The 57,671-nt window shown below is 39.2% G+C and carries 54 protein-coding genes and 1 tRNA gene (1 of these 55 cut by a window edge); 34 read left to right on the forward strand and 21 right to left on the reverse strand.

Annotation, left to right across the window (positions count from 1 at the left end):
• Nucleotides 1-102: 102 nt before the first annotated feature.
• The 7 genes from ACS125_RS08215 (at nt 103) to ACS125_RS08245 (ending at nt 7,785) form a co-directional block, all read left to right on the forward strand.
• On the forward strand, nt 103-1,215 hold the full coding sequence (locus ACS125_RS08215) for a tartrate dehydrogenase (protein ID WP_111855982.1): 1,113 nt from the start codon (nt 103-105) through the stop codon (nt 1,213-1,215).
• Nucleotides 1,216-1,235: 20 nt separating this feature from the next.
• Nucleotides 1,236-2,888 carry a BCCT family carnitine transporter gene (locus ACS125_RS08220; protein WP_107881803.1) on the forward strand — a complete coding sequence of 551 codons (1,653 nt, stop codon included), beginning with the start codon at nt 1,236-1,238 and terminating at the stop codon, nt 2,886-2,888.
• Nucleotides 2,889-2,899: 11 nt separating this feature from the next.
• Nucleotides 2,900-3,874 carry an alpha/beta hydrolase fold domain-containing protein gene (locus ACS125_RS08225; RefSeq protein WP_443271460.1) on the forward strand — a complete coding sequence of 325 codons (975 nt, stop codon included), beginning with the start codon at nt 2,900-2,902 and terminating at the stop codon, nt 3,872-3,874.
• Between the two features lie 42 nt (nt 3,875-3,916).
• Nucleotides 3,917-5,032: a carnitine monooxygenase subunit alpha gene (gene cntA, locus ACS125_RS08230; protein ID WP_002120432.1), complete on the forward strand. Its 1,116-nt coding sequence runs from the start codon at nt 3,917-3,919 to the stop codon at nt 5,030-5,032.
• Between the two features lie 63 nt (nt 5,033-5,095).
• Complete coding sequence (locus ACS125_RS08235; protein WP_443271462.1) at nt 5,096-6,547, forward strand: NAD-dependent succinate-semialdehyde dehydrogenase; 1,452 nt, start codon at nt 5,096-5,098, stop codon at nt 6,545-6,547.
• A gap of 47 nt (nt 6,548-6,594) precedes the next feature.
• Nucleotides 6,595-7,551, forward strand: a complete 957-nt coding sequence (gene cntB, locus ACS125_RS08240; RefSeq protein WP_443271464.1) for a carnitine monooxygenase, reductase subunit CntB — start codon at nt 6,595-6,597, stop codon at nt 7,549-7,551.
• A 157-nt stretch (nt 7,552-7,708) separates the two neighbouring features.
• A tRNA-Met gene (locus ACS125_RS08245) sits at nt 7,709-7,785 on the forward strand.
• A 43-nt stretch (nt 7,786-7,828) separates the two neighbouring features.
• Here ACS125_RS08245 and ACS125_RS08250 read toward each other — a convergent pair.
• The 5 genes from ACS125_RS08250 to ACS125_RS08270 form a co-directional block, all read right to left on the reverse strand.
• Nucleotides 7,829-8,857 carry a hypothetical protein gene (locus ACS125_RS08250; RefSeq protein ID WP_004794171.1) on the reverse strand — a complete coding sequence of 343 codons (1,029 nt, stop codon included), beginning with the start codon at nt 8,855-8,857 and terminating at the stop codon, nt 7,829-7,831.
• Nucleotides 8,850-10,475 (reverse strand): NAD+ synthase, encoded by a 1,626-nt coding sequence (locus ACS125_RS08255; protein WP_151964566.1) that lies wholly within the window; start codon nt 10,473-10,475, stop codon nt 8,850-8,852. Before ACS125_RS08255 ends, ACS125_RS08250 begins: the two co-directional genes overlap by 8 nt.
• A gap of 385 nt (nt 10,476-10,860) precedes the next feature.
• Entirely contained in the window at nt 10,861-11,421 is a 561-nt protein-coding gene (locus ACS125_RS08260) for a hypothetical protein (RefSeq protein ID WP_151964567.1), read from the reverse strand.
• A 117-nt stretch (nt 11,422-11,538) separates the two neighbouring features.
• The gene (locus ACS125_RS08265) at nt 11,539-11,991 is read right to left on the reverse strand and encodes a CopD family protein (RefSeq protein ID WP_004794166.1); all 453 of its coding nucleotides are present in this window, start codon (nt 11,989-11,991) and stop codon (nt 11,539-11,541) included.
• Nucleotides 11,992-12,009: 18 nt separating this feature from the next.
• Nucleotides 12,010-13,239 (reverse strand): beta-ketoacyl synthase N-terminal-like domain-containing protein, encoded by a 1,230-nt coding sequence (locus tag ACS125_RS08270; RefSeq protein WP_004641618.1) that lies wholly within the window; start codon nt 13,237-13,239, stop codon nt 12,010-12,012.
• Between the two features lie 299 nt (nt 13,240-13,538).
• Between ACS125_RS08270 and ACS125_RS08275 the strand changes: the two genes are divergently transcribed.
• The 8 genes from ACS125_RS08275 to rimI all read left to right on the forward strand — a co-directional run bounded on the left by ACS125_RS08275 (nt 13,539) and on the right by rimI (nt 22,435).
• Complete coding sequence (locus ACS125_RS08275) at nt 13,539-14,858, forward strand: EcsC family protein (RefSeq protein WP_216069932.1); 1,320 nt, start codon at nt 13,539-13,541, stop codon at nt 14,856-14,858.
• A gap of 200 nt (nt 14,859-15,058) precedes the next feature.
• Nucleotides 15,059-15,433, forward strand: coding sequence for a 30S ribosomal protein S12 (gene rpsL / locus ACS125_RS08280; protein WP_002050319.1), 375 nt, complete (start codon nt 15,059-15,061; stop codon nt 15,431-15,433).
• 160 nt (nt 15,434-15,593) lie between these two features.
• The gene (gene rpsG, locus ACS125_RS08285; RefSeq protein WP_004638185.1) at nt 15,594-16,064 is read left to right on the forward strand and encodes a 30S ribosomal protein S7; all 471 of its coding nucleotides are present in this window, start codon (nt 15,594-15,596) and stop codon (nt 16,062-16,064) included.
• A gap of 177 nt (nt 16,065-16,241) precedes the next feature.
• Nucleotides 16,242-18,380, forward strand: coding sequence for an elongation factor G (fusA, locus tag ACS125_RS08290; RefSeq protein WP_004794161.1), 2,139 nt, complete (start codon nt 16,242-16,244; stop codon nt 18,378-18,380).
• Between the two features lie 94 nt (nt 18,381-18,474).
• Nucleotides 18,475-19,665, forward strand: a complete 1,191-nt coding sequence (gene tuf, locus ACS125_RS08295) for an elongation factor Tu (RefSeq protein WP_004794160.1) — start codon at nt 18,475-18,477, stop codon at nt 19,663-19,665.
• 204 nt (nt 19,666-19,869) lie between these two features.
• On the forward strand, nt 19,870-20,751 hold the full coding sequence (locus ACS125_RS08300; protein WP_174741565.1) for a metal-dependent hydrolase: 882 nt from the start codon (nt 19,870-19,872) through the stop codon (nt 20,749-20,751).
• Between the two features lie 239 nt (nt 20,752-20,990).
• Nucleotides 20,991-21,866: a metal-dependent hydrolase gene (locus ACS125_RS08305; protein ID WP_004794157.1), complete on the forward strand. Its 876-nt coding sequence runs from the start codon at nt 20,991-20,993 to the stop codon at nt 21,864-21,866.
• Nucleotides 21,867-21,973: 107 nt separating this feature from the next.
• Entirely contained in the window at nt 21,974-22,435 is a 462-nt protein-coding gene (gene rimI, locus ACS125_RS08310) for a ribosomal protein S18-alanine N-acetyltransferase (protein ID WP_440203016.1), read from the forward strand.
• Here the strand turns inward: rimI and ACS125_RS08315 are convergent.
• Both ACS125_RS08315 and aat read right to left on the reverse strand, forming a co-directional pair.
• Nucleotides 22,421-23,236 (reverse strand): arginyltransferase, encoded by an 816-nt coding sequence (locus ACS125_RS08315; RefSeq protein WP_314371095.1) that lies wholly within the window; start codon nt 23,234-23,236, stop codon nt 22,421-22,423. The two genes, rimI and ACS125_RS08315, sit on opposite strands and share 15 nt — an antisense overlap.
• A gap of 18 nt (nt 23,237-23,254) precedes the next feature.
• On the reverse strand, nt 23,255-23,986 hold the full coding sequence (aat, locus tag ACS125_RS08320; RefSeq protein WP_443273942.1) for a leucyl/phenylalanyl-tRNA--protein transferase: 732 nt from the start codon (nt 23,984-23,986) through the stop codon (nt 23,255-23,257).
• 108 nt (nt 23,987-24,094) lie between these two features.
• On the opposite strand from aat, the gene ACS125_RS08325 reads away from it, so the two are divergent.
• Nucleotides 24,095-24,394 (forward strand): putative quinol monooxygenase, encoded by a 300-nt coding sequence (locus tag ACS125_RS08325; RefSeq protein WP_107881033.1) that lies wholly within the window; start codon nt 24,095-24,097, stop codon nt 24,392-24,394.
• A gap of 65 nt (nt 24,395-24,459) precedes the next feature.
• Here ACS125_RS08325 and trxB read toward each other — a convergent pair whose 3' ends face one another.
• The gene (gene trxB, locus ACS125_RS08330; protein WP_174765711.1) at nt 24,460-25,410 is read right to left on the reverse strand and encodes a thioredoxin-disulfide reductase; all 951 of its coding nucleotides are present in this window, start codon (nt 25,408-25,410) and stop codon (nt 24,460-24,462) included.
• Nucleotides 25,411-25,679: 269 nt separating this feature from the next.
• Between trxB and ACS125_RS08335 the strand changes: the two genes are divergently transcribed.
• Nucleotides 25,680-28,721: a DNA translocase FtsK gene (locus ACS125_RS08335; RefSeq protein WP_443271472.1), complete on the forward strand. Its 3,042-nt coding sequence runs from the start codon at nt 25,680-25,682 to the stop codon at nt 28,719-28,721.
• Nucleotides 28,722-28,877: 156 nt separating this feature from the next.
• On the forward strand, nt 28,878-29,498 hold the full coding sequence (rhtC, locus tag ACS125_RS08340) for a threonine export protein RhtC (RefSeq protein ID WP_191899710.1): 621 nt from the start codon (nt 28,878-28,880) through the stop codon (nt 29,496-29,498).
• A 70-nt stretch (nt 29,499-29,568) separates the two neighbouring features.
• Here rhtC and ACS125_RS08345 read toward each other — a convergent pair whose 3' ends face one another.
• The 7 genes from ACS125_RS08345 to ACS125_RS08375 all read right to left on the reverse strand — a co-directional run bounded on the left by ACS125_RS08345 (nt 29,569) and on the right by ACS125_RS08375 (nt 34,597).
• A complete protein-coding gene (locus tag ACS125_RS08345; RefSeq protein ID WP_238611904.1) occupies nt 29,569-30,084 on the reverse strand; it encodes a hypothetical protein in 516 nt (171 codons plus the stop codon).
• 147 nt (nt 30,085-30,231) lie between these two features.
• Nucleotides 30,232-30,519, reverse strand: coding sequence for a PA4642 family protein (locus ACS125_RS08350; RefSeq protein ID WP_003653274.1), 288 nt, complete (start codon nt 30,517-30,519; stop codon nt 30,232-30,234).
• Nucleotides 30,520-30,603: 84 nt separating this feature from the next.
• Nucleotides 30,604-30,876: a cell division topological specificity factor MinE gene (minE, locus tag ACS125_RS08355; protein WP_000896934.1), complete on the reverse strand. Its 273-nt coding sequence runs from the start codon at nt 30,874-30,876 to the stop codon at nt 30,604-30,606.
• Nucleotides 30,877-30,878: 2 nt separating this feature from the next.
• A complete protein-coding gene (minD, locus tag ACS125_RS08360; RefSeq protein ID WP_004794144.1) occupies nt 30,879-31,691 on the reverse strand; it encodes a septum site-determining protein MinD in 813 nt (270 codons plus the stop codon).
• 66 nt (nt 31,692-31,757) lie between these two features.
• Nucleotides 31,758-32,486: a septum site-determining protein MinC gene (minC, locus tag ACS125_RS08365; protein WP_004641649.1), complete on the reverse strand. Its 729-nt coding sequence runs from the start codon at nt 32,484-32,486 to the stop codon at nt 31,758-31,760.
• A 121-nt stretch (nt 32,487-32,607) separates the two neighbouring features.
• On the reverse strand, nt 32,608-33,654 hold the full coding sequence (locus tag ACS125_RS08370) for a preprotein translocase subunit SecA (protein ID WP_151827542.1): 1,047 nt from the start codon (nt 33,652-33,654) through the stop codon (nt 32,608-32,610).
• A 16-nt stretch (nt 33,655-33,670) separates the two neighbouring features.
• Nucleotides 33,671-34,597 carry an acyltransferase gene (locus ACS125_RS08375; RefSeq protein WP_443271478.1) on the reverse strand — a complete coding sequence of 309 codons (927 nt, stop codon included), beginning with the start codon at nt 34,595-34,597 and terminating at the stop codon, nt 33,671-33,673.
• Nucleotides 34,598-34,842: 245 nt separating this feature from the next.
• On the opposite strand from ACS125_RS08375, the gene ACS125_RS08380 reads away from it, so the two are divergent.
• From ACS125_RS08380 to ACS125_RS08425, 10 genes are all read left to right on the forward strand, one after another.
• Entirely contained in the window at nt 34,843-35,496 is a 654-nt protein-coding gene (locus ACS125_RS08380; protein ID WP_151767738.1) for an OmpA family protein, read from the forward strand.
• A gap of 193 nt (nt 35,497-35,689) precedes the next feature.
• The gene (locus ACS125_RS08385; RefSeq protein ID WP_004794135.1) at nt 35,690-37,729 is read left to right on the forward strand and encodes a UvrD-helicase domain-containing protein; all 2,040 of its coding nucleotides are present in this window, start codon (nt 35,690-35,692) and stop codon (nt 37,727-37,729) included.
• A 24-nt stretch (nt 37,730-37,753) separates the two neighbouring features.
• Nucleotides 37,754-38,206, forward strand: a complete 453-nt coding sequence (gene dut, locus ACS125_RS08390; protein ID WP_003653255.1) for a dUTP diphosphatase — start codon at nt 37,754-37,756, stop codon at nt 38,204-38,206.
• 198 nt (nt 38,207-38,404) lie between these two features.
• The gene (locus ACS125_RS08395; RefSeq protein ID WP_443271481.1) at nt 38,405-39,823 is read left to right on the forward strand and encodes a phosphomannomutase/phosphoglucomutase; all 1,419 of its coding nucleotides are present in this window, start codon (nt 38,405-38,407) and stop codon (nt 39,821-39,823) included.
• Between the two features lie 15 nt (nt 39,824-39,838).
• A complete protein-coding gene (gene argB, locus ACS125_RS08400) occupies nt 39,839-40,744 on the forward strand; it encodes an acetylglutamate kinase (RefSeq protein WP_002121716.1) in 906 nt (301 codons plus the stop codon).
• 122 nt (nt 40,745-40,866) lie between these two features.
• Nucleotides 40,867-41,649 carry a GNAT family N-acetyltransferase gene (locus ACS125_RS08405; protein ID WP_174765392.1) on the forward strand — a complete coding sequence of 261 codons (783 nt, stop codon included), beginning with the start codon at nt 40,867-40,869 and terminating at the stop codon, nt 41,647-41,649.
• 107 nt (nt 41,650-41,756) lie between these two features.
• Entirely contained in the window at nt 41,757-42,605 is an 849-nt protein-coding gene (locus ACS125_RS08410) for a class II glutamine amidotransferase (protein ID WP_443271484.1), read from the forward strand.
• Between the two features lie 250 nt (nt 42,606-42,855).
• On the forward strand, nt 42,856-43,311 hold the full coding sequence (locus ACS125_RS08415; protein WP_034596359.1) for a bacteriohemerythrin: 456 nt from the start codon (nt 42,856-42,858) through the stop codon (nt 43,309-43,311).
• 151 nt (nt 43,312-43,462) lie between these two features.
• On the forward strand, nt 43,463-44,530 hold the full coding sequence (locus ACS125_RS08420; protein WP_353157919.1) for a hypothetical protein: 1,068 nt from the start codon (nt 43,463-43,465) through the stop codon (nt 44,528-44,530).
• Nucleotides 44,530-44,844, forward strand: coding sequence for an RnfH family protein (locus ACS125_RS08425; protein ID WP_443271486.1), 315 nt, complete (start codon nt 44,530-44,532; stop codon nt 44,842-44,844). The genes ACS125_RS08420 and ACS125_RS08425 overlap by 1 nt, the downstream gene beginning before the upstream one ends.
• Nucleotides 44,845-44,908: 64 nt before the next feature.
• Here ACS125_RS08425 and ACS125_RS08430 read toward each other — a convergent pair whose 3' ends face one another.
• Nucleotides 44,909-45,307, reverse strand: coding sequence for an outer membrane protein assembly factor BamE (locus tag ACS125_RS08430; protein WP_003653245.1), 399 nt, complete (start codon nt 45,305-45,307; stop codon nt 44,909-44,911).
• A gap of 111 nt (nt 45,308-45,418) precedes the next feature.
• Here ACS125_RS08430 and fur point away from each other — a divergent pair, with 111 nt between their 5' ends.
• Entirely contained in the window at nt 45,419-45,856 is a 438-nt protein-coding gene (gene fur / locus ACS125_RS08435; protein ID WP_004794120.1) for a ferric iron uptake transcriptional regulator, read from the forward strand.
• 69 nt (nt 45,857-45,925) lie between these two features.
• Here fur and ACS125_RS08440 read toward each other — a convergent pair whose 3' ends face one another.
• Entirely contained in the window at nt 45,926-47,044 is a 1,119-nt protein-coding gene (locus ACS125_RS08440) for a PilT/PilU family type 4a pilus ATPase (RefSeq protein ID WP_443271489.1), read from the reverse strand.
• 19 nt (nt 47,045-47,063) lie between these two features.
• On the reverse strand, nt 47,064-48,101 hold the full coding sequence (locus ACS125_RS08445; protein ID WP_003653239.1) for a type IV pilus twitching motility protein PilT: 1,038 nt from the start codon (nt 48,099-48,101) through the stop codon (nt 47,064-47,066).
• A gap of 126 nt (nt 48,102-48,227) precedes the next feature.
• On the opposite strand from ACS125_RS08445, the gene ACS125_RS08450 reads away from it, so the two are divergent.
• Together ACS125_RS08450 and ACS125_RS08455 are read left to right on the forward strand one after the other, a co-directional pair.
• Entirely contained in the window at nt 48,228-48,920 is a 693-nt protein-coding gene (locus tag ACS125_RS08450; protein WP_443271491.1) for a YggS family pyridoxal phosphate-dependent enzyme, read from the forward strand.
• A gap of 107 nt (nt 48,921-49,027) precedes the next feature.
• Nucleotides 49,028-49,870 carry an undecaprenyl-diphosphate phosphatase gene (locus ACS125_RS08455; RefSeq protein ID WP_443271493.1) on the forward strand — a complete coding sequence of 281 codons (843 nt, stop codon included), beginning with the start codon at nt 49,028-49,030 and terminating at the stop codon, nt 49,868-49,870.
• Nucleotides 49,871-49,990: 120 nt separating this feature from the next.
• On the opposite strand, the gene ACS125_RS08460 is transcribed toward ACS125_RS08455, so the two are convergent.
• Nucleotides 49,991-53,587, reverse strand: coding sequence for an AAA family ATPase (locus ACS125_RS08460; RefSeq protein WP_443271495.1), 3,597 nt, complete (start codon nt 53,585-53,587; stop codon nt 49,991-49,993).
• A gap of 9 nt (nt 53,588-53,596) precedes the next feature.
• A complete protein-coding gene (locus ACS125_RS08465; protein ID WP_443271497.1) occupies nt 53,597-54,865 on the reverse strand; it encodes an exonuclease SbcCD subunit D in 1,269 nt (422 codons plus the stop codon).
• 164 nt (nt 54,866-55,029) lie between these two features.
• Between ACS125_RS08465 and ACS125_RS08470 the strand changes: the two genes are divergently transcribed.
• On the forward strand, nt 55,030-55,503 hold the full coding sequence (locus ACS125_RS08470; RefSeq protein ID WP_443271499.1) for an OsmC family protein: 474 nt from the start codon (nt 55,030-55,032) through the stop codon (nt 55,501-55,503).
• Nucleotides 55,504-55,570: 67 nt separating this feature from the next.
• On the opposite strand, the gene ACS125_RS08475 is transcribed toward ACS125_RS08470, so the two are convergent.
• On the reverse strand, nt 55,571-55,948 hold the full coding sequence (locus ACS125_RS08475; RefSeq protein WP_312821569.1) for a VOC family protein: 378 nt from the start codon (nt 55,946-55,948) through the stop codon (nt 55,571-55,573).
• A 380-nt stretch (nt 55,949-56,328) separates the two neighbouring features.
• On the opposite strand from ACS125_RS08475, the gene ACS125_RS08480 reads away from it, so the two are divergent.
• A complete protein-coding gene (locus ACS125_RS08480) occupies nt 56,329-56,778 on the forward strand; it encodes an ABZJ_00895 family protein (RefSeq protein WP_443271501.1) in 450 nt (149 codons plus the stop codon).
• A gap of 86 nt (nt 56,779-56,864) precedes the next feature.
• A protein-coding gene (locus ACS125_RS08485) for a TIGR01777 family oxidoreductase (protein WP_443271503.1) crosses the window boundary here: on the forward strand, nt 56,865-57,671 show its 5' portion. The gene runs 99 nt beyond the window's last position; only the first 807 of its 906 coding nucleotides appear in the window; it begins with the start codon at nt 56,865-56,867; its stop codon lies off the right edge, out of view.

A 57,671-nucleotide genomic window follows, 5' to 3' on the forward strand; every position in this document is an offset into this window, starting at 1 on the left:
ATCCGTGTCCATTGGAGTGATAGTTCCGTTATTGATCATTTTTGCTTAAAACATCATGTTTAAGCCATACAAGGATATTAGTCGAAGGTGTGAAGGAAGCTTATGGCAAAAAGATATAAAGTTGCCACGATTGCAGGCGATGGCATTGGTTTAGAAGTTCTACCAGAAGGCATTAAGGTTGTAAAGGCAGCGGCAGAGAAGCATGGTATTGAGCTTCAACTCGATGCTTTCGATTGGGCAAGCTGCGATTACTACCTTGAGCACGGCAAAATGATGCCGGATGACTGGTTTGAAACCTTGCAAGGTTACGATGCGATCTATTTTGGTGCTGTAGGCTGGCCAGATAAAGTGCCCGACCATATTTCACTTTGGGGTTCGCTACTTCAGTTCCGTCGTGGTTTTGACCAATATGTGAATTTACGTCCAGTGCGCTTAATGCCAGGTGTGAAATGTCCATTAGTAGGTAAAAAACCAGGCGACATCGATTTTTACGTAGTTCGTGAAAACAGTGAAGGTGAATACTCAGCCATTGGTGGTAAAGCTTTTGAAGGAACAGACCGCGAGTTTGTTTTACAAGAAGCCGTATTTACACGTCATGGTGTAGACCGAATTTTGCGTTATGCATTTGAGTTTGCAAATCAGCGTGATGCGAAAAAAATTACCGCAGCGACCAAATCAAATGGTATTGCTGTCAGCATGCCGTACTGGGATGAACGCGTTGATGCGATGGCAAAACAATATCCTCAAATTCAGGCTGATAAACAGCATGTTGATATTTTAGCGGCTCGTTTTGTTTTACAACCTGAACGTTTTGATGTGGTTGTTGCATCGAATTTATTTGGCGACATTCTTTCCGATTTAGGCCCTGCATGTACAGGAACTATTGGTTTGGCTGCTTCGGCAAATTTAAACCCAGAAAGAAAATTCCCATCATTGTTTGAACCTGTACATGGTTCGGCACCAGATATTTACGGTAAACAAATTGCCAATCCGATCGCTGCGATTTGGTCGGGTGCCATGATGTTCGAATTCTTTGGTGAAGAAGACGAACGTTGCATTCAAGCAGGTCAGGACATTATGCAGGCGATTGAGAATGTCTTAATTAATGGGCCAAAGACAGCCGATATCGGCGGTCAGGCAAAAACTTATGAGGTAGGAGATGCAATTGCATCGTGTGTAGCCCAAATTAAAATGGACGTGTTCGCTATGGAATAACGCCATCCAAAAATGGATGTATGGATATGGATAATCAAAACACAAAAATTTATACGGATAAAGTTCTTGCCGTAACCAGCTTACTGTTTGTATTTATTTCAGTTGCTGGTTTGGCGATTTATTCGCAAGAGTCGATTAAGATTGCTGCAACATGGATGCAGTGGACGACCTCAGTATTTACAACCCCAGTATTACTGTTTGCTTTTTTAGCCATTATTTTTACTTTTGGTCTAGCTTTTAGTAAATACGGCAAAATCAAACTAGGTGAAGGGAAACCTCAATACACTACGATGTCATGGATTTTTATGTTCATTTTGTCAGGTATTGGGTCTTCTACACTGTACTGGGGCTTTTTGGACTGGGCTTACTATTATCAGACTCCGGGTTTGAGCTTACCACCTGAGTCGGCAGAAGCATTGAAATATAGCGTGGCTTACTCGTTTTTTCACTCTGGTTTAAGTGCATGGGCAATTTATGCTTTGGCATCAATTTCTTTGTGCTACAGCTACCATGTGAGAAAAAACAAAGGATTAAGCTTGGCTTCCGTTATTGAGGCTGTAACAGGCTTTAAATCAACCGGCGTGGTTGGACGTTTAGTCGACCTCATGTTCTTGCTTTGCATGTTTGGTGCTCTGACGATTTCGTTGGTACTTACTGCCGTGACATTTACCAATATCTTGTCTCAACTCACAGGTATCCCAAATACCTTTATGACCAAGGTCATCATTATTTTGGGTGTCTCGGTTGTGTTTGCGCTTAGTTCTTACGTTGGTATGGACAAAGGTATGCAGCGTTTAAGCCATTTGGTGTGCTTAGGTGTTGTGTTATTTGCAATTTATGTACTTTGCTTTGGTCCGACTCAATTCATTTTGAATAATTCATTAATGAGTTTCGGGTTAATGGCAACCAACTTTGTTGATATGAGCCTGTTTACCGACCCAATGGGTGATGGCAAGTTTACCCGTGAATGGACTGTTTTCTACTGGTTGTGGTGGATTTCATATGCACCGGGTGTGGCACTGTTCGTAACGCGTGTTTCGAAAGGTCGTACGATTAAAGAAGTGATCTTTGCCATGGTGATTGGTGGTAGTGTCGGTCTTTGGTTCATCTTCGGTGTATTTGAAAACTATAGTGTTTATAGCTTTATTCATGGGGCTGTAAATGTACCGCAAATCTTAAGCCAACAAGGTGGTGAGGTTGCGATTGGTCAATTGCTCAGTCTGTTACCTGCCGGAAAACTAATGATGTGGATTTTCCTCGGCATTATGGTGGTGTTCTTGGCAGCACATATGGATGCAGTAGGCTATGCGGTTTCAGCAACATGTACACGTGGTTTAAGTGAAGGACAAGATCCATCGCCAAATGCCCGTCTGTTCTGGTGTGTAATGCTAACTTTAGTTCCAATTGCCATGATCTTTAGTAAAGCACCGTTAGACACCATGAAAACAGCAACCATTGTGACGGCTTTACCATTCATTGTGATTATTCTGATTCAAACCTATGGCTTAGTGAAATGGCTGATTCAGGATTATGCCAAAGTCCCATCGCATTTAATTGAGCAACAAGGTTATGATGAGCAAGAAATTGGTTTAAACCAGTCTCAAGATGAACATGCAAAACGGATGCAACTTGAGCTTGCAAGCTCAATCAAACTGGACAGAAAAACCAGCTAGAGGGAACGGTAATGACTACACATGAACAGACCACTTATGCCTTAAGTGAAGAAATGCAAAGCCTTGTGTATTGGAGCAGCATTTATTCACCAGCAGATGCAGATATTGACTCAGTCCGTGCGGCCTATGACGCGATGTGTCGACACTACACTTTGCCACGTGATGGCAAGATCGAAGTAGAAGATCGAGTTGTGGCAAATGATGAGCATCAAGTTCCTGTTCGCGTGTATTTACCAAAAACAAATCGACCTGAAACTGGTTGGCCGTGTGTGTTGTATTTACATGGCGGCGGTTGGATGGTTGGCGGGCTCGATTCACATGAGTTTATTACCAGCTATTTGTGTCAGGACTTAAATGCAGTTGTCATTAGCGTAGATTACCGCATGGCACCAGAGCATCGTTTTCCAGCAGCTTATGAAGATTGTTTAGCAGTTTATCAATGGCTTAAAAAGCATGGTTCAGCTTGGCAGATCGATAGCGAAAATATCATTCTAGCAGGCGATAGTGCAGGCGGTAACTTGGCAGCAGCCCTTGCAGTGCATCTACAGCATAGTGGTTTACAAGCTCAAGGACTGGCTTTGGTTTATCCGTGTTTAACTACAGCACTTGATACACCAGCCGCACAAAAGCATGCCCATGCGCCGTTATTAACGACAGAAGATATGCATTTTTATTTAAAGGAATATGCACCTAACTTTCAAGATTGGCAAGATTTGCGTCTAGCGCCTTTATTGGCAACTGATTTTTCAGATATGCCTGCCAGTTTTGTAGCCGTTGCAGAATATGACCCTTTAAGTGATGACGGTTATTTCTTTACCCAAAAATTGGAACAAGCAGGAATCCCGAGTGAGTTTCATTTAGGCAAAGGTTTATTACATGGCAGTTTACGTCTTATGCGTGACTGCCCAGAAGTTCAACAGTTATATCAAAACATGCTGATTGCAATACGTCACATGTTTGGCAGTGTCGAAAAGACAACAATTTAATATCGAGTCATTTGGACGAAAAGAATTTAATGGAGTAAGAACATGAGTGCAGTTGAAAAATTACCTGAAGATTTTTGTGCAAACCCAGATGTTGCATGGACTTTCCCTAAAGTTTTTTATACTTCATCGCAAGTTTTTGAGCATGAGAAAGAAGCGATCTTTGCTAAAAGCTGGATTTGTGTTGCACATGGCAGTGAATTGGCACAACCGAATGACTATATTACCCGTAAAGTAATTGGTGAAAATATTGTCATCATTCGCGGTAAAGATAGTGTTTTACGTGCGTTTTATAATGTGTGTCCGCATCGTGGTCACGAGCTTTTAAGTGGTAGTGGTAAAGCAAAAAATGTAATTACTTGTCCATACCATGCTTGGACTTTTAAGCTAGACGGTAGCTTGGCTTTGGCGCGTAACTGTGACCATGTTGAATCTTTCGATAAAGAAAACTCAAGCATGGTGCCTTTAAAAGTTGAGGAATATGCAGGATTTGTTTTCATTAATATGGATGAAAATGCGACTTGTGTAGAAGACCAACTTCCGGAATTTGCTGAGCGTTTAAATCAAGCATGTAGCGTAATTAAAGATTTGAAACTGGCGGCACGTTTTGTGACAGAAACTCCGGCAAACTGGAAAGTGATTGTTGATAATTATCTAGAGTGCTATCACTGTGGACCAGCGCATCCTGGTTTTGCCGATTCGGTACAAGTTGATAAATATTGGCACACAACACATCAAAACTGGACATTGCAGTATGGCTTTGCTCGCTCATCTGAGAAGTCATTTAAGCTTGATCCATCGGTAACTGATCCTGAGTTTCATGGTTTCTGGACTTGGCCTTGCACAATGTTCAACGTACCACCGGGCAGCAACTTCATGACTGTGATCTATGAATTTCCAGTTGATGCAGAAACGACTTTGCAACATTACGATATTTACTTCACGAACGAAGAACTTACTCAAGATCAGAAAGATTTGATTGAGTGGTATCGCAATGTATTCCGCCCTGAAGATTTGAACTTAGTCGAAAGCGTACAACGTGGTTTGAAATCACGTGGTTATCGTGGTCAAGGCCGTATCATGACTGACAAGCAACGCTCAGGAATTAGTGAGCATGGTATTGCTTACTTCCAACATCTTGTAGCGCAACATCACAAATAAAACAAATGGATTTATTCAGGTGTAAAGATGACTTACACCTGATTCTTCAGTTAGGAAGATGATATGTCGAGTTTACAAAGCACTGAATTATTTCAGCAACAGGCCTATATTAATGGGCAATGGCTAGCTGCACAGTCAAATGCAACGGTTCCAGTGACTAACCCAGCTACAGGCGAAGAAATTGGCACAATACCAAATATGGGAGGGGCTGAGGCGACTCAAGCAGTCGAGGCTGCTTATACTGCATTACAGAGTTGGAAAGCTTTAACTGCTCAAAACCGTGCAGATATTTTATTAGCTTGGTACACACTGGTTCTCGATCATAGTGATGAACTTGCTTTAATCATGACCATTGAACAAGGAAAACCTTTGGCAGAAGCGAAAGGTGAAGTGCGTTATGCTGCATCCTTTATTCAATGGTTTGCCGAAGAAGGCAAGCGTATCTATGGTGATGTGATTCCAACCGTAAATAACCAGCAGCGTTTTATTATCAGTAAAGAACCTGTGGGTGTCGTGGCTGCGATTACGCCGTGGAATTTCCCAATCGCCATGATTACTCGTAAAGCTGCACCAGCTTTAGCAGCTGGATGTACGATCGTGATTAAGCCAGCGAATGAAACGCCTTATTGTGCATTAGCGATTGCGAAACTTGCCGAAAAAGCAGGTATTCCGGCTGGTGTGCTTAATGTTGTGACAGGTAAATCTCAAGAAATTGGCTCTGTATTTACTTCACATGAAAAAGTGAAAAAATTGACCTTTACTGGCTCAACTCCAGTGGGGCGCCTACTGATGCAGCAGTGTTCAAGTACCATTAAAAAATTGGCGCTTGAGTTAGGTGGTAATGCACCTCTGATTGTATTTGATGATGCAGATTTAGATAAAGCTGTACAAGGCGCGATTTTTGCTAAGTTCCGTAATGCGGGCCAGACCTGTGTTTGTGCTAACCGCATTTATGTACATGACAATATTTATCAAGCTTTTGCTGAGAAGTTTGTTCAAGAAGTACAAAAGTTTAAAGTCGGTAATGGTTTGGAAGATGGCGTACAAATTGGCCCATTAATTAATGAAAAAGCAGTTTTAAAAGCACAGCAGTTGATTGATGATGCGGTAAGTAAAGGAGCTAAAGTTGTTTGCGGTGGTAAGCAGCATGTTTTAGGACAAACCTTTTATGAGCCATCGGTTTTAACTAATGTTGACCGTACGATGGAAATTGTCCAAGAAGAAATTTTTGGTCCAGTTGCGCCGCTCATTCGCTTTACAGATGAAGCTGATGTTGTTGCTCAGGCCAATGACACCATTTTTGGTTTGGCAGCGTATGTTTATAGCGAAAATATTTCACGTTTATGGCGAGTGTCAGAACAGCTTGAATATGGAATGGTCGGTATGAATGCCACAGCAATTTCAAATGAAGTTGTACCATTTGGTGGCGTGAAGCAATCAGGTGTCGGACGTGAAGGCTCAAAGTATGGTCTTGAAGAGTTCATGACTATTAAATACATGTGTTTAGGGCTTTAAGGATAAGCCCTAACAACAAGAATATGCGGTAAAAGAAGGATTCTAATATGGCTAGTCATTATGAAATGTTCCCGGCAGTTGTTACTCATGTGGAGCAGCTGACCCCTTTAATCAAACGGTTTACGTTCAAACGTCAAGATGGGCAGAACTTTCCTCGATTTAGTGGGGGAAGCCATATTATTGTCAAAATGAATGAACAGCTTTCCAATGCGTATTCATTGATGAGTTGTACGCAAGATCTATCGACTTACCAAGTCTGTGTTCGTAAGGATGTGGAAGGTAAGGGTGGTTCGATTTTCATGCATGATCAATGTAATGAAGGCTGTGAAATTCAGATTTCAGAACCAAAAAATTTATTTCCATTAGCTGAAACAGGCAATAAACATATTTTAATTGCAGGTGGTATTGGCATTACACCATTCTTGCCACAAATGGATGAGCTTGCAGCACGTGGTGCTGAGTTTGAGCTACATTATGCCTACCGTTCACCTGAACACGCGGCTTTGTTAGATGAGCTTAAGCAGAAACATATGGAGCATGTATTTAGCTATGTTGACTCAGAAGGTTGCGCATTAAATTTGGATGAACTGATTTCATCACAACCTAAAGGTACACATGTCTATGTCTGTGGGCCGAAACCTATGATTGATGCTGTGATTGATTGCTGTAATAAGCATCGTTACCGCGATGAATATATCCACTGGGAACAATTTGCTTCAACAGTTCCAGAAGATGGTGAAGCGTTTACAGTGGTACTTACTAAGTCTAAACAGGAAATTGAAGTACAAAGTAACCAGACCATTTTACAAGCCATCGAAACATTAAATATTGATGTGGAATGTTTATGTCGCGAAGGGGTTTGCGGTACATGTGAAACTGCTATTTTAGAAGGTGAAGCAGAGCACTTCGATCAATATCTCAGTGATGCAGAAAAGGCTTCACAAAAGAGCATGATGATTTGTGTATCAAGAGCAAAAGGAAAAAAACTAGTATTAGATCTCTAATATATTTCTTTGGTTGATCAATTGTTTAAAGTACAAATTTGCTAAAAAATGAACAAATAATGATGATCTGAATCTTATTTGTTCATTTGATGGAATTTAGTGGTTTTGAACTCTTGACCTGCTATACAGAACTATAGATAATGCGCACACAGTTTACGGCTATGTAGCTCAGTTGGTTAGAGCACCGCACTCATAATGCGGGGGTCACAAGTTCAAGTCTCGTCATAGCCACCATTTTAAAAACCATGCTCATGCATGGTTTCTTTTTATCTGCTTTTTACATATTAAAATGTTTTTCAATCGTATCGAGTGTTTTTGAGCTTTGATAAAAAGGAGCTAAAAGCGTTTGTAATAACGGTTCTAAAATACCGTGTTCATTAAAGGCATTCATAACCTTCGGATAAAAACGTAAAGCTTCAGTTTGTAAGTCGCTTTCGGTTAAACCAATCTCACTTAATACTTCAAATAAACTCTGGTCTTTATAAAAGTCATAAAAAACTTCGACACCATACAAAATCAGATCTTGCATGAATTGCGATTGGCGTAATTCTTTCCAGTATTCGTAAATTAAAACAAAAAACTCTTCAACATCGAGAGGAGTGAGTTGCTTCATAAACTCATACATTTTTTTATATCTAATATCTTCCCACACATGGCGTACTAGGCTTTCTAAATCTTCGCTCGATAAAAGACTTAATTCTGTAAGTTGCTCATGAATAAAGCTGGCAATCCAAGTTTCAAGTTTATGCTCAAGACGTTGTTGCTGTAGAAAGGAGAATTTTTTGAGTTTGTGTTGCCATTCAAAGTGATAGTCATCAACTCTAGATGCGCTTAGAAATTTTGGTAATTTTTGTTCTAATGTTGAAGTTGCAATGTATTGGCAAAGTTGTTGTACAGAAGGACTGCTTCTTAAAAACTGATTGAGATAAAGAGGAATATGTTCCATTTCTAAAAATTTGGAGAGCCACATTTCAAATTGGTGGTCAGATACCAAATCTTGTAGCTGAATTGGAGACTTCATGGCAGATAGATAAATACGCTGCGCAATTTCCCCAATAAACTCAAGTAAGCCAGCACCTAGCTGCATTTCAAAAGCATAACGTTTCACAACGGCTTGTAGTTGCTCTAAATCAACCACTTCATGAAGTTTTATTTCGTCAGCATGTTGCATAAACAGTTGAATGAACTGCTGGAAATAAATAGGTGAGTTTTCTATAGATAATTGTTTTTTAAAAAATTCCACCTGCTCAAGCAAAAGTGCTTGAGCAAGTGCTGTAGTTTTTGATGAGTTTTCCTGCTCAGTCATTCGCTGTCCAACCGTTGACAATCGGATAACGTCGTTCACGACTAAATGCACGAGAAGTAATTCTCGGCCCAATCGCGCCTTGACGACGTTTGTATTCATTACGATCAACTAAACGGATAACTTTTTCAACTACTTCTTTATCAAAACCTTTGGCAATAATATCTGCCTGACTTAAATCTTCTTCAATGTATGCGTAAAGAATGGCATCCAATACATCATATGCTGGTAAAGAGTCTTGGTCTTTTTGGTCTGGGCGAAGTTCTGCTGAAGGTGGGCGAGTAATAACACGTTCAGGAATAACAGGAGTTTCACTTAAGCTATTACGGTATTTTGCTAATTCAAACACGATAGTTTTATAAACATCTTTTAGAACTGCAAATCCGCCAACCATATCACCGTAAAGTGTACAGTAGCCAACTGAAAGCTCAGACTTGTTGCCAGTAGCGAGTACTAAATTACCAAATTTATTTGATAAGCCCATGAGTAATGTGCCGCGTGCGCGCGCTTGCAAATTCTCTTCGGTCGCATCTGCTGGTGAGTTGCCAAAGAAAGGATACAAGGTTTGCATAAAGCTATTTACAACTGAATGTATTTCAGCAATACCGAAAGTTACACCCATACGACGAGCTTGTTCTGCCGCATCTTCTACACTAATTTGAGAAGTATAAGTATAAGGCATCATTACGGCTTGTACTTTTTCTGCACCAATTGCATCAACAGCAATAGCAAGTGTAAGGGCAGAATCAATACCGCCAGATAAACCTAAAATTACACCGGGGAAACCTGAACGCTCTACATAGTCACGTGTTGCCAGAACTAAACCTTGATAGATCTCTGCAAATGTTTCTAAAGCAGGAGCTGATTCTGTGACTTTAAATGCTTTATTTTTTGGATCAAATTCAGCGATGTAGAGGTCTTCTTTAAAGCTTGGTGCTTGTAAAGCAATTCCACCATCTTTATTGCTGACAAAACTTGTGCCATCAAAAATTAAATCATCTTGTCCGCCCACTTGGTTAACGTACACAATGTTGAGGTGAAGTTGTTTTGCAAGTTCACTCAAGGTTTGTGTACGGTGCTGAGGTTTACCGACTTCGTATGGCGATGCATTTAATACAAGAACAGTATCAACATTTAATTGGCTTAACTGTTTTACAGTATTAATTGACCAGATATCTTCGCAAATCAATACGCCAAACTTATGTCCAAGATATTCAAACACCAAATGCTGATTTCCTTTTTGGAAATAACGTTTTTCATCAAAGACGCCATAGTTTGGTAAATTGTGTTTGTTAAAAACACCCAGAACTTGACCGTCTTTCATGACAGCAGCAGAATTATAACGTTGACCATCTTCTGTCTGGTTCACAAATCCGAAAACCATGACAATATCTTTAACTTCGGCAAGTTGAGCAAAAGCCTTTTGCATACGTTTATTTAAATTTGGACGTAGCAATAAGTCTTCAGCTGGATAACCAATAACAGAAAGCTCGGGAAAAATAATCAGGTCAGCGTTTTGTTTTTTCGCCTGATTTACTTGCTCAATCATCTTTTTGGTGTTTGAGTCAATATTGCCAATATGCGGAGAAAACTGAGCAAGGGCAACTTTAAAACTTTTCATTCAAACCTAATCCTAGATCATAACGAATATAGATACACATAGTGTTGATTTTTATGGATATAATTTTTCAACGATGTGTATGATACGATATTAAACAATTAAAATAGTAAACAAAAATGTCAAGATCAATAATATATACCAATCACATATTTTCTGCGTAAAAATAACGAGATTTTCTGTATAGAATAGAAACAGGCTTCATTATTTTTATTGTCTGTATACTGCCTTATCACAAGCTAATTTGGAATAAGTCTTCTATATTTTTTTCAATAATTTGAAATGAATAAGTACGATTTCAGCGTCTAGATAAGTATTTCTGATTTATAAGAATTCTCATTTACATTAAGCAAGAAATGTTACGTTCAAAGCTAGATTGATTATTTAGTTACAAATCAAGTTGAGGTGAACAGATGATATTGGGGATTTTTCCGGAACAAATGTCACGGGCAATTTCACCTTGTTGTTCAATGTTATAAGAGCTAAAAGCCTTGTGGGGAGAGTAGGTGTATTTATAGGGGTTGTAACTTTTAAAGCTCAGATAATAGGCTGATTGCAGTAAGGCGCCTTTAAGTAGTACATGAATGCCTTTTTGATACTGCATGACATGAGTGAGTTCGTGAATAAAAATACCCTGCATAAATTTAGATTCTAGAGCATAATTTTCACTGTAATCGGAAAGATTGACATAAATATTTCCGTTCGGAGCCATAAAAATACCGTAAGACTGCCAAGGAAGGTAGCGAGTAGCAATAATTTTAGGTTGCTCACAATTGAGCATGTCGCCAAAGATCATTTGTGCTAATACTTTTTCTTGAGCAGTCAAATGCCTAATTGGGTAGTTTTTTAAGTGACGGAAAATAAAAAGTGTAAGAAGAGTAAATTTTCTGAGAATTAAGCGTTTAAAGGCATTAAAAAGTAGCATAGCTTTGCCATTAAATGAGTTCATTTATTTCTTTAGCATACTATAGGTTAGGTATCGCGAAATAAAGAGGTGTGGTTATTCATTAGTTTTCTTATTGCTGTGAATAAAAGAGTTCTTGGATAATAAAAGCAAAAACCCCAGTTAAAACTGAGGCTTTACGACAACTAAAATCACAACAGCAAATAAAATTAAGGTCGGCATTTCATTAAAGAAGCGCCAGAACTTATGTGATTTATAGTGAGCATTTCCGATAAGTTTTTTACGGTAGTAGCCACATACCAAATGGTAGATGACTAACAAAGCGACTAATCCAACTTTAAGGTAAAACCATGTTGCCTGATGGTAATGTCGAGTTGCATCGCCCCAATCCACAAGAAAATGAGCAGTAATTAATGTGGCAATCAGAGAAGGCCACATAATTCCACGATACAACTTACGTTCCATTACTTCAAAGCGTTGATGACTAACAGCATCTTCACTCATAGCATGATAAACATATAGACGTGGTAAGTAGAACAAAGCAGCGAACCAACAAACCACGGCAATAATATGTAATGCTTTTACCCACAAAAAAGCATCAGAAGGTGCATCCATCGATAATCCTAGGTGGGATTATGCATCCCACTTCTTGAAAATAAGGCAAGCGTTAACGCCGCCAAAGCCAAAACTGTTACTCATTACAGTATTCAATTTTGCATCACGTTTTTCAAGTACGATATCAAACGGTTTTGCGCCTTCATCAAGTTCAGTTACATTGATGTTTGGTGCAATAAAGTCGTTTTGCATCATTAGAACAGAGTAAATAGCTTCTTGTACACCAGCTGCACCTAAGCTATGACCTGTCATAGATTTAGTTGAGCTAAGAGGAGGTACATTGCCTTCGCCAAATGCACGTTCCATTGCTTTAAGTTCTGTAATGTCACCAGCTGGAGTAGATGTACCATGTGTATTTACATAGTCAATTTTATCTACGCCATGTTGCTTAGCTTCTTCAAGCGCCATTAATACACAACGTGTAGCACCTTCACCGCTTGGAGCAACCATGTCTGCACCATCGCTGTTTGCAGCATAGCCAACGACTTCAGCTAAAATGTTGGCACCACGTGCTTGAGCGTGTTCAAGTGATTCAAGTACTACGAAACCACCACCGCCAGCAATAACAAAACCATCACGGTCTGCTGAATATGGACGAGATGCTGTTTCTGGAGTTTCATTATATTTTGAGCAAAGTGCACCCATTGCATCAAACAATAAACTTTGAGACCAATGATCTTCTTCACCACCACCAGCAAGCATAAGATCTTGTTTGCCGAGTTGAATAAGGTTGTACGCATAACCAATTGCGTCAGCAGAAGTTGCGCAAGCACTTGTAATTGTATGAGCAATACCTTGCAGTTTGAATGCAACACCTACGTTTGCAGTAATAGTGTTTGACATGTTGCGTGGTACGAAGAAAGGTCCTACTTTACGTGCACCTTTAGTTTCTAAAAGCTCTGTCATTTCAACAACAGATGCAGTTGAACCACCACCTGAACCGCCTGCGATACCGTAACGTGGATTACCACCGATTTGTTCAGCAGTAAGACCTGCATGTTCAACAGCAGCTACAGCAGCATTGTAAGCGTACATTGCACATACGCCCATAAAGCGTTTTAACTTACGGTCAATATGATCAAAATCTTGTTCTGCAGCAGCGCTCACATGACTTTTAAAATTGAGTTCAGCATAAGTTGGGTTAAAACGTGTCCCGGAGATTCCATTTTGAAGTGAATGAGTAACTGCTTCTAAAGAATTACCGATACATGAGTTAATACCCATACCAGTGATTACAACACGTTTCATCTACAGGTCCCTTTATGGTGATATTAAGAGTCTATGGTGATCAACAGCTACGAAAACGAATAGGAGAATATAGCTGTAAGAAAACAAGACTCATGTTTTTTCGTTGTTAACATGATAGCAGAAAGGATTTTTATTTCTTATGGCAAATCTTTATGACAATTTTACATTTAAAAAAATAACCAAATACATAGTATGTTGCATTTAGGGTTAACTAAAATACACACATTCAAGTTGAGATAAATCCACATTCCACCTAGTATTTATGTCTAATTAGATAAATTAAAAAATCGAGGTACTTGATGACAAAATTTAATAATAATCAATCTGACAATTTGTTTTCTCAGGTCTTCGGAGTGGCTAAAAAGCTCAGTTCTACAGGATTGAGTATCTTGCAACAGAACCAATCAGGTGACGTTAGTAAGGTAATTGAACCAATTCCAACTGATAAAACGGTTGAAGGAAAATCGAGAACAAAAAGCCCATTTGAAGTTGAGCAATATGAAAGTCCTCAACAAATGCTACGTGAACAATTGCCGAAAGTAACTCGTCAGGTCTTTGGGCGACATTTCACAAAAGTAAATGGTGTAGCTACATTTCTTTCCCCAGATTGGGACGAAAAAATCTCAGGTTATTTATTTGATTGGCTGAATGACTTTAGTTCAAAAAGCACCTTAACTGAAAAAATCTTAGAAGAAGCGGGCGCTAAAGATTTATTTGAGCTCACTAAAGATACGGGCCGTTCTCAACGTTTAAGTCAGGCACTTATCGAACAAAATAAATTAATTGCAACTGTACAAGGTGCAATTACAGGCGTGTCGGGTGTGGTTGGTGCTGCTGTAGATATTCCTGTTTCACTCGTGCTGGTTTTAAGAACGATTTATCAGACTGGTAGATCACATGGTTTTGATCTTCTGGAGGTTACAGACCAAGATGTTGTTGAGTTTATCTTTAAAGAAGTTGATATTAGTTTGATTGCTGAAAAGCAAACTTTATTGATCGCTTTAAAAACATTACGCAATATGTTGGAAACGCAAGATATTCATCAATTTCAGCAAGTGTTAGGTTCAACTACCGATTTTGATACTTTAAAGAACTGGCTAGTCGATGAAGATGGAGAGTTTAAATGGGGTTGGTTAAACCGTATTCCTAAACTTTCAGCATTTGGCAAAGTTACACCAGTTGCTGGTGCTGTTTTAAGTGCCGTATATAGTTGGAAACTACAAGAAGATGTTGGTCATAAAGCACAAGCCATTTTTGGTGCTGCAAGACATTATTTAAATGAACATCCAAGTGAGCATTTATCTCCACTACAGGCCTATTATGCTGCAGTAACGCTTATCCAAAAGGCGAGTCCACGTCTTTTAAATGTGGGTGAAGATGGCAATATTCATGCAGCACATCATCATAAAGTAGAAAACCATGATGTCATTTCAAAAGTATCTATTGTCTTAAAGCCTACAGAAAGTAAAAAGAGTGAAGAAAAAATTCAGGAAAATGTTCACCAAGGTATCGAGCAACTTGCTGATAAACATGTAGAGGAACATGAGCATACTGAGCAAAAACCGGCTTTAACTCCTGAGGAAGATGAAGAGGAGTTGAATGATAAAAAATACTCTTAACAATACGCTTACAAATAAGAGGTTTAAAAATAAAATTTGAACTCTATTTAGATTTGTAAGTTATCCTGTCAAAGATTGATATGGTCAACATTTGGTACGTATTGCCGTGTTGACCATTTTTGCATCTTAGCTTACAATTATGTGCCCTTAAAAAGAGGTATTTTCTTTTTAAGGTTTTTTAATAACGGGAGAATTGCCATATGGCAACAACGAATCAGTTGATCCGTAAGGGTCGTACGACTTTGGTTGAAAAATCCAAAGTTCCTGCGTTGAAGGCTTGTCCACAACGTCGTGGTGTTTGTACACGTGTTTATACAACTACACCTAAAAAACCTAACTCAGCTATGCGTAAGGTTTGCCGTGTTCGCTTAACTTCAGGTTTTGAAGTATCTAGCTACATCGGTGGTGAAGGTCATAACCTACAAGAGCACAGTGTTGTTCTTATCCGTGGTGGTCGTGTTAAAGACTTACCAGGTGTACGTTACCATACCGTTCGTGGTTCATTAGACTGTGCTGGTGTTAAAGATCGTAATCAATCACGTTCTAAATACGGTACTAAGCGTCCTAAGAAGTAATTCTAGGAAACTAGTCCAATAAGCCCTTTAGCGTTTCGCTTGTTTGAATTCTTCATAGATTTGTAATTCAAGCGACGTATAGTAAGGCCAGCGTCGTGTACATGACACTTGTACAAACTGCTGGATTATCCTGAAGTGTCATATTATTAGGTGTATTAAAATGCCAAGACGTCGCGTAGTCGCTGCTCGTGAGATCCTTCCAGATCCAAAATTTAGCAGCCAAACAATCGCTAAATTCATGAACCACGTAATGCAAGATGGTAAAAAATCTGTTGCTGAAGGTATCGTTTACGGTGCTTTAGAACGTGTTCAAGAAAAAAACAAAGTAGACCCAGTTGAATTTTTCGAGACTACTCTTGAAAAAGTTCGTCCTATGGTTGAAGTAAAAGCACGCCGTGTTGGTGGTGCTACTTATCAAGTACCTATGGAAGTACGCCCATCCCGTCGTACTGCCTTAGCAATGCGTTGGTTAGTAGATGCTGCTGCTAAGCGTTCTGAAAAAACGATGGCTTTACGTCTTGCTGGTGAGTTGCTTGATGCAGCTGAAGGTAAAGGTGCAGCGATCAAAAAACGTGAAGACGTGCATCGTATGGCTGAAGCCAACAAAGCCTTCTCTCACTACCGTTTCTAAGCGGATAAAACAGTCCCTAATCAGGAGAATATTCATGCGTACCGCAGCTCGATTCAACATTGCTCTTTATCAAAGTGGGAGCTTTGCGGGTATTTAAGTTGCCTGCTTGGATATTTGTGCGCATCAATTTAATTGATGCGTCCTGTTTTAAATATAACATTTAGGAATGTAGACATCATGGCTCGCCAAACCCCAATTAGTAATTACCGTAACATCGGTATTTCTGCGCACATCGACGCAGGTAAAACAACTACAACAGAACGTATTTTGTTCTACACAGGTGTATCTCACAAAATTGGTGAAGTACACGATGGTGCAGCAACAATGGACTGGATGGAACAAGAGCAAGAGCGCGGTATTACAATTACCTCTGCTGCTACAACTTGTTTCTGGTCTGGTATGGGTAACCAATTCGAACAACACCGTATCAACGTAATTGACACCCCGGGACACGTAGACTTCACAATCGAAGTTGAACGTTCTATGCGTGTTCTTGACGGTGCGTGCATGGTTTACTGTGCAGTTGGTGGCGTACAACCTCAGTCTGAAACTGTATGGCGTCAAGCAAACAAATATAAAGTGCCTCGTTTAGCATTCGTGAACAAGATGGACCGTACTGGTGCAAACTTCTTCCGTGCTGTTGAGCAAGTTAAAACTCGTTTAGGTGGTAATCCTGTACCTATCGTTGTGCCAATCGGTGCAGAAGATACGTTTGCAGGTGTTGTTGACCTTATCGAAATGAAAGCGATTATCTGGGATGAAGCATCTCAAGGTATGAAGTTTGAATATGCTGACATCCCAGCTGACCTTGTTGATACGTCTAACGAATGGCGTACCAAAATGGTTGAAGCTGCGGCTGAAGCTTCTGAAGAATTAATGGACAAGTACCTTGAAGAAGGTGATCTTTCTAAAGAAGAGATCATTGCAGGTTTACGTGCTCGTACATTAGCTTCTGAAATTCAAGTAATGCTTTGTGGTTCAGCGTTCAAAAACAAAGGTGTTCAACGTATGTTGGATGCTGTAATTGAATTCTTACCATCACCTACAGAAGTTAAAGCGATCGAAGGTATCCTTGACGACAAAGACGAAACTAAAGCGTCTCGTGAAGCATCTGACGAAGCTCCGTTCTCTGCGCTTGCGTTCAAAATCATGAACGACAAATTCGTAGGTAACTTAACATTCGTACGTGTTTACTCTGGTGTTCTTAAACAAGGTGATCCGGTTTATAACCCAGTTAAATCTAAGCGTGAACGTATCGGCCGTATCGTGCAAATGCATGCGAACGAACGTCAAGATCTTGATGAAATCCGTGCAGGTGATATCGCAGCGTGTGTAGGTCTTAAAGACGTTACTACTGGTGATACATTATGTGATGAGAAAAACATCATTACACTTGAGCGTATGGAATTCCCAGAGCCAGTAATTTCATTGGCTGTTGAACCAAAAACTAAAGCTGACCAAGAAAAAATGTCAATTGCTTTAGGTCGTTTGGCTAAAGAAGATCCATCGTTCCGCGTTCGTACAGACGAAGAATCTGGTCAAACAATTATTGCTGGTATGGGTGAGCTTCACCTTGACATCATCGTTGACCGTATGAAGCGTGAATTCGGTGTTGAAGCGAACATTGGTAAACCAATGGTTGCTTACCGTGAAACGATCAAAAAGTCTGTTGAACAAGAAGGTAAATTTGTTCGTCAAACAGGTGGTAAAGGTAAATTCGGTCATGTATATGTTCGTTTAGAGCCTATGGATGTTGAAGAAGCTGGTAAAGAATACCAATTCGCTGAAGAAGTTGTCGGCGGTACAGTACCTAAAGAATTCTTTGGTGCGGTTGACAAAGGTATTCAAGAACGTATGAAGAATGGTGTATTAGCTGGTTACCCTGTTGTGGGTATCAAAGCGACATTATTTGATGGTTCTTACCATGATGTCGACTCTGATGAATTGTCGTTCAAAATGGCTGGTTCATACGCTTTCCGTGACGGTTTCATGAAAGCTGATCCTATCCTTCTTGAACCAATCATGAAAGTTGAAGTAGAAACTCCAGAAGACTACATGGGCGATATCATGGGTGACTTAAACCGTCGTCGTGGTATGGTTCAAGGTATGGATGATCTTCCTGGTGGAACTAAAGCAATTAAAGCAGAAGTTCCATTGGCTGAGATGTTTGGTTACGCGACTCAAATGCGTTCTATGTCTCAAGGTCGTGCGACTTATTCTATGGAATTCGCTAAATACGCTGAAACTCCACGTAACGTGGCTGAAGGCATCATCGCTAAGTTCCAGACTGGCGGTAAAAAAGGTGACGACGAGTAATCTTTCGATTACTATAAGCCCAAACTAATTCTTAGTTAAAAACCAAGCGCTCGTGCAGTGACCCTGCATGAGCAGTTTATAAAGGAAGATCATCATGGCTAAAGCCAAGTTTGAACGTAATAAGCCACACGTAAACGTGGGCACAATTGGTCACGTTGACCATGGTAAAACAACTTTAACTGCTGCGATTGCAACTATTTGTGCAAAAACTTACGGCGGTGAAGCGAAAGATTACTCACAAATCGACTCAGCACCTGAAGAAAAAGCACGTGGTATTACAATTAATACTTCACACGTAGAATACGATTCTCCAATCCGTCACTACGCTCACGTAGACTGCCCGGGCCACGCCGATTATGTTAAAAACATGATTACTGGTGCTGCTCAGATGGACGGCGCGATCCTTGTATGTGCTGCGACTGATGGTCCAATGCCACAAACTCGTGAACACATCCTTCTTTCTCGTCAGGTTGGTGTACCTTACATCATCGTATTCTTGAACAAGTGTGACCTTGTTGATGATGAAGAATTACTTGAATTAGTAGAAATGGAAGTTCGTGAACTTCTTTCTACTTATGACTTCCCAGGTGATGACACTCCTGTTATCCGTGGTTCAGCTCTTGCTGCTCTTAACGGTGATGCTGGTCAATATGGCGAGTCTTCAGTTCTTGCTCTTGTTGAAGCGCTTGACTCTTACATTCCAGAACCAGAACGTGCTATCGACAAAGCATTCTTAATGCCAATCGAAGACGTATTCTCAATTTCTGGTCGTGGTACTGTAGTAACAGGCCGTGTAGAAGCTGGTATCGTTAAAGTTGGTGAAGAAGTAGAGATCGTTGGTATTAAAGATACAGTTAAAACAACTGTAACTGGCGTAGAAATGTTCCGTAAACTTCTTGACGAAGGTCGTGCGGGCGAGAACTGTGGTGTTCTTTTACGTGGTACTAAGCGTGAAGACGTACAACGTGGTCAAGTACTTGCTAAACCAGGTACAATCAAGCCGCACACTAAATTCGATGCAGAAGTATACGTACTTTCTAAAGAAGAAGGTGGTCGTCATACTCCATTCCTTAACGGTTACCGTCCACAGTTCTACTTCCGTACAACTGACGTAACTGGCGCAATCCAATTACAAGACGGCGTTGAAATGGTTATGCCAGGTGACAACGTTGAAATGTCAGTAGAATTAATCCACCCAATCGCAATGGACCCAGGTCTACGTTTTGCGATCCGTGAAGGTGGTCGTACTGTAGGTGCTGGTGTTGTTGCGAAAGTAACTGCATAATCACTTTCAGTGAAAAAAAGCGCTCTTTTTAGAGCGCTTTTTTTATATTTAATTGTCTAACAATCACTATAAAAGCTGGCCTTAACTGATATTTCAATGTCCTTATTTACCCTTAATCCTTTTTATGAAATTTGTATGATAAGAATCAAGAAAACGAACAATAAAGTTTGAGTAATTTGGATTACTTAATAAGGAGCTTTGGGTATGAATGCTAAAGTGAATATTACGAATCGTGCAGGGGCGAGCTTTCCTGTACGTCGTATGAACTTTGACTTTAATGATGTACCAGAATATTGGATGAATGGTTCTGCTGGACTCACACACTTTATGACAGCATTGTCGGCCTTGTTTCCGGCAGGTGAAAAATTCTTCATAGATAGTGTACGTGCTGTACGTTATCACCCATCAATTAAAGATGATGAAGCATTGCAAAAAGAGATTAGTGCCTTCATTGGGCAAGAAGCAATGCATACTCAAGAGCATGTAAATTTTAATGCTTCTGCTCAAAAGTTTGGTCACGATGTAGAAACACTAGAGAAGTTTACCGACACGGCGATTCAAACAGCAATTAAAACTTTTGTAAAAATTGTTAAACCTTTCGGTATGACCAAAGAAATGGTTGATCTGACAGCTACAACAGCACTTGAACATTTTACGGCTACTATAGCTTCACAGTTATTAGTTAATAAACACATTCAAGAGTTGATGACAGATGAGACAATGTCAACCATGTGGTATTGGCATGCTATAGAAGAAAATGAGCATAAAGCCGTAGCTTTTGACGTGTACGAGGGTGTATTTGGTAAGGGTGTAAAAGCTTATGCCTTACGAACCAGTTCTTTAGTGTTTGCTATGACTTTAATTTTTTTGATTCAATCATCTTTTGTACTTCGTTTATTAAAACAAGACAATAAGTTGAATTTAACTGAACTATCAGTAATTTATAAATACGGATATAGCCCATCTAAAGGCATTATTAGTGGTATGGCTAAAGAAATGTTAGCTTACTTTAAACCCGGTTTTCATCCAAATGACCTAGATACAGTTAGTCTATTGAAAACATGGAAAGCAAAATTAGGTTTGTAATTTAAATCTATGTTGATTTGAAAGGGCTCATGAGTAGCCCTTTTTCTTTTTAAGTATTATTTGCTAACCATAACTATCAGTAAGTCTATGCACCTTTATGGGGTTATTAATGACCTCATCTGATATTTCTCTGTCCTCATCTGCACTTAATTGGTACACCGAAAGACGTATGATTATAAATATTAAGAAAATAAATAAAGTTATATGTGAATTAGCTATTCACTTAAAAGGAGTCTGAGATGAATGCTAAGGTAAATATTTCCAATCGTGCTGGTGCTAGTTTCCCTGTGCGTCGTATGGACTTTGAATTTACTCAGGTCCCACGCTATTGGGCGAATTATGATGCGGCATTAACACATTTTATGACAGCATTATCGGCCCTTTTCCCAGAAGGTGAGCAGTTCTTTGTAAATAGTACTCGTGCTGTTCGAAATGATCCAAAGCTTGCTGATCCAGATCTTCAAAAAGAAATTAGCGCTTTTATTGGTCAAGAAGCGATGCATTCGAAAGAGCATTTAGCATTTAATGCTTCAGCGCAAGCTTATGGTTATGATGTTCGCCATATGGAAAAGCAAACGGGAAAAGTCATTAAGATGGGTACGGCTGTTGTAACCAAATTAATGAAACCTTTTGGCTACACTAAAGAAATGATTGATTTAACAGGGACATGTGCGCTAGAACATTTTACCTCTACCATTGCAGCTGAACTTTTACAGAACCCTGAAATTCAGGCGATGTTCCAAGATGACACAATGTATCATTTATGGATGTGGCATGCAGTTGAAGAAAATGAACATAAAGCTGTGGCTTTTGATGTGTACACAAGCATGTATGGGCAAGGTCCGAAAGCTTATTTCATGCGTTCAACAGCTTTAATTATTGCAATGGCATTAATTTTTGCAACTCAGACACATTTTACCGCCAAGCTATTAAAAACCGATGGAAAGTTAACTTGGAAAGACACGAAGTACATGCTTAAGTTTATGTATGGTCGTAAAGGTTTTATGACACGTCAAATTCCAGAGTTACTTGATTTCTTAAGACCAAAATTTCATCCAAATGATTCTGATACTACAGCGCTGTTAGCAACTTGGCGTGAAAAACTAGGTCTCTAAAAAGGATAGTAAAAAAGGGCAATTTAATTGTCCTTTTTTTTACTCGTTTTTTCTTGTGAAGTTTTTATAATACGCATTACTTTAGAACTTTGATTGTGCTGAACCCCATGATTCGTATTATGCAAAACACTGATGTTGATATTGTTGTACAAATCGAAAAATCAGTGCAAACACACCCATGGTCAAGACAGCAATTTATTGAATCTTTGAATTCTTATCAATGCACAGTGATTGAGTCACAAAACAGAGTGGTGGGTTTTTGTATTTTACAGCCTGTTTTAGATGAAGCGAATTTATTGCTCATGGCAATTGATCCTAAAATGCAAGGGCAGGGCTTAGGATATGAATTATTAAATGCATCAATTGATCAATTAAAAAATCACCCAGTGCAAATCTTTTTAGAAGTTCGTGAAAGTAATAAAGCTGCTATCGGTTTATACGAAAAAACAGGCTTTCACCAAATTGACCTGCGCCGCAATTATTATCCTACTCAAGAAGGCGGGCGGGAACACGCAGTCATTATGGTAAAAACCTGCACAGATGATTTCGCATCTTTATTTAATGATTAAATTGTTCCATTCAGAAGGTAACGTTGTCATAAGCGACGTACCTAACTGTTGAATTTCTTCTGGTGACAATGATCGGTTTAAACGGCGCCATTGTCCATCGAGTAGAAGTTCTAAAGGTGTATATTGCGATTTATAGTTCATTTTGGCTGAGTGCGGTACCCAATAGCCTAAATAAAGGTACTCTAAACCGAGCGATTTCACATATTCGATTTGGTTCAAAATAGAATACACACCAAGTGATCTGCGATGCTCGTCTGGATCAAAGAACGTATAGACCGCAGACAGTCCATCATCCATTAGATCGCAGGTAGACACACTGATTAAACGGTTATCTTTCCAAAGCTCAAGAAAAAAACTATCTGTACAACTATGCACTAAAAATTTTTCAAACTGATCTAAGCTAGGTGGAAACATATCGCCATCTGCATGGCGTTCATTAATATAGCGTTCGTATAAATCATAATGGATTTGTGCTGCCTGTCGCGTAGGCAGAACAGTCATGGTGAGATCTTGATTTCGTTTCCATGCTTTTTTTTGCATGCTGTTCATTTGGAAATCGGTCACTGGAACACGACAAGATAAACATTGTCGACATAAGTGACATTCAGGGCGATAAACAAAGTCACCACTACGGCGAAAGCCTAAACGAGAAAGTTCTGAAAGAGTGACCACATCAATTCGATGGATGGGGTCTAAAAACACCATACGTGCAGATTTATTTTCTAAGTAGCTGCAATCATGAGGTGGAGTAATATAATACTGCAGATCATTTAAAAGGGACTTCGGGTGATATGATTTCATGATTGGTCCCTCCTGTTATCATTCCATTAATTTTGCATCTAACGCTATTGTTTTACTTGAAAATACACGTTCTTGATACTTTTTCCAATTGATAGAGGGGTGAATAATTACATCTTGTAACGATTTTAAGTAGTCTTGACGAGAAAGTGTACAGGCTCCCAAGCTAATTAAGTGACTATTTACAAGCTGGCAGTCGACCCAAGGGAGCTGATTTTCTTGTCCAATCAGCATTAATGTATAAAAAGCCATTTTAGAAACATCAGTTTCATTACTAAACATTGATTCACCGAAGCATCCTTTGCCAATCGTAATGCCGTATAGACCTCCGACAAGTTCGTTTTGCTCCCAGACTTCCACACTATATCCATAGCCAGCATTAAACATCTCACAATAGCCCTGAATAATATCTTCGCTAATCCAAGTTTCATCTGCATAACTCCTTGGTAGAGAACATGAGCGAATAACTTCTTCGAAGGCATGATTAACCGTAATGGTGTAATCGTACTTTTTCATGTTCCGAATGAGTGATTTACTTGGTTTATAGTTTTGAGGGTAGATCACGCAACGAGGTTCTGGGCTCCACCAACAAATGGGTTCATCTTCATTGAACCACGGAAATAATCCGTGGGTATATGCTTCATATAGGGTAGAAGGGGAGAGATCAGCTCCAATACAAATTAAACCATGACCGTCTGGGTCGGCTTCAATAGGGTCTGGGAAAATGAATTGAGAGAGTGGAAGTTTCTGCATAGAAGATAAAATGAAATGGAATGGTTTAAAATTAACGTAACTAAGCTTCATTGACAATTTTTATTGTTCAACTTTAGCATGCATGAACGAATAGAAAAGGTTTGCGTGATGCTAAAACTTATTGCAGAAGATTTTATTGATATTAAGAAAATTGATTTGGTTTTACCACTTTATCAAGAGCTTGTTGATAAAACGAGATGTGAAGAAGGATGTGTCGCGTATGATTTATATCATGATATAAAAAATTTAGGACATTTTGTTTTTATTGAGGAATGGGTAGATCGGGCAGCATTAGATCGACATGTTCAGTCTGAGCACTTTCAACGGTTAGTTCCTCAGATTGACCAATATCAGACGAGGTCAGGACGTTTTACACATTTAGACCATTTTGAAAATATGAAGAGATAAACATCGTAAAACATAAAAAAAGACACCCAATTGTTTATTGGATGTCTTTTGTTGCATCGATTAAATTAACCGAGATTATCTAGATATTTTTCAGCATCTAGAGCAGCCATACAGCCTGACCCAGCAGAAGTAATCGCTTGGCGATAAATGCTGTCAGCGACGTCACCAGCAGCAAAAACACCAGCTACAGAAGTTGCTGTTGCATTACCCGAAGTACCACTTTGTACTTGAATATAGCCATCACGTAGGTTTAATTGACCATCAAACATTCCAGTATTTGGTTTGTGGCCAATTGCAACGAATAGACCATGAACCTCTACATCTTGCTTAGAGTCATCTTGAGTTGATTTAAGGCGAACACTTGTTACGCCAGTATTGTCACCCAATACTTCTTCAACTTCGTGATTCCAGATAATGCTGATTTTGCCTTCTTTTTCTTTGGCAAATAAGTGATCTTGCAAAATCTTTTCAGAACGTAAGCTATCACGGCGGTGTACTAGCGTTACATGTGAAGCAATATTTGATAAATAAAGCGCTTCTTCAACAGCAGTGTTACCACCACCTACAACCATTACTTTTTGGTTTTTGTAGAAGAAACCATCACATGTTGCACATGCGCTTACGCCTTGTCCCATAAAGTTTTGTTCAGACTCTAGGCCAAGATATTGAGCTGTAGCACCAGTTGCAATAATCAAAGCATCACATGTGTACTCTTCCATATCACCTTTTAGAACAAAAGGACGTACGTTTAAATCCACTTCGTTAATATGGTCATAGACGAGTTCTGTACCAAAGCGTTCAGCATGTGCTTGCATACGATCCATTAATGCAGGACCTGTTAAACCTTCAGGATCGCCCGGCCAGTTGTCAACTTCGGTTGTTGTTGTAAGTTGCCCACCTAGTTGTAAACCTGCAATCAAAGTAGGTTTAAGGTTTGCACGCGCTGCATAGACAGCTGCACTATAGCCCGCAGGGCCAGAACCGAGAATAATTAACCGAGAATGACGAGCACTCATTGAGGGTATCCTTATTTATTTCGAGAATTTTGAAAATTATACGTGAAATTGCCGATCAATAGCGTTAAATCAATGTGGATAATATTGATCAGGTCAATCGAATTAAGTTATATAACAATATAGAAGTGCCTCATGTTAACAACAACTGTAAAGAATCATGCACCTTTTTTGTAAGAACAAGTGCATAATATAAAGTTCATTCGTTGAAGATCTAGAATGTAGTTCTTCACATCTCTAAACCAATAATTAAATGGGTTACAGGACAGTATATGACTGCGGTGTCGAGTGTTTATGCACAGCGCTTATTGATGACATTATTCTTGGTTTCTTTTGGGATTTATATGTTTCTGGCAACAGTAACATATACACCATTTGATCCGGGCTGGATGCATATTTCCAGTGATACTCAGCAAGTATCCAATGCAAGTGGTATTGCTGGCGCATGGATTGCAGATTTGCTGTTTGGTTTTTTAGGATGGGCAAGTTTGCTTATTCCAATTTTCCTTTTTATTGAAGCAATACAGGTGTGGTGGCCACGTAGTTTTTTAAACCGCCCATTTCGTTATGCTGCACAATTCTTTTTAATTTTGGTTGTGTCTAGCCTGCTTTATTTACATTGGAATGTGCCGGCAGATACTTTAGATAATGCGGCTGGGGGAATTATTGGTTATGAGTTAGGTCAAAGCCTATCTCAATTGCTAACAATTTACGGTGCGACTTTATTCTTACTCGTTTTCGGAGTAGTTTTGTTTACTCTTGCATTTGGGGTGCAATGGAGCAAAACATGGGTTACGCTCAAAGCGACACCAAGCTATTTACAAGATTTATTTTATAAAAACGTATCACCAAACGAATCTGATTATGACTTAACAACTCAGCCTGCTAACAAAGCAGCGGCAGTTAAAGTTGCACAAAACACTGAAGCCAATGCTTCAGGTGAAAAAGAAGTGCCAGTTCAATCTGAAGCTACTCAGTCACAACTTACAGCAACACGACATGATGCGGTTGCTGAAAGATTATTTGCTGATGTATTAGCGAAAGAGCAGAGTCGTCCTGAACCTGTAGCAGTTGAGCCAGTTGCAAATACTCAAAACTTTGAACATACGCTTGAGCAAGCCCATAAGCTTGAAAAAGATAGCCAACGTTTAGTGGCTACGGGTGAAGTATGGCGTGCTTTACAACGTGATGATGCGAGCCATAAGCAAGAAATTGATGCACTTTTAAGAGCAGCTGATGATTCAACAGACCAAGCTCCTGCTCATGATCAATTCCAGCAAACTATTTCACAAGTTCATCAAACTCAACCTACAGTTAAACAAGACCTACATGGTCTTGACTGGAATGATGATGAAATTTTTGATGAGTTGCTTGCTGCGGTTCCAAACAGTAAAACTGCAACAGATGTGCATACACCATTTGTTCAAGATCAACATGTAGAAGTAGAACCAACTTCGCAATCTGTGAATATTGCGAATGAAACATCTTCACCTTTATCAAATTTAAATCAGTCACCTAAAAATTTAGCAAATGAACAAGTTTTTGAAGACTTTGATGATTTATTAATAGATGAAGATATTGCACCTGCTGAACCTGTCAGAGCAAGTAGTTATGCGCAATCTTCAGCATTTGTAAAAGCTCCAATTCAAACCAGTATTCAAGCCGATAAACTTTCAAAAGAAGAGTTTATTGAGGCATGGCAGGAAACTGCTGGGAAACCTCAAGAAAATCTTGATATTGATGAAGATTATTTCGATTTAGATGCGCCATTAACAGATGCAGCTGGTCGACCAATGTCTCGTGCAATGCAGGTTGCTAAGAAGCGTTTGGATTTGCCAACTTTGCCAGGTCTGGATCTACTTGATAAGGTTGATCCAAATAAGAAAGTTAACTTCACTGAAGAGCAGCTTTCGCGCTTATCTGAATTACTTGAAATTAAGTTACAAGAATTTAATGTTAAGGCTCAAGTGGTTGAAGCTCAACCAGGACCGGTAGTTACCCGTTTTGAGTTAGATTTGGCACCAGGTGTTAAAGCATCTAAGGTAACCAATATTTCGCGTGACTTAGCCCGTTCAATGTCGATGGCATCTGTTCGTGTAGTGGAAGTCATTCCTGGTAAACCATATATTGGTATTGAAGTACCAAACAGTGCCCGTGAAATGGTGCGTTTGATTGAGCTATTGGAAACGCCAACATATCGCGATCCAAGTGCATTAATCAGTATGGCGATGGGTAAAGATATTTCAGGTAATCCAGTATTAACTGATTTAGCCAAAGCTCCACACATGCTAGTTGCTGGTACAACGGGTTCTGGTAAATCGGTTGCGGTAAACTCGATGATTTTATCGATGTTGCTTAAATATACACCTGACCAGTTGCGATTGATTTTAATCGATCCAAAACAGCTTGAACTTGCCAACTATAATGATATTCCGCATTTATTAACTCCAGTTGTTACTGACATGAAAGATGCAGTAAGCGCATTGAACTGGTGTGTGAATGAAATGGAACGTCGTTATAAGCTGATGTCATTTCTTAAGATTCGTAAATTAAGTGACTACAACCGTAAAGTTGAAGAATCAATTGCGAATGGGGAAGATCTAATTGACCCAACTTGGAAACCAAGTGATTCGGCGACACAAGAACGTGCACCTCGTTTAACACCATTACCATCTATTGTGATTGTGGCGGATGAGTTTGCCGACATGATTATGCAGGTGGGTAAAAAAGCAGAAGAAATGATTACGCGTTTAGCGCAAAAATCTCGTGCTGCGGGTATTCACCTATTGCTTGCAACTCAACGTCCATCTGTTGATGTCATTACCGGTTTGATTAAAGCCAATATTCCAACGCGTGTCGCATTACGTGTAAACAGTAAAATTGACTCGCGTACTATTTTGGATGCAGGTGGGGCAGAAGATTTGCTCGGTCATGGTGATATGCTGTTCTTGGGGCCGGGTAAAATCGAACCTGAGCGTGTGCATGGTGCATTCATTAGTGATGATGAAGTTAACCGTATCTGTGATGCATGGCGTGAACGTGGTGAGCCGGATTATGTCGACGAAATCTTGACTCCATTCGACGAAGAACCAACTTCACGTGGTTTTGAAGAGGGTGAGGGTGGTTCTGACCGTGATGCACTTTATGATCAATGTGTGTCATTTGTTTTAGAAACTCGTAAAGCTTCTACATCGTCACTACAGCGTAAATTTAGCCTTGGTTATAACCGTGCTGCCCGTATCATTGATCAAATGGAAGAGAACGGCATTGTGAGCGCAATGGGACCTAATGGTAAGCGAGATATTTTAGTTTAAAAACTTACCCCTAAAAAAAGCCTCTCCGGAGGCTTTTTTTATAATTTGAATAAACTGAATCTATTTATAAAATGACTTAAAGATTTTAACGTATAGTAAAAAATGCTAATGTATTTTTCCTAAATAAATAACAACGAATTAAATCTGGAGGAAAACATGTTAGTCGCGTTAATTACGTTAGCTTTTATCCATTTTTGTGCACTTATTACTCCAGGACCTGATTTTTTTCTTGTATCTCAAACAGCGATTAGTCGATCACGTAAAGACGCTATGTTAGTGGTGGGTGGTATCACAGCAGGCGTTATGTTTTGGGCTTGTTTGGCACTGATGGGATTAAATCTTATTTTTGAAAAAATGGCTTGGTTAAAGCAAGGTTTACTCATCGCCGGTGGCTTATATTTATGTTGGTTAGGCTATCAGATGTTGCGTTCGGCATTTTCAAAAAATCAGCAAGAAGATAATGTTGCTGTAGAGCTACCAAAAGCACCTTACCTGTTTTTTATTAAAGGCCTGATAACCAATCTATCAAATCCTAAAGCTGTTATTTATTTTGGTAGTGTGTTTTCTTTATTTTTAGCCAATCCTCAACTTGATCAGGTTCATTGGTTGCTCTTTATTATTGTCACAGTCGAAACAATTTTATGGTTCTGCTTTGTGACCTTTATTTTTTCATTACCAAGTTTTAGATCAGCTTATCGTAATTTTTCAAAATGGATTGATGGTATTTCAGGTGGTATTTTTACCGTATTTGGTATTTTCCTCATTGGTAATCGATAAATTGAGATAAGAAAAAAGCCTCTTGAAGAGGCTTTTTAAATTACTAAATTCTAGATCATTTATATAGGAGTCATATGACAAAACTGATAAGAATCAGTAGCCACATGATAGAACCTATAGTAATTAAAATGATTTGAGGTGTAGTGAATTTTTCTTGCTCAATTGTTGTTTCTATTTGTTTTTGTGCATAGTTTAATGCTTTAAATGCGGGTATTAAAAATATAATGTCACAAAGAGAGATGAGCCAATAAGGATCAGGTAGGCGAACCAGTAAAGATGTAATGAGATATCCTAGATACATCCAACCTGAAGAGAAATTATTAATATACCCTTGTTCTTTTGCGTAGTTTTTTATGTGATTAAATAGTGAATATAAAAAGAATATAGAAAAAATTGCACGAGCAGCGGGCATAATATTTAACTTATCTTTGATTAGAAAAAATCGCCATGCTTTAAACATCCACCAAATTGGGTATAAGCCAAAGGAAATTAAGGATAGAAAGATAAACTTATTAACACTAATAATTTTTAAATTTTCTATATGATTTGATTGTGTTTGATTTAAATTAATAGGTTCTGGATTCATGAATTTATATTTGGAATGAAATAGTGCTGATGACTTTAAGATTATTTTTTATAAAAGTAAATAATTTAGATATTTGAATAAACCACATAATCTATCTACTAAGTTTTACTAAGATACATTATGCAGCCTTATTCAAATAAAAAAAGCTTAAGCAAACTTTGCTAGAACTTCTAAAAATGGTGCTGATTGACGCGGAAATTTGGCAATCACATCATGGATGCGTTGGCCTTCAGGGTCTTTGGCATTAATATCGCGTCCGTCCGCAATAAATTGAGTCAAAAGACGTTCATAGTCTGTTGGACGCATATGTTTGAATGCATGGTAGAGCACATGAAAATCTGCGTTCACACCCGCTGGCGGAAGTTGGTTGAGGTAGGCAAAAACACGCTCATCGGACCATTCTTCATTGAAAGTTGCTGGCTGTGATAATGCCATGACAATCTCCTCAGTTTTAAAAAAGGCAAAATAACTTGCGTTATTTTGCCTTGATTCTGTTTTATTGAATAGTCAGAAATAGAATTATCGTTCTTCAGGTAAATTGATATTCATTTCTAACATTTCGATATTAGCTTCAGACCGAACCTGCATTTGGATATGCTGTTCACCTACACCGCTGACATAACGACTAACCACTTGCATGATTTCTTTCTTCATCTGATCAATCTTGTCTTGGCTTAAACGGCGGCCTAAACCTTGTTCAGAAGCAACAATAACTTTCAAACGATCTTTGGCAGTTTGAGCACTTGATGGTTTTTCTTCACTGCTAAATAATTTACTCCAGAATCCTGCCATATCTACGCTCCAAATAGTCGTGCTAACCAGCCTTTAGGTTGAGCTGTGATGTGTCTATAAGGACGGTCTTCACCAAGAAAGCGAGCAACCAAATCATCATAACCCTGACCAGCTTTAGTTTCTGAATACAGAATTACTGGCTTACCTTCGTTTGATGCTTGTAATACACTTGGACATTCAGGAATAACGCCTAATGTCGGTACGCGTAAAATATCTTTAGAAATATCATCAATGGTCAGCATTTCCTGACGGTCTGCGCGTTCAGGGTTGAAGCGTGTAATACATAAATGTTTACGTATACGTCCTTCGTTTTGTTCAACTTTTTTGGTTTTGCTATCTAACATACCAATAATACGGTCAGAGTCACGTACTGAAGAGATTTCAGGGTTTGTTACAATGATTGCTTCATCTGCATGATACATGGCTAAAATCGCACCACGTTCAATACCAGCAGGTGAGTCACAAATGATGTAATCAAATTCTTGAGATAGCTCATCAATAACACGAGCAACACCATCGTCGCTCAACGCATCTTTATCACGTGTTTGTGAAGCCGGTAAAATATAAAGGTTTTCGATATCTTTATCGCGAATAAGGGCTTGCTGCAGACGTGCTTCGTTGTTAATAACATTGACAAAATCATAAACAACACGACGCTCACAACCCATAATTAAATCAAGGTTACGTAAGCCTACATCAAAATCAATCACAACAGTTTTATGACCACGAAGGGCTAAACCTGTTGCAAAAGATGCGCTCGTTGTAGTTTTACCTACACCACCTTTGCCTGATGTTACGACAACAATTTTGGCCACCGAATCCACTCCTATTATGGTCATTCACCCTTAAAAGGGCTGTTTTTTGGTGATTTGCTTAATAAACTAAAGTTCAATCGCTTCGAATTCAAGCTCTTGCTTTTCATTTAAATAAATATGTACTGGCTTTTTTACCACATGTTTAGGGATATCATCTGCGACACAATACGTTCCGGCAATAGAAACGAGCTCAGCCTCTAAAGATTGGCAAAAAATGCGTGCAGCTGCGTGCCCGCCCGCACCAGCAATGACTCTACCACGAACTGTGCCATAAATATGTATATTTCCTGAAGCGATCACCTCGGAACCACTATTCATGCCAGCCTTTAAAATAATATCGCCGTTATCTTGTACAAGGGATTGGCCTGTACGCAAAATTTCATCATGATAAGAGGTAATATGAGCAACCGCTATCTTGTTTAGTGGTTTTTTTGTTTCTGCTGAAGACGATGCAGGAGCGGTAGCAGGTTTTTCTACAATTGCGACTTGTTCTGTTGTGGCTTTAATACGCTGTAATGGTTGATCTGCCGGTAAAACAGGGAATTGAATAGCGCGAGCTTCATCTCCTAAAATACCATCGATTACCGCCATAGGCTGTAGACCCAAGCTCACCAGAAGTTGAATTAATGCAATTAACTCTTGCTCAACCGTACTATCAATAATGACTAAAGTTCCTTGATAGGAACCTTCATTTAATATATTTGATAATTGCTGGCGGATCACATCATGATCATTGGTATCGAAGGTTATCCTGCTAAAGTTAACCATTCTGCCGGTAATCCGGATATCAGCCATAAGTCTTCCTTCAAGGCGTTAAAACGAGCTGTAATATCGTTAAGTTTATTGTAAATAGAGCAAATGCTAGAACAAATCGTGCCAATTCTCTAGCGTGTTTAATAAAAAATTAAGTAAATGCTTATTCTTTGATTCGATCATACTCCGCAAGCGTTTGTTGCCATTGTTTGACCTTGACCTGTTTTCGTACAGACTCCAGTGTCTCGAATACGACTGATTCAACCAATTGCTCAAGCTGACGATTATTAATATTTATTTCACTCACTTTTTGAGAAATTAATTGATAAGTAGGATTCGGACTGTTTGGTGAACCCTCAATTAAAGGTTCAATTAAACCTGCACTAATATTTTCACCTAATCTTTGGCCAATACTCTGAATTTGCTGTTCAATACGACCACCGACTAAAGGAATTAAGCGTAATAATTGGGTCAGCTCAGGTGTGTCTACTATGGCCTGATCTACAATTTTCCCAACACCTTTTGTTATTGCCGGTTTTTGTTCTTTTAAAGCAGTCGCTAAAGACTCTTGTAATAATGCTGTTAGGGTAGCAGTAAATTGCTCACGATGATGATTAACTAAGTCGTGAATAATCTGTTTATGGCTAGAACTGGTTTGAAGTTCATATCTAATGCCATCAATCACGGTAATAACAACACGATCGGAAAGTTCTTCCATGACAACGCGATAGTAAAATAATCCAGTCTTTCTCCAGCTTTCCGGAATAACTCGATAGCCCATTTCGTGTAAACGATAAGCAATAATTCCAGCTCGGAACAAACGTAGAAAACGAAGCTGAGGAATAATGGCTAAAATTTCATACCAGTGAATAAAAGGGAAAAAGAACCAACGTTTATGGTGTTTATTGATGATCGCAATGCTCCAGCGCACGAGCAGCTCAACAATTAAAAAACCAATAAACCAAGCTTCCGATGTGATTACCCATGGGTGCAGTGAATTACGGTAAAAGCTCAGTATCTGGGGCAAATGAATGTGTTCAAAGAACCATGCCCCAATACTGCTCATTAAAAAGAAATTTGTAGCAAGACAGAACAGGTTAAAAATAATAATAAACACCATAAAGATGTCATAGATCAAAAACAGCTTAAACGAAAGGCTGTTTGGATCTACATGATGATATTTCGTTTTTTTCCCAGCGCTGTTTTGCATAATAACGGATGCTTTCTTAAATATTCGTAGAGGTATATTGAGATTTCATTTGCTCAATAAGTTGATCTTTTTCGGTCCAGATTTCATGCACCCATTGTTGGAAACGTTCACGATAAACCGCATCGTCTTCATAGTTTCCACCAAGAACCCAATCTGGAATTTCAATTTTACGCAAATTTACTGCAATTCTTGAAACATCACCGAGCCAGAAATCGCTATATCCTGGAACGCCATTCGGATAGACAATTGTCATATCAACTAAGGCATCAATTTTGTCACCCAAAATATTCAAGGCAAGTGCCAAGCCACCTGCTTTTGGTTTAAGCAAATGCTTATATGGCGATTTTTGCTGGTCATGTTTTTCTTGAGTAAAACGGGTACCTTCTAAATAATTCAATAATGTGAAGGGCTGACTTAAAAGCTGCTCGCAGGCTTTACGTGCTTCCATTATGTCACGGTCTTTGAGCTCAGGATTCTTTGCAACCTGTTCTTTTGTGTGACGTTTCATCATCGGGAAGCCAAGAATTTTAAAAGCTTGCCCAACGAAAGGAATAAAGATGAGTTCCCATTTGGTAAAAAAGCGGGTGAGTGGCATACGGGTTAAACCAAAATATTGATTCACCGTCGTATCAACCCAACTTTGGTGGTTACACGTCATGAGATAACGACCTTGCATATTTAGGTCAAGTCCCTCATCAATCGTGATATCCCATTTTAGATTTGGTAACACATGGTCAATTAACCAATTATTTACCCCTAACCAGCTATTTGTAATTTGAATATTGGTTTCATCTATTTTAGATGATTTTTTTAAAAGCTTGGTCAGACCTAGTGCAAGAACAGGTGGACCATGAAAAAATGTACTTCCTGTAATGACTGTACCTACAGTGAGTCCACGTGTAATTTTTTTTAGCGCAGATTGCTTATTGGGTGCAGTTGACATATGAATGACCCCGAATGTCTAAAATCCATAGAAAAGTTGTTCAACTATAACTGTCATAATATGAAATACAACGATATCTTAGACAACAATGAAGAAATTGTGATGAGCTAGCATCTTAAAGTGCATCAAAATATTACAAAAACATAACTAAAGTGTTTATTATTAACAAAATATCAATGTTTTATACTTCCTTTTTGTTTCATTATTCACTCAACAACAAAACACTCAAAGTGAGGAGGCATGCAATGCGTGCATTAGTTATTTCAACAGTGGTAGGGGCAGCAGTAGTACTTTCTGGTTGTCAAACAACAGGTAACAACCTTGGTGGCGTTGAATACGATAAAGCCGCATTAGGTACATTAATCGGCGCAGCAGCTGGTTACGGTATTTCTAAATCAAGTGCAAACTCTAGCCGTCAAAACAACCGTGCTGCAGCAATTGGTGCAGTTTTAGGTGGTGCTAGTGGTTTATACCTTGACCAAAAAGAGAAAAAATTACGTCAACAAATGGCGGGTACTGGTGTAGACGTTGGTCGTAATCCAGATGGTTCTGTTCAATTAATTATGCCTGGTAGCATTACTTTTGATACAAATAAATCAAACATCAAGCCAAACTTCTACTCAACTTTAAACAAAGTTGCTCAAACTTTGGCTGAAGATAATAAGAGTGCAATTCTTGTAACAGGTTATACTGATAACACTGGTAATGATTCAATTAACATTCCATTATCACAAGCACGCGCTCAATCAGTACGTAGTTATTTAGCTAGCCAAGGCGTATCTGCTAGCCGTATCGACGCGCAAGGTTTTGGTTCATCTAACCCAATCGCAGATAACTCAACTGCATCTGGCCGTGAACAAAACCGTCGTGTAGAAATCAGCATTTATGCTAAACAATAAGATTTAGTTTATTGTTTCAAAAACCACCTTCGGGTGGTTTTTTTATGGGGGTAGTACAAGAAATAATCACGACATTCTGCGGCGCATAAATTGCATTATTAGACATCATTTATACATATCCATAGATTTACTATTGGGATTCTAAAACAGAGATGACTATAATCATGCTCGAAAAATTAAGAGGTAATACACGATGTCATCTGCCAGTCAATTGAACAACAAGCAAGAAGAAGCCATGAAATATACTCAGGGCCCTTTATTGGTGCTTGCTGGCGCTGGTTCAGGTAAAACATCGGTAATTACGCGTAAAATTGCCTATTTGGTGCAGCATTGCCGTATTCCAGCGCATCGTATAACCGCGATGACCTTCACAAACAAAGCCGCACGTGAAATGAAAGAGCGTGTGACCAAGCTTTTGTCACGTGAAGAGTCAAAAGGTCTATCTGTTTCGACTTTCCATACTTTTGGTTTAAACCTTTTACGTTTAGAACTTAAAAATTTACCTTTAAAAGCTAATTTTTCGATTTTAGATGCAGACGACTGTAAGCGTATTTTGATGGATTTGATGCATCGTGACAATTTGTCAGGTGCAGAGAGTAAAGAATTAATTGCTAAGGCAATGAAGAAAATTTCGGATTGGAAAAATGATCTGATCGTGCCAGAGCAAGCACATTCAACTTGTGAAACACCTGAAGATGTACAGTTTGCCCATCTTTACCAACTTTATGAACGTAATTTACGTGCTTACAACGCTGTTGATTTTGATGACTTGATTGTTATGCCAACACGTTTACTGCAAGAAAATGCAGAAGTACGTGATAAATGGCAAAACCGTGTTCGCTATTTATTGGTCGATGAATATCAAGATACCAACACCGCTCAGTATATTTTGGTGAAACTTTTAGTTGGGGTAATGGGCCAGTTCACCGCGGTAGGTGATGATGACCAGTCGATTTACGCGTGGCGTGGAGCTAAGCCTGAAAATATGGCTTTGCTTAAGCAGGATTTCCCAAATTTACAAATTATTAAACTTGAGCAGAACTATCGTTCAACGAGCCGTATTTTAAAAGCAGCGAACTGTGTGATTCAAAATAACCCGCATATTTTTGATAAGAAATTGTGGAGTGATAAAGGGCATGGTGAAGTCATCAGAATTATTACGTGTCGTAATGATGACGATGAAGCAGAGCGCGTGGTCAAAGACTTACTTACTCATAAGCTGATGAACGGTAAAAACTGGAAAGATTATGCTGTTTTATATCGTGGTAACTTTCAGGCGCGTGTATTAGAAACACAGCTTCGCCAAATGCAAATCCCGTATAAATTATCTGGTGGTACTTCGTTCTTCGCTCGTGCAGAAATTAAAGACGTGATGAGTTATTTACGTCTTATTATTAACCCAGAAGATGACAGTGCTTTCTTGCGTATTATTAACACGCCTAAACGCGCAATTGGACCAGTTACTCTTGAGAAGTTAGGTTTATTCTCACAAGAAAATAATTTGTCTTTACTCGGTGCTTCTGCTGACCAGCGTTTAAGCATGGTGCTGCCTAAAAAGGCGGAAACACAACTTCATGAGTTTGCCGATTTTATTGCGACATTTACACGTGAACTCTTGGAAGACGATGAACCTGTGCCTAAAGTTCGTCAAATGATGAACGAAGCGGGTTATATGGATTACGTTCGTGAACAGTCAGCAACACCTGCACAAGAGAAAAGTAAGCTCGATAACATTGAGAATTTATTTACCAGTATTCAAAATCTCATTAACCGTGCAGAAGACGTTGATGAAAAGAATATTGAAAGTGTCATTCGAAAACTGGTTCTGCTTGACCTTTTAGAACAGCAGCAGGAAGAAGAAGATACGGACAAAGTTAACTTACTGACTCTACATGCTGCAAAAGGTTTGGAATTCCCATATGTGTACATTATGGGACTCGAAGAAGAGCTTTTACCGCATAAAAACTCGATTGCAGCAGAAACCATTGAGGAAGAACGCCGTCTCATGTACGTGGGAATTACCCGTGCACGCCAAGGTTTAACGTTAACACTGGCAGAACAGCGTAAAAATGGTGGACAGATGAAACAGATGACACCTAGCCGTTTCCTTGATGAACTTCCGCAAGATGAGCTGGAGTGGCTAGGGCGTAAAAAGAAAATTGCGGCTAATGTTGATCCTAAAGAACAGGCTCAACAATATCTGGCAAATTTAAAAGCTTTATTAAAGCGTTAATTTTTTTAATTTTTAGGAAATCCCATGAAAGTTCAAGTGAAATTGCTCGATCCGCGTTTAGGTAAAGAATGGCCTTTACCTTCATATGCAACAGCAGGTTCAGCGGGTTTAGATTTACGTGCCTGCGTCGATGAAGCAATTGATATTGAACCAGGACAAACTGTTTTAGTTAAAACAGGTATGGCAATTTATATTCATGATGTAAATTTTGCTGGTTTAATTTTACCGCGTTCAGGTTTAGGTCATAAACACGGTATTGTGCTTGGCAACTTAGTTGGTTTGATCGATTCAGATTACCAAGGTGAATTGATGGTTTCGGTTTGGAACCGTGGTCAAACAACATTCCGTTTAGAACCAGGTGAGCGTTTGGCACAGTATGTTTTAGTGCCAGTCGTACAAGCTGAATTTGAGCAAGTAGAAGAATTTGAAGAAACTTTACGTGGCGCTGGTGGCTTTGGACACACAGGTAAACAATAAGTTTTTCTAAACATTAACGAAAATCAAACGCCTGTTGAACAGGCGTTTCTTTTTACATCTTGAATGTTACAATGGATTATATTACAACACGCTTTACTCATATTCTTTTAACTTTTTTAGCAAACAAACCTTTCAAAAATTTTGAATAATCTATGTTTTTGCGATAGATCGGATTGATCTTTAAATAGAAGATACGCTATGAATGTAAGACACTCATTTCCAAAAAGTATTTTTCGTGCTTACGATATTAGAGGCAAACTTTCTTACTTAACCGCGGACGTTGTTCGTTCGATTGCCTACGGATTGGCACACCAATACAAACAAGCAGAACAAACTCAATTAGTGATTGGCTACGATGCCCGTCTCACAAGTCCAGCCTATGCACAATTAATTGAAGAAATTTTAATAGAACAAGGTTTAAGCGTTACCAACATTGGCTGTTGTTCATCACCAATGATGTATTACATTGCGAGAGATTTTGGTGGCAATGGCATTATGGTGACTGCAAGCCATAATCCAAAATCGGATAATGGTATTAAGTGGATTTTAAAAGGTGAACCGCCGTCTCCTGAAATGATTCAGCAGGTGGGTGACGAAGCTCAAAATTATGTACCAGCTCATTCTATTTCTGTACTTGAGTTAACATTACCTCAATTTAAAGCTGAATTTTGCCAGAAATATCAGCAAGTTATTTTTAAAGATATTCAATTAAAACGTCCTTTAAAAGTTATTTTAGATGGTTTACATGGCTCTGCTGGACACTGCTCAAAATTAATATTGGAAAAAATGGGCTGTGAAGTCATTGCTTTACGAACCCATCCGAATGGCGAGTTTCCAGATCATGCACCAGACCCTTCGCATGCAGCTCATTTAACTCATTTGCGTAAAGCAGTGGTTGAGCAGCAGGCAGATATTGGCATTGCTCTGGATGGTGATGGAGACCGTGTCGTTTTAGTCGATGAAAAAGCCCAGATATTGACAGCAGACCGTTTGTTATCACTTTTTGCACAAATGTGCTTAGAACAACACCCCGAGCAAGAAATTGTTTTTGATGTGAAATGTTCACGCATGGTTCAAAAAACGGTCGAAAAACTCGGTGGAAAAGCAAAAATGATCCGCACGGGAAGTAGCTTCTTAAGAGCTTATTTATCTCAGTCAAATGGACGCGCCATTTTTGGTGGAGAATATGCAGGCCACTACGTTTTTAATGATGGGCGTGGTTTCGGATACGACGACGGTCTATATGCTGCATTACGTGTAATGGAATATTTTACTCAATCGAGTGCGACAACAATTTCTGAATTATTTGCTCCTTATCCAGAAAGATGTTGTACAGAAGATACTTATATTGGTACATATCAGTCTGATCCAAAGTATGTATTACAAGATATTGAAATTTTAAGTCATCGTTTAGGTGCCCGTATCAGTAAAATCGATGGCGTACGTCTTGATTTTGATGATGGTTTTGGCATTATTCGAGCATCAAATACTGGTGAATATTTTACAGTAAGATTTGATGCAGATAATCCTTTACGATTAAAGGAAATCCAGCAAAAATTTGTAGATATGTTGCAAGAGCACTATCCGCAAATTGCACAAGAACTTTCAGAGGCCTAAGTAAGGAGAGGCGTAATGCCCCAACATCAGCATATCGGTGTCGACAAAGCAAAAATCTTGATTGAAGCTTTGCCGTATATTCAACGTTTTACTGGTAAAACGCTGGTGGTGAAATACGGTGGCAACGCGATGACTGATCCGGAGCTCGAAAGTTCATTTGCTCGAGACATCGTTTTACTTAAAACTGTCGGGTTAAATCCGATTGTTGTTCACGGTGGTGGACCACAAGTAGACTCATTTTTAAAGCAGTTAGGCCGCGAGTCTGACCGTATTGACGGTATGCGTGTAACTGATGCTGCAACCATGGAAGTGGTTGAAATGGTATTAGGTGGTAGCGTAAATAAATCAATTGTTAACCTGATTAATAAACATGGTGGCCGCGCAATTGGTTTAACAGGTAAAGATGGTAATTTACTTCGTGCCCGTAAATTACTTATGGAAAAGCAAGAAGAAGACGGTTCAATCAAACATATCGACTTGGGTATGGTTGGGGAAGTCACTGGCGTTAAAACCGATGTATTGGAGATGTTCACTCAAAGTGACTTTATTCCAGTGATTGCGCCATTAGGCGTAGATGAAGAAGGCAATACTTATAATATTAATGCTGATTTAGTTGCAGGTAAGGTTGCAGAAGCACTAGGCGCTGAAAAGTTAATTTTGCTTACGAATATTAGTGGTGTGCTTGATGAAAATAAAAATCTATTAACTGGCCTTACTACGCAAGAAGTTGATCGCCTCATTGAAACAGGCGTGATCTATGGCGGTATGATTCCTAAAGTAGGCTGTGCACTTGATGCTGTTAAAGGTGGTGTTGTGAGCGCACATATTGTTGATGGTCGCGTACCACATGCAACATTGCTTGAAATCTTCACTGATCATGGGGTTGGAACACTCATTTCTAATCGCACTAAAACAGCTTAAGAAATTCGTTATTCTCAATAAAAAGATCACTCTAGGTGGTCTTTTTTTATACCACTTTAGTTTGGTCATTTTTTTGTCATGAGCTTTGACTAGTGTAAGGGGTGTCACTAGGAGCGTTCATTATGCTGGAAAAATTTAATCAATATCGCCAAACCTGGACTTTACCTTTAAATCGTCATAAAGCAATAAATCAGACGCAATTTCGTTTTGAATGGGTTGATAATTTAAAAGAATTACAAGATGTACAACGGTTTCGTGCACAACAATTTAGCCAACAATTCGGAATCAAGTTTGAAGATAACTTAGACCAAGATATTTACGATTTTGGTTGTGAACATGCGGTCTTGCGTGAAAAGTGGACTGGAGAGATTGTCGCATATACGCGTCTAAAACTATTTCAAGGTCATGAGATTGCACAAAGCTACAGCGCACATGAGTTTGATATTGTTCCTCAGTTATCACATCTTCCTAATGTATTAGAAATAGGGCGTACCTGTGTTCATCCACGCTTTCGTAATGGTAAAGCATTATCGACACTGTGGTTGAACCTTGCACCGAAAGTGTTATGGTCAATGCGCGCTAAATATTTGATGGGCTGTGTCAGTATTCATTTGCAAGATAATTTGGCTAGAGCGTACTACACGCATCGCCAGATTCAGCAATTATCTGAAAGTAAAACCATTGATATTCGTTCGAAAAAAATCTACGAACCTGAATATCCTGAGTTTAGCTTTCCACAAGATGAACGTATGCCGAAACTTTTCCAAATGTATTTGAGCATGCAATCAAAACTATCGAAACAGGCGTTTTTTGATGAAGAATTTAACTGTCTAGATTATTTTGTATTTCTGGAAGTGAATAAAGTGGCAACTTCATTTGTCATGAATAAAATGGGTCAGCGTTAATCATATGTTCTATTTTCTAATAGCCAGCACATATTGAGATTTGCAAGCCATTTTACTCTCATGCACAATAGAGCAGATGGGGTAATTAGAAGTAGTTTAAAAGCGATATGTGCCAACTATTAGGAATGAATTGTGCAACACCAACGGATATTACTTTTTCTTTCCGTGGTTTTTCGCAGCGTGCAGGAATTACCTCAGATCATAGTGATGGATTTGGTATCGCATTTTTTGAAGACAAGGCTTGCCGTTTATTTGTCGATAACCAGTCGGCAGTTGAATCTCCAATTGCCGATCTTATCCGTAATTATCCTATTAAATCACGTAATGTGATCGCGCATATTCGTAAAGCGACTCAAGGTAAAATCACTTTAGAAAACTCTCATCCCTTTATTCGAGAGTTGTGGGGGCGTCATTGGATTTTTGCCCATAATGGTGATTTACATGACTTTGATCCACCACTGAGTGGACGTTTTTCGCCGGTGGGGAATACAGACAGTGAACGCGCATTTTGTTATTTGCTCGATCAACTCGTTGAAGCTTTTGGCTATGAAGAACCCAGCCTTAAGCAAATCTTTGAAGTATTAGAAAAAATTTCGCCACAAATTGCTGAGTACGGTACATTTAATTATTGCTTATCGAATGGCAAGGCATTATTTAGTTATGCGATTACTAAATTACATTGGTTGGTTCGAGAATATCCATTTAATCACGCTCATTTAATTGATCTAGATATTGAAGTCGATTTTAGTCAGGTAACAACCCCTGAAGATCGTGTAGCGGTAATAACAACTGAACCTTTAACACATAATGAAAACTGGACAGCTTATCAACCGGGTGAAATGATTTTATTTCAACATGGTGAACCAATTAAAAAAGCAATTACTCATGTAGAAAGATTAAAACGTGAGCTGGAAAATCCTGAACTTAAGCGTATTACTCGTGCAGATCAATATTAATATAAAGTATATTTTAAATTTATAAGTAGAGATATTTATATATATTAGACATTTAATAACAAAGTATTTTGTTTAAAAAATACTTTATTATTTTAGTTGGTTAAGTTTATAAAAATAAATAAAAACAGTAATTTATGTTGATTGTGATTTTTATAAGATAAACCCGACAAAATAGCTTTGTTTTTATTTATATTCTTTAAATATATCATGAGGTTTATGCAACAGTCATCGAACATCATTGGGGAGATGTATGAAAATGAAATGGGCTTCAGTATATAATACGGGTATTGATGTTATTGATGAGCAACATAAACGAATACTTGATTATATTAATGAAATTGATGATGTAAAGGATGATGAAGATAGACGTCGAATTAAAGATGTTTTAGATAATATTATTGATTATACGCAATCACATTTTACTTTTGAAGAAAGTTTACAAGAGGAAGCCGATTATAAATATCGTGTACCACATAAACGTGTACATGACTTGTTTATTAAAAAAATAGAGTTATATCGTGAGCGTTTTGAAATGGGACATACTGTTGAAAAAGAGCTACAAGAAATTTTAGCAAAATGGTTAATTAACCATATTCAACATGATGATGCTGATTATGTCGGGGCAGTAAAAGAAAATATGATGGGGATTATTAGAGAAAAAGAAAAGAAGAAAGGGAAAAACTGGTTTGCTCGGTTTTTCGCATAACTTGAATAACAAAACTTATAATTTTAGTTAGCGCAGCAAACTATCGTTTCGGTAGTTTGCTTTTTTTATTGAGCAAGCTTTGATTTTCAGGCATGAGACGGGCAAAATATCTATAGTCTTTTTCAAGGAATGCATAATGCAGGACATACCTATGTCACGATGGTTATCGCCCCTGATGGCGTTTTGCTTGTCTTTCATCATTATGGCGACATTGGCACCCGCTATGGGGATCCAGATTGATCGTCAAATCGATTTCTGGTTATTGTGGTTGGGCACAATGCTGTTATTGGCTCTGCCAGTTTGTTATTTAGAAATTGCCTTAGCAAAACGGTCGAAGACTACTGCTTTAAATGCTTTATCGAGTTTAACTCGTGAAGCAGATAGTTCACCAAAATGGCGTTTGGCTGGTTGGCTTGCAGTTATTTTTATTCCATTTTTAGCCGGGAATGTACTGAGTACTGCTGGCAATTTACTGACAGTACAGCTCAATAATAGCGTTTCTGGGCAAATTGTTTTTGCTGGTCTTGCAGTTGCGGCTTTAATTTTATCTTTTATTCCACGTCAGATTTTAATTGTGTTAATGACAGTCGGTGTAATCGCTTCTATTGTTTTAGCTAATACGATGGGAACGACTTTACAGCCTTGGCATTGGACAAATGTTGAGTTTAAAGAGTGGGGTAATGCAACTGTACTTGCTCTTGTTGCGAGTGGTTTAGGCTTAGGACTTTACTGGCAAAATAGCTTGTCTGTAATTCACTCTCAAGAAGGCGCTACCCGAACTGTACTTCCAATCTGGTTAGCTCAGTTAATTGCTGTCGTTGCGTTTGGTTTCTTTTCTCTTCAAGCACAGCTTCCTGTTTTTACCTGGATTTTTACTGCGGTAATGACAACAGCTCTGTTTATTCAACTTGCTAAAGAACAGCTTGCTCAACGTCAACTGATGTACGTTTTACAATGGGTGATTATTGTTGTAGCAATTGCAGTTTGGGCTGTGCCTGAACTTCACGGCATCTTTACGTTGATTTTGATGCTTTGGGGATTACTCATTTGCTTGATCTATGCAATTTTTGCTGGTTGGATTATGAAAATTAGCCACTTGCGTAAATCAATGAATTTTAGCAATGAGTTGTTCTATAACTTGTGGCGTATTGCGGTACGTATTGTTTTACCGCTTTCAATTATAATAGCCATGATTGCGGTAGTTGGACAAATTATCTGATGGAAAAAGCTCAGCAAGTGTGGGTTGCTTTTGCAGCCCCAGAGCAACAGTTTTTAGTTGCTGTTCCATTTGAAGCTGGAATGACAGCATTACAAGCAGTTGAAGCGAGTGGGTTGCAGATACAGGTAAGTTTGCCTGAGCCATTACAACTTGGCATATTTGGTGCAAAAGTAGAAGCTGATGCAGTACTTCAAGCCGGTGATAGAATAGAGGTCTATCGGCCTTTAACCATTAATCCTAAGGATATACGCCGTAACCGCGCCGAGAAAAATCCTGTGGGGCGATATATTAAAAGTAATCGCTTAAAGCAATAAGCCCCATAAATAAAACCCCTCGAAGTATTTCACTTGAGGGGTTTATTTTTATTAGAAAAAACGATTATAGTGGTGGGGCAGTTAAAATCGCTTCTTTAGAAGCAGGTAAACCTGGTTGCGATTCTGGAATAGTTTCTAAACCTTCAATTTTAGTTACTGTGCCAGTGCCATCAAAGTAAATTTTTAAATGCTGACCATGTGCTGCGGGGATTTTTGCCTTTTTAGCATAAGTTCCCGGGATATAGTTGTAAATGTAGTCCCAACGCTGAGGATTGAGGGGATCAGTCACAGTTGGACTACCAAGCAAAAAACGCACTTGCTGGAAATTCATGCCGACTTGTACTTGAGAGGCCTGAGCTTTGGTCAAAGGAGTCCCTTGAGGAATATCAACCTTATATACACCAAAGATTGAACAACCAGCAAGGAGTGAAGTGACTAATAACGTCAGCACGAGTTTTTGCATTTTGCTACACTATCCCAATAAATTATGATGCATTTGATCAAAGGATAGATCATACTTCATCTAAATTCTATTGCCTATTCCAACTTGAGATTTGTTGAGAGACCTTTTTTCATGCCTATTTCCAATCAAGATTTGCGCAAAGCTGGACTTAAAGTTACCCTTCCACGAATTAAGATTTTGGAATTATTAGAAAATTCAAAGCAACATCATCTTAGTGCTGAAGATATTTACAAGACTTTGTTAGAACAAGGGGAAGATGTCGGCCTTGCGACAGTTTACCGTGTGTTAACACAATTTGAAGCTGCAGGTATCATTCAGCGTCATCATTTCGAAAATAATCATTCTGTTTTCGAAATTATGCAAGAAGATCATCACGATCATTTGGTTTGCCATAATTGCAACAAAGTTATTGAATTTACTAATGATGTTATCGAGAAGGAACAGCATGCTGTAGCAGACCAACATGGGTTTACCTTAACGGGTCACTCATTAAACCTCTACGGTTACTGTAACGAACCTGAATGTCAGGAAGTTCTGCGCAAGAAATAATCGTTTTCACACAAAGAAAACAAATAAAAAAGGAAGGTTACGTTTAACCTTCCTTTTTTTATGAGGAAATTACTGTCGGTCGAAAGTTAAATGCTGATTTGTGCCTGCAATTTGATCAGGTCCTTCTTCAGCAAGCTTAATCGTCAAACGTAAATCATTTGGTGAGTCGGCATGTTTTAATGCATCTTTGTAGGTAATTTGGCCTGCTTTATAGAGATCAAACAATGCTTGGTCGAAGGTTTGCATACCAAGTTCACGTGAGCGTTTCATTAAATCTTTAATTTCATGAATTTCACCTTTACGAATGTAATCTGAAATTAATGGTGAGTTAATTAAAATTTCAATTGCGGCGCGGCGAGATTTGCCATCAGGCGTTGGAATAAGTTGCTGAGCAATCATGGCCTTTAAGTTAAGAGATAAGTCCATGTAGAGCTGACTGTGGCGGTCACTTTCAAAGAAGTGAATAATACGGTCGAGTGCTTGGTTAGCGTTGTTGGCGTGCATTGTGGCCAATACAAGGTGACCTGTTTCAGCAAAGCCAATCGCGTAGTCCATTACTTCACGAGATCGAATCTCACCAATCAAGATGACATCTGGTGCTTGTCGCAAAGTATTTTTTAAGGCAATTTCAAATGAGTCGGTATCGATTCCGACTTCACGTTGGGTAATGATGCAGCCCGCATGTTCGTGAATAAACTCGATTGGGTCTTCAATGGTAATGATATGACCTTTAGTGTTGTGGTTCCGATAGCTAATCATTGAAGCCAAAGACGTCGATTTACCTGTACCTGTCGCACCAACAAAAATAATTATGCCGCGTTTGGTCATTGATAAATCTTTAAGAACAGGTGGTAACTGCAAGTCATCAATTGAAGGAATTTTAGTTTCAATTCGACGTAGTACAATGCCTGGCATGTCACGCTGCTGAAAAGCACTCACACGAAAGCGGGCAGTTTTATCACGGTTCATAATGGCAAAGTTACATTCACGAGTGTCCGCAAATTCTTTGCGTTGCTTTTCGCTCATGATGGAATGTAAGAGTTGACCAATAACATCGCCTGAAAGACTATTTTTTGAAATTGGAACAATTTGTCCGTTAATCTTCATCGATGGCGCAACGCCATCGGTAATAAAAAGATCGGATGATTTTTTTTCAACCATGAGGTTGAGTAAGTCATTAAAATCCATATTTATTCTCTAATTATTTTTATAGGAATGATTCAGGCTGTTTTGCAGCAGTACGAGCCGTTTGTGGACTAATCACTCCACGAGAAACTAAACCTTTTAAGCTTTGGTCGAGTGTCGTCATGCCATGATTTGCCCCAGTCTGAATTGATGAATACATTTGGGCGACTTTGTTTTCACGAATTAAGTTACGAATGGCAGGAATACCAATCATGATTTCATGTGCTGCGACACGCCCTCCGCCGTTCTTTTTAAGTAGGGTTTGCGAAATAACAGCCTGTAAAGATTCTGACAACATGGCGCGAACCATGTCTTTTTCTTCGGCAGGGAATACGTCAATCACACGGTCAATCGTTTTTGCAGCAGAAGTCGTATGGAGCGTACCAAATACCAAGTGACCCGTTTCGGCAGCGGTAAGTGCTAAACGAATGGTTTCAAGGTCACGCATCTCACCGACCAAAATAATATCGGGGTCTTCACGCAGTGCTGAACGAAGTGCTTCGTTAAAGCCATGTGTATCACGATGTACTTCACGCTGGTTAATCAAACATTTCTTCGATTGGTGTACAAATTCGATAGGGTCTTCAACCGTTAAAATATGGTCATAGCGATTTTCGTTAATATAGTCCATCATCGCTGCAAGCGTCGTAGATTTACCCGAACCTGTTGGACCTGTAACGAGTACAATCCCACGTGGATAGTCGCAAATATCTTTAAAGATTTGACCTAAGCCTAAATCTTCCATAGTAAGTACTTTAGATGGAATGGTACGAAATACTGCACCAGCACCGCGGTTTTGGTTAAATGCGTTAACACGGAAACGAGCAACATTTGGCACTTCAAAAGAAAAGTCGGTTTCAAGCTTTTCTTCGTAGTCTCTGCGTTGTTTATCATTCATGATGTCATAGACCAGACGGTGAACATCTTTATGATCTAGAGCCGGTAAGTTAATGCGACGGACTTCACCATCAACGCGAATCATCGGTGGCATGCCAGCAGATAAATGTAAATCGGACGCGCCATTTTTCACAGAGAAGGCGAGTAGCTCTGTAATATCCATAATTTCCCCAAGTAAATCAAAATATGTCATTATTTTGTAGAATAATATACGGCTTTCACCGAGGCTTACCAACACCTCGCTTTAGGTGAAAAGCAAAAAAGTTTTTTGAAAATGAGAACCTTGTCAATGAATTACCTGCAAGATGCGCGGCAGCACGTATTACAGAAAATCCAACGTGCTTGTGAACATGCTCAGCGTTCGCCTGAAACTGTGCAACTTTTAGCCGTATCAAAAACACATCCGAGTGAAAGTTTGCGTGAAATGTATGCAGCAGGGCAAAGAGCATTTGGTGAAAACTATTTACAGGAAGCTTTAGAAAAAATTGAAGCTTTACACGATTTAGAAATTGAATGGCATTTTATTGGTCATGTTCAGCGCAATAAGACTAAACATTTGGCTGAAAAATTTGATTGGGTGCATGGTGTAGATCGTTTGATTATTGCTGAGCGATTATCTAATCAAAGACTTCAAGATCAATTTGACTTGAATATTTGTTTGCAAGTAAATATTGATGGGCAAGACAGTAAAGATGGTTGTGCACCAGATGAGGTTGCTGAGTTGGTTGCTCAAATTAGCCAGTTAGCAAAAATTAAATTACGTGGCTTGATGGTGATTCCAGCGCCAGATAACACAGCCGCTTTTGCAGATGCTAAAGCCTTGTTTGATGCGGTGAAAGCAAAACATACCCACCCAGAACATTGGGACACATTAAGCATGGGAATGTCAGGTGATTTAGACGCTGCGATTGCCGCAGGTTCAACCATGGTACGTGTAGGAACGGCTTTATTTGGAAAGCGTGATACAGTTGAGAAAAAATGACTTTTACAATTTAGCTCAACGTTTTGTCGGGTAACTGTAATTTGTTAATTTAAATTTAATTTTCCTAGCTTATAACCCAGATATTTTAATATTTGAGTGTGTAATGTATGGATTTATTGCATGTTTTTATTCTGGCGATCATTCAGGGTTTTGCTGAATTATTGCCAGTTTCTAGTTCCGCACACGTTATCTTAGCTGAAAAGTTAATGGGGTATGATCCATCTGCACCTGATATGACTTTCTTACTTGTGATGTTACATACGGGTACGATGTTTGCAGTGATCGTTTACTTTTGGAAATCTTGGAAAAAAACCTATTTTTCTTCTTGGGAAAGTTTTAAAAAACAAGCCTTCTATATTATTTTGGCAACCCTAATTACAGGTGTGCTTGGCTTAGCGCTTCAATCTCTGATTAAACATGTGTTCTTTGGTGGAGCGAGCAGTTTCGAAATTGAGCATTTGTTTAGTAACTCAAAACTTATGGCAGCTGCGTTAATTTCGGCAGGTGTTCTGATTATTTTATCTTCGCGCTTAGACCGCGGACAACAAGGTGAAATCAGTTTGCGTAGTGCTTCTATTATTGGGGCGGTGCAGGCTTTATGTTTACCTTTCCGTGGCTTTTCACGTTCTGGTGCAACGATCTCTACAGGTTTATTTTTAGGTGTATCGCGCCAAAAGGCTGAAGAGTTCAGTTTTGCACTGGCTGTGGTACTAACACCAGCAGTAATTTTAAAAGAGTTATATCGTTTAATTCACGCTCAAGGTTTACAAACCGTGGCGCATGGACAAGTGTTCCATTCGATGGTTCCAAGCTTATTGGGCATGTGCTTTAGCTTTGGTGCTGGTCTTTTAGCGCTAAAATGGTTGTCTTCATGGTTAGAACATGGGCGCTGGCATTTGTTCGGTATGTACTGTATTGGCTTCGCAATCGTCGTACTCTGCGTGAATTAATTTTTTGATGTTTTAAAAATAAAAAATTAGTACAAGACCATACAAGAAAAAGGGGCGTAGACCATACGCCCCTTTGTTATATAAGATTCAATCAAGTCTAAGATATGAAATCCTAATAAATTAGCCTACAACTTCAATCGTACTTGCACCCGCACCAAGAGGTTTCACCTGAATTTGTACAGGAATACGCTCGTGCATTTCTTGAATGTGTGAAATGAGAATGACCTGACGACCCTGATTTTGCAATTGATCTAAAGCATTCATAACCATATGCAAAGATGAGGCATCTAAAGTGCCAAAACCTTCATCAATAAACAGCGATTCAATTTTCATTGAACCCGAGGCCATATTGGCAATGGCTAAAGACAAGGCAAGGGCAGTTAAGAACGACTCACCGCCAGATAAAGATGCAACGGAGCGGGTTTCCCCATCCATATCGTGGTCAATAATCGCAAGGCTTAAAGACTGATCTAGGCGTTTTAGCGTATAGCGTTGAGAAAGCATCGCCAGTTGCTGATTGGCATGTTCAACTAAAATATCTAGGTGATATTGCTGGGCATAGTCACGAAACTCTTTACCTTTAGCATCCCCAATCAGACCTGAAATTTTGCTCCAACGATGCTCTTCTTGCTGAATATTTTGAATTTGCTCAGCGTATTGTTGCTGCTTCGCAAGGTTTTGCTGATGTACTTCAAGCTTAAGCTTCAGTCGATCACGTACTTCAAGCTGTGCTTTGAGCTCTGCAATATTGTCTTGAATGAGACTAACAAGCTTTTCATATTCAATATCTGGCTGAGTTTGTAAGTGCTCGCTTAATTGCTCTTGCATGGTCTTAAGTGCAGAAGAAGCTTCACTTAATAAACGTTCGGCATGATTAAGACGATTACGAATATCTTGCTCTTGGGCGGAATTGATTTGCATGAGCGCCGTAAGATCAGTTACCTGAAAATCAGCGTGAGCCTTTAACCAGTTTTGAATTTGCTCATCAATCTGTTGCTGATGTTGCGAGGTGTGTTGATGTTGATGCTTGAGCTGATCAAGCGATTGTTTTTGCTGCTCAAAGTGGTGTCTGGTTTGTTCGAAACGTTGTTTAGCTTCATGATACGCCGTTTGTTGCTGCTGACGTTTAGCATCGTGTTCAATTAACCAATCGTGCGGTTTAATATCGGCACGGCCAGTCATTTGCTGAATGAGTGACACCGCTTTTTCATTATTTTGTTGGCCTTTAAGCGTAATCTCTCGGAGATTTTGATCGACCTCATCAATTTGCTTGGTCATTTGCTCAAGATTGGCAGCTAACATTTTAAATTCTTGTTGTTGCTGCTCGAAACGCTGTGAAAGCTGTTCTTGTTGCTCAAGCTGCTTAGCGCGTGCATCAAGAATAGTCCAAGTCCGCTTAGCCGTTTGGCTACTCGACTGCTGCCATGCATGCTGTTCTGTTTCAGACAAGCACTCAACAATATGTTGAACTTGTTGTTGCCATTGTTGTGCTGTATTAAGCAAACTTTCATTACGTTGAATAGACTGAACGAGCTGATTGTGCTGTTTAATCGCTTGGACTAAACGCAAGTTTTCTGAGTCAAATGAACTGATAGCAGTTTGCGCGGCTTGTCTGAGTTCGTTCAGCGTTTGCAAGATCTGCCCAGGAGCTTGATTAAGTTCAATATGTAATTGATTGAGCTTAAACGTTTGCTTAAGCTCTTGCTGCAAGCTTGATTGCTTTGTTTGAAGTTGAGCTAGATATTTGTGAACTTGCTCAAGCTCAGCACGGCACTGGGTAAGTGCATGTTGCTGGGTTTGCCATGTATTAAATTTAGTTTGCTCTAATGCAACAGCTTGCTGCTCTTGTTGTTGCTGCAAATCGAATAAAGCTTTAGAGACAGTACTGTCATCAACACGATAGGGGTGATGTGTACTTCCGCATACTAAACACGCATCGCCTTCTTTAAGATTGGCTCGTAACTGCTCAATATTTTCAGTATGTAATAAACGCTGCTGTTGCAAGATGTGCTGTAACTTTTCACGCTCATTTTTTGCTGTTTGGTAATCTTGCTCAGTCGACTGGCAAAGAGTTTTAAGCTCCTGCTCTTGCGCTAAGACTTGAGTTTGTTTTTCAGTGAATTGCTGAAGCTCAGCATATAACTCATGATAAATTTTAACTTTCTGTTGAGTCAGATCTAGCTGAGTGATTTGAGCAAGCTTTTGTTCTTTGTCTTTACGTTGCTGTTCAAGCTTTAACTCAATTTGTTCAACTGTGCCGAGTGAAGCTGTCAGTTGTTCGAGTTCACTTTTAGCTTCCGCTACCTTTTGGCGGGTAAGGGTAGGATTGCCAAGCTGTTGTTCAATCGCTTCATAGTTTTGAATAAATTGCCCGAGCTGATGTATATGTGCTGAGAGGCCTTTGTCTAATACAGCGTATTGCTGAGTCTGGGTAAGCTGCTGTTGTAGATGAGTTTTGCTTTGCTCAAGCTGTGCAATATGCTGCTGCACCGTATCTTGCTGCTGTTGCAATGGACCGAGTTTTTGTTCAAATACATTTTTCTTTTCTTTGCACTTTTTATATTCATCGGCAATAAAAGCACGTTCTTGAATGGACTGTCGAACTTGATTTAAAGCTTGTTGATGCTGTTGCTCAAAATCGAGGGTTTGTTTGAGCTGTTGTTCTGCAAGTTGATATTGTTTTTGACCCGTTTCGAACACTTGCACCAACTCATTAAACTTGGTTTGTGCTTGCTGAATTTGCGGCTCAAGTTGTTGTAGCGTTTGTAAATTTTGAGATTGTTGAAAAACCTGCTGGCGTATTTCAGAGAAAACTTCAAGTCGTTTTAATTGCTCACGTTCAGGCGTAAGTTGCTGATGATGGTTTTGCTGGGTTTGAAACTGTTGCTCTTTAGCTTGAACTTCTTGCTCAAGTTTCGCTTTGCGCTCAAACCATTGTTGCTGTTTGTCTAAGACATTTTTTTGTTGTTCTAACTGTTGATGATTTTGTTCAGCTTGCTGATATTGCTCGGTAAATGCAGCAATATCTTCATCAGACAAAATTTCAATGTGACCTAAGAACTCTTCAAGCTGTTTACGCTGCTTTGCAATATCTGCTGTTTTACGAAAAGCCAGTTCACCAATTTTGGCAAAAATGCTGGAGTTGGTTAGGTACTCGAGTAACTCACCACGTTCGCTGTCTCGTGCTTTTAAAAATGCGGTCACTTCTGACTGAGCAAGTAATACGGCACGCGTAAATTGTTCAAAAGAAAGCTGGGTAATTTGTTTAACTTTTTCATCAACCGCTTTGGCTTTGTCGGCAAGTACGACACCATCGGTTAAGCATTTTAAATGGCGCTGCACACTTTGTAATTTGCCATTTGGGTTTTCACGTGCACGTTTAATTTCCCAGCGTGCCAAATAACGTTTTTGATCTTGTGCGATAAAGCAAAGCTCAGCAAAACCATGTCCTGTACCACGGCGTAGGACAGTCAAAGGTGAGTTGGTGAGTAGCTCTGAACCATCAACATCTTTTAATTTACCATCGCTGTCTTTAAGGCGAGGAACCCGATTAAACAAAGCCAGACACATCGCATCTAAAATGGTCGACTTGCCTGCACCCGTTTTCCCCACAATCGCAATGAGACCAGCATGGGCGAGGGGCGCGCTTTCAAAATCAATAAAGTGTTCATCAGAAAGAGATGCCAGATTTTTTATTCGAATGGATAAAATTTTCATGACATATCCTTAAGGGGTTGCGTCATTTTCAAGATTTTTTTGTGCTTCTTGTACCAGACTCAGAAAATCTTTTAAGACCGCATCATCGGCGCTGTAACCTTGTTTTTCCCAAATATTCTGAAATAACTTTTCTGGTGTTGGTGGTTCAAGAGCGATTTGCTGAGTGGTATTTGAGTCGGTAGCGTCTTTATTCACATATTGACGTGAAATACGTACTAAACGATAGCGGTCAGGTGGTAGGGCCGCTTCAAACTGCTGACGTAGATTAGGCTGTGGCGGTGTTAAGCTATAATATTCAATATCGACATATTCACGGTGGTCAATATTTTCAATCACACCATGAGGCAAGGCTTTAAGTTGTTGTAGCACTTCATTTAACTCACCACGAATGCGGTGCAATTGTATGCAACGTGGAATTTCGACAGCTTCAAATTGCAAACGGCTGTCTGCCTCTTGAGTGTGGTCAATTTTGACCTCAACCACTTGGTGCTTATAGTTAATTTCACTAAAAGACAGCGGAATGGGTGAGCCACTATAACGAATGTGCGGCTGGCCTACTTTTTGTGGTTTATGTAAGTGCCCTAAAGCGACATAATCGACAGCATCTTCAAATAAAGTTGTTGAAAGTGCCTCTTCGTTACCAATAATAATTGGGCGTTCAGAGTCGGAGGTTTCCCCACCTTGCATGTGGGCATGCGACATCAAAATCAGAGCTTGGTCTGGCGTTTTACGACGTTTGGCTTCGGCAATAAGCTGCTGGTGCAAATAGGCAATCGCATTTTTACTATTGGTGGTATGTTCATTAAAGCCTGTAATTTCGGCTGAGCGTAAAAAAGGTAGGGCAAGGCACCACGCCACAATATCCTGATTTTGATTATAAATAGGTAAAAGTAGTCGATCGAGATCTAAAGTTTTATCCTCATTCCAGCGAACCACGCCCACGGTTTTTGCATTATATTTTTCTAATAGTGGCTCGACCTGTTCAATACGGTAGCCTGAGTCGTGATTACCGGCAATCATGAGTGTTTGCATGTGCGGCGCAATACGATGCGCATCTGCTAAAAATTGGTAAAGTTGTTTTTGTGCTTGAGAGCCCGGGTTAATGACATCAAAAATATCGCCGGCAATGAGCAGAGCATGCGGTTGTTTTTCTTGAATTTGAGTGAGCAACCAGCTTAAAAATTGTTGGTGTTCGTAGTGGCGTGAATGATTATAAAAAAACTGCCCCAAATGCCAGTCAGAAGTATGTAAAAAATGTACGGACATAGAAACAGACATCAAGCCAAAATAAACACAGATACGTTAGCATAAATTGGCAGGAGATTTTATCAAGACATTTTAAAGTGCTCGTTATTTAAGCCTAAGTTGAAACTTGAATTAAATTTTTCACTTTAAACTTTGCTTTGTTACTATCGACTTAAACCATGAACTTTGAGAAAAAAATGACCATTCATAAATATGAAGTAAAAATACAGTGGGAAGGCAATACGGGTACAGGCACTTCATCTTACCGTTCATATAAAAGAGACTTTAGCATTCAGCATCCACAAAAGACGACAATTCAAGGTTCATCAGATCCTGCTTATTTAGGCGATGTGACCAGATGGAACCCAGAAGATTTATTGGTTGCTTCAGCCTCAGCTTGTCATAAGCTATGGTATTTACACCTATGTGCAGTCAATCATATTCATGTGTTGAGCTACGTTGATAACGCGCTTGGCTTTATGGAAGATACAGATCCAGTTAAACGTGGTCACTTTACCCAAATTATTTTAAAACCAGAGATTGTTTTAGAAAAAGGTGCCGACCAAGAGCTTGCGGCAAAATTACATGAAGAGGCTCATCATGAATGTATGATTGCCAATTCAGTAAATTTCCCAATTACATGTGAAGCCAGCTTTAGCTTTACCGAATAACCAATATGAAATAGCCACCATTTAAAAGGGGGTGGCTATAAATTAATAAAATTGTTAAATAAGCTATTTAAGCTGCATTTTCATCGACTTGAAAAATACCAAAAACGTTATGGTCTAAATCGACAAAATAACCATGCCAAGCGCGGCCTGGAATTGCAAATTTATCCATTGCGACAATGCCACCTTGCGCTAAAATTTTGGCAGCAACTTCATCAAAGTTTTCTACTTGAACCGAACAGGTAAATGCATTGGTACCATATTCCATGGGTGGGGTTTGAGCCGGACGTTTTAAAAGTCCACCCATGAGTGACGGCGTTTCGATACGGTAATATTCAATCGGTAAATTTTCATCAAGTTTAAATTGCCAGCCAAACACAGCTTGATAAAACTGCGCATCGCGGGCAGGGTTTGAAGACTGGATTTCAAAATAGGCAATGTTGTTCATATTATTTAAAACATATTTTTATGGTGCAAAAAGTATACGCATAGCCTTTATAGCCACGAAAGGACTATTGTGTATGCTGAGCGTAAAATAAATGAAAGTGCTAGAAAATAAAAACCGACGATTCGAGTGATGAGAGAATCGTCGGTCAAAAACTTCATCAAGGGTTTCGGCTGCTAACAAAACCTAATCTGAAGGAAGAAAAGCGTCGTAATGAAAGGTCACCGAAACAATTTTGCGGATGCCGTGCAAAGGAAGTATTCGGTTGCTGCGACCTTATTACCCTATATAACGACAAGAGATTCGAATTGGTTGACAGAAAAATGAAAAAAAATCGAAAAAAATTTATAATTATTTTTTGAACCCATAAATTAGGCAAAAATATGACCAAATTACGTTCTTACTTTCTCTGGTTTTTTGGTTTATGCATTGTGCTTACCTTAATTGTAGGTGTGGTTGCAGCACTATTACCAGCGAGTGTAGGCGGTATTTTAACAGCCGTTCCATATTTAGGCGCAATGATTTTTGTCCTGTTTAAATTTTTAAAGAAAGAACGTCGTGCTCCGACTGTACAAGAAAAAAAGAAATTTACTTTAGGTTTTACCCTGATTTTTTGGGGCTATAACTTATGTGGTGTTTTATTTGGCCTGTTTTTATTTGCCAGAAAAGACCCTGAGATTTTGCAGAACTTTATGCTTTACCTCAAACAGCCTCAGTTCTTGAGCATTATGGTGATTATGCTTTTAATGTTGGCTATTCCGCTGTATTTAATTACCTACTGGTTTTATGGCAAACAGGCACAGCGAATGGCAGCTAAAATGTTTAATGTGTAATAGATCACTACGAAAACTCATACGATTAAACATGAATTATTTTTATACAATCAAATAAAACTGTTGTCCTCGGTTTTGGAGGAAATATGAATAAGAATGTATTAATTACGGGTGCCAGTGGCTTTATAGGAACTCATTTAATTAAGTTCCTGCTGCAAAAAAATTATAACGTGATTGCTGTTACGCGGCAGGCTGGGAAGGAGTCTGACCAGCCTGCTTTACAGTGGGTGCAAAAATTTGAAGATATTTCAACACGTCAAATTGACTATGTCGTGAATTTGGCGGGTGCAAATATTGGCGAGAAACGCTGGACCGAGTCACGTAAAAAACAACTCATTGAAAGCCGAGTGAATACGACCCGAAAGTTATATGCATGGCTAAAGCAATCTGAAATTTTTCCAGAAGTGATTGTGTCTGGTTCTGCAATTGGTTATTACGGGATTGATGATCAAGAAAAGTGGGCAGAGGTGTGCACCGAACAAAGCTCGCCACAGCCTATTTTTATGTCTCAGCTTTGCCAAGAGTGGGAGCATGCAGCTTTAGCAGATCCTCAGCAAAATACTAAAATTATTCGTTTAGGTGTGGTGTTTGGGCAAGGTGGTGGCATCTTGCCTAAAATGTTGCTTCCGATTCGACTCAATTTAGTTGGTCAAATTGGTGATGGTCGTCAGCCTGTGGTTTGGGTACACATTGAAGACGTGTTAAGCGCAATCGAGTTTATATTTAAGCATCCTCAATCTGCTCAAATTCATAATGTCGTGGCGCCAGAAAATGTGACTCAAAAGGTATTTGTTGAGCAAGCTGCTGCGGTACTCAATAAGAAACCACTGTTGTCGGCGCCAAGCACGGTTTTTCGCTGTTTGTTGGGAGAGCAGTCGCAATTGATCTTAAAT

The organism is Acinetobacter sp. PFS20 (genome assembly GCF_052261015.1).
Classification (GTDB): domain Bacteria; phylum Pseudomonadota; class Gammaproteobacteria; order Pseudomonadales; family Moraxellaceae; genus Acinetobacter.

Excerpts from the sequence above, each read along its gene's own strand:
- ACS125_RS08370 (WP_151827542.1), bottom strand. The coding sequence starts at position 33,654 with ATGCAAAACAGCGCTGGGAAAAAAACGAAATATCATCATGTAGATCCA.
- ACS125_RS08420 (WP_353157919.1), top strand. The coding sequence starts at position 43,463 with ATGTCACGATGGTTATCGCCCCTGATGGCGTTTTGCTTGTCTTTCATC.
- ACS125_RS08460 (WP_443271495.1), bottom strand. The coding sequence starts at position 53,587 with ATGAAAATTTTATCCATTCGAATAAAAAATCTGGCATCTCTTTCTGAT.
- ACS125_RS08395 (WP_443271481.1), top strand. The coding sequence starts at position 38,405 with ATGAATGTAAGACACTCATTTCCAAAAAGTATTTTTCGTGCTTACGAT.
- ACS125_RS08225 (WP_443271460.1), top strand. The coding sequence starts at position 2,900 with ATGACTACACATGAACAGACCACTTATGCCTTAAGTGAAGAAATGCAA.
- ACS125_RS08450 (WP_443271491.1), top strand. The coding sequence starts at position 48,228 with ATGAATTACCTGCAAGATGCGCGGCAGCACGTATTACAGAAAATCCAA.
- ACS125_RS08335 (WP_443271472.1), top strand. The coding sequence starts at position 25,680 with ATGACTGCGGTGTCGAGTGTTTATGCACAGCGCTTATTGATGACATTA.
- ACS125_RS08300 (WP_174741565.1), top strand. The coding sequence starts at position 19,870 with ATGAATGCTAAAGTGAATATTACGAATCGTGCAGGGGCGAGCTTTCCT.
- tuf (WP_004794160.1), top strand. The coding sequence starts at position 18,475 with ATGGCTAAAGCCAAGTTTGAACGTAATAAGCCACACGTAAACGTGGGC.
- aat (WP_443273942.1), bottom strand. The coding sequence starts at position 23,986 with ATGCAGAAACTTCCACTCTCTCAATTCATTTTCCCAGACCCTATTGAA.
- ACS125_RS08465 (WP_443271497.1), bottom strand. The coding sequence starts at position 54,865 with ATGTCTGTTTCTATGTCCGTACATTTTTTACATACTTCTGACTGGCAT.
- rpsL (WP_002050319.1), top strand. The coding sequence starts at position 15,059 with ATGGCAACAACGAATCAGTTGATCCGTAAGGGTCGTACGACTTTGGTT.
- ACS125_RS08255 (WP_151964566.1), bottom strand. The coding sequence starts at position 10,475 with ATGAAAAGTTTTAAAGTTGCCCTTGCTCAGTTTTCTCCGCATATTGGC.
- ACS125_RS08235 (WP_443271462.1), top strand. The coding sequence starts at position 5,096 with ATGTCGAGTTTACAAAGCACTGAATTATTTCAGCAACAGGCCTATATT.
- ACS125_RS08480 (WP_443271501.1), top strand. The coding sequence starts at position 56,329 with ATGACCAAATTACGTTCTTACTTTCTCTGGTTTTTTGGTTTATGCATT.
- ACS125_RS08380 (WP_151767738.1), top strand. The coding sequence starts at position 34,843 with ATGCGTGCATTAGTTATTTCAACAGTGGTAGGGGCAGCAGTAGTACTT.
- ACS125_RS08260 (WP_151964567.1), bottom strand. The coding sequence starts at position 11,421 with ATGAACTCATTTAATGGCAAAGCTATGCTACTTTTTAATGCCTTTAAA.
- ACS125_RS08475 (WP_312821569.1), bottom strand. The coding sequence starts at position 55,948 with ATGAACAACATTGCCTATTTTGAAATCCAGTCTTCAAACCCTGCCCGC.
- ACS125_RS08275 (WP_216069932.1), top strand. The coding sequence starts at position 13,539 with ATGACAAAATTTAATAATAATCAATCTGACAATTTGTTTTCTCAGGTC.
- ACS125_RS08375 (WP_443271478.1), bottom strand. The coding sequence starts at position 34,597 with ATGTCAACTGCACCCAATAAGCAATCTGCGCTAAAAAAAATTACACGT.
- ACS125_RS08385 (WP_004794135.1), top strand. The coding sequence starts at position 35,690 with ATGTCATCTGCCAGTCAATTGAACAACAAGCAAGAAGAAGCCATGAAA.
- rpsG (WP_004638185.1), top strand. The coding sequence starts at position 15,594 with ATGCCAAGACGTCGCGTAGTCGCTGCTCGTGAGATCCTTCCAGATCCA.
- ACS125_RS08455 (WP_443271493.1), top strand. The coding sequence starts at position 49,028 with ATGGATTTATTGCATGTTTTTATTCTGGCGATCATTCAGGGTTTTGCT.
- trxB (WP_174765711.1), bottom strand. The coding sequence starts at position 25,410 with ATGAGTGCTCGTCATTCTCGGTTAATTATTCTCGGTTCTGGCCCTGCG.
- fusA (WP_004794161.1), top strand. The coding sequence starts at position 16,242 with ATGGCTCGCCAAACCCCAATTAGTAATTACCGTAACATCGGTATTTCT.
- ACS125_RS08250 (WP_004794171.1), bottom strand. The coding sequence starts at position 8,857 with ATGACTGAGCAGGAAAACTCATCAAAAACTACAGCACTTGCTCAAGCA.
- ACS125_RS08350 (WP_003653274.1), bottom strand. The coding sequence starts at position 30,519 with ATGGCATTATCACAGCCAGCAACTTTCAATGAAGAATGGTCCGATGAG.
- ACS125_RS08470 (WP_443271499.1), top strand. The coding sequence starts at position 55,030 with ATGACCATTCATAAATATGAAGTAAAAATACAGTGGGAAGGCAATACG.
- ACS125_RS08220 (WP_107881803.1), top strand. The coding sequence starts at position 1,236 with ATGGATATGGATAATCAAAACACAAAAATTTATACGGATAAAGTTCTT.
- rimI (WP_440203016.1), top strand. The coding sequence starts at position 21,974 with ATGATTCGTATTATGCAAAACACTGATGTTGATATTGTTGTACAAATC.
- ACS125_RS08410 (WP_443271484.1), top strand. The coding sequence starts at position 41,757 with ATGTGCCAACTATTAGGAATGAATTGTGCAACACCAACGGATATTACT.
- ACS125_RS08440 (WP_443271489.1), bottom strand. The coding sequence starts at position 47,044 with ATGGATTTTAATGACTTACTCAACCTCATGGTTGAAAAAAAATCATCC.
- ACS125_RS08405 (WP_174765392.1), top strand. The coding sequence starts at position 40,867 with ATGCTGGAAAAATTTAATCAATATCGCCAAACCTGGACTTTACCTTTA.
- rhtC (WP_191899710.1), top strand. The coding sequence starts at position 28,878 with ATGTTAGTCGCGTTAATTACGTTAGCTTTTATCCATTTTTGTGCACTT.
- ACS125_RS08265 (WP_004794166.1), bottom strand. The coding sequence starts at position 11,991 with ATGGATGCACCTTCTGATGCTTTTTTGTGGGTAAAAGCATTACATATT.
- ACS125_RS08270 (WP_004641618.1), bottom strand. The coding sequence starts at position 13,239 with ATGAAACGTGTTGTAATCACTGGTATGGGTATTAACTCATGTATCGGT.
- dut (WP_003653255.1), top strand. The coding sequence starts at position 37,754 with ATGAAAGTTCAAGTGAAATTGCTCGATCCGCGTTTAGGTAAAGAATGG.
- minE (WP_000896934.1), bottom strand. The coding sequence starts at position 30,876 with ATGGCAGGATTCTGGAGTAAATTATTTAGCAGTGAAGAAAAACCATCA.
- cntB (WP_443271464.1), top strand. The coding sequence starts at position 6,595 with ATGGCTAGTCATTATGAAATGTTCCCGGCAGTTGTTACTCATGTGGAG.
- cntA (WP_002120432.1), top strand. The coding sequence starts at position 3,917 with ATGAGTGCAGTTGAAAAATTACCTGAAGATTTTTGTGCAAACCCAGAT.
- ACS125_RS08215 (WP_111855982.1), top strand. The coding sequence starts at position 103 with ATGGCAAAAAGATATAAAGTTGCCACGATTGCAGGCGATGGCATTGGT.
- minC (WP_004641649.1), bottom strand. The coding sequence starts at position 32,486 with ATGGCTGATATCCGGATTACCGGCAGAATGGTTAACTTTAGCAGGATA.
- ACS125_RS08325 (WP_107881033.1), top strand. The coding sequence starts at position 24,095 with ATGCTAAAACTTATTGCAGAAGATTTTATTGATATTAAGAAAATTGAT.
- ACS125_RS08445 (WP_003653239.1), bottom strand. The coding sequence starts at position 48,101 with ATGGATATTACAGAGCTACTCGCCTTCTCTGTGAAAAATGGCGCGTCC.
- argB (WP_002121716.1), top strand. The coding sequence starts at position 39,839 with ATGCCCCAACATCAGCATATCGGTGTCGACAAAGCAAAAATCTTGATT.
- ACS125_RS08315 (WP_314371095.1), bottom strand. The coding sequence starts at position 23,236 with ATGAAATCATATCACCCGAAGTCCCTTTTAAATGATCTGCAGTATTAT.
- ACS125_RS08415 (WP_034596359.1), top strand. The coding sequence starts at position 42,856 with ATGAAAATGAAATGGGCTTCAGTATATAATACGGGTATTGATGTTATT.
- ACS125_RS08430 (WP_003653245.1), bottom strand. The coding sequence starts at position 45,307 with ATGCAAAAACTCGTGCTGACGTTATTAGTCACTTCACTCCTTGCTGGT.
- ACS125_RS08345 (WP_238611904.1), bottom strand. The coding sequence starts at position 30,084 with ATGAATCCAGAACCTATTAATTTAAATCAAACACAATCAAATCATATA.
- ACS125_RS08305 (WP_004794157.1), top strand. The coding sequence starts at position 20,991 with ATGAATGCTAAGGTAAATATTTCCAATCGTGCTGGTGCTAGTTTCCCT.
- fur (WP_004794120.1), top strand. The coding sequence starts at position 45,419 with ATGCCTATTTCCAATCAAGATTTGCGCAAAGCTGGACTTAAAGTTACC.
- ACS125_RS08425 (WP_443271486.1), top strand. The coding sequence starts at position 44,530 with ATGGAAAAAGCTCAGCAAGTGTGGGTTGCTTTTGCAGCCCCAGAGCAA.